The 57,003-nt window shown below is 70.6% G+C and carries 49 protein-coding genes and 1 riboswitch (1 of these 50 only partly in view); of the genes, 20 read left to right on the top strand and 29 right to left on the bottom strand.

The annotated features are described in order from the left end of the window. Positions 1-56, bottom strand: the beginning of a protein-coding gene (gene ptsP / locus ACQG07_RS15305) for a phosphoenolpyruvate--protein phosphotransferase (RefSeq protein ID WP_426738716.1). It extends 1,603 nt beyond the left edge of the window; the window shows 56 of its 1,659 coding nt (coding positions 1-56); it begins with the start codon at positions 54-56; the stop codon falls past the left edge of the window. Positions 57-113: 57 nt separating this feature from the next. On the opposite strand from ptsP, the gene ACQG07_RS15300 reads away from it, so the two are divergent. The 3 genes from ACQG07_RS15300 (at position 114) to trpS (ending at position 3,352) form a co-directional block, all read left to right on the top strand. Next, a complete protein-coding gene (locus ACQG07_RS15300; protein WP_426738715.1) occupies positions 114-1,421 on the top strand; it encodes a YihY/virulence factor BrkB family protein in 1,308 nt (435 codons plus the stop codon). 9 nt (positions 1,422-1,430) lie between these two features. After that, entirely contained in the window at positions 1,431-2,276 is an 846-nt protein-coding gene (locus ACQG07_RS15295) for an exodeoxyribonuclease III (protein WP_079707339.1), read from the top strand. Between the two features lie 71 nt (positions 2,277-2,347). After that, positions 2,348-3,352: a tryptophan--tRNA ligase gene (trpS, locus tag ACQG07_RS15290; RefSeq protein ID WP_159879465.1), complete on the top strand. Its 1,005-nt coding sequence runs from the start codon at positions 2,348-2,350 to the stop codon at positions 3,350-3,352. 59 nt (positions 3,353-3,411) lie between these two features. On the opposite strand, the gene ACQG07_RS15285 is transcribed toward trpS, so the two are convergent. From ACQG07_RS15285 to ACQG07_RS15270, 4 genes are all read right to left on the bottom strand, one after another. After that, a complete protein-coding gene (locus ACQG07_RS15285; RefSeq protein WP_426738714.1) occupies positions 3,412-4,311 on the bottom strand; it encodes a hypothetical protein in 900 nt (299 codons plus the stop codon). Between the two features lie 451 nt (positions 4,312-4,762). Next, entirely contained in the window at positions 4,763-6,277 is a 1,515-nt protein-coding gene (gene glpK / locus ACQG07_RS15280) for a glycerol kinase GlpK (RefSeq protein ID WP_079707342.1), read from the bottom strand. A 101-nt stretch (positions 6,278-6,378) separates the two neighbouring features. Next, positions 6,379-7,131 carry an MIP/aquaporin family protein gene (locus ACQG07_RS15275; protein ID WP_079002885.1) on the bottom strand — a complete coding sequence of 251 codons (753 nt, stop codon included), beginning with the start codon at positions 7,129-7,131 and terminating at the stop codon, positions 6,379-6,381. Between the two features lie 147 nt (positions 7,132-7,278). Then, the gene (locus ACQG07_RS15270) at positions 7,279-9,015 is read right to left on the bottom strand and encodes a glycerol-3-phosphate dehydrogenase/oxidase (RefSeq protein ID WP_274500652.1); all 1,737 of its coding nucleotides are present in this window, start codon (positions 9,013-9,015) and stop codon (positions 7,279-7,281) included. 134 nt (positions 9,016-9,149) lie between these two features. Here ACQG07_RS15270 and ACQG07_RS15265 point away from each other — a divergent pair, with 134 nt between their 5' ends. From ACQG07_RS15265 to ACQG07_RS15235, 7 genes are all read left to right on the top strand, one after another. Continuing rightward, positions 9,150-10,136 carry a sugar-binding transcriptional regulator gene (locus ACQG07_RS15265; RefSeq protein WP_064294816.1) on the top strand — a complete coding sequence of 329 codons (987 nt, stop codon included), beginning with the start codon at positions 9,150-9,152 and terminating at the stop codon, positions 10,134-10,136. 90 nt (positions 10,137-10,226) lie between these two features. After that, positions 10,227-10,388, top strand: a riboswitch (FMN riboswitch). An 80-nt stretch (positions 10,389-10,468) separates the two neighbouring features. Further along, positions 10,469-11,545, top strand: coding sequence for a bifunctional diaminohydroxyphosphoribosylaminopyrimidine deaminase/5-amino-6-(5-phosphoribosylamino)uracil reductase RibD (gene ribD / locus ACQG07_RS15260; RefSeq protein ID WP_274500649.1), 1,077 nt, complete (start codon positions 10,469-10,471; stop codon positions 11,543-11,545). Positions 11,546-11,566: 21 nt separating this feature from the next. Further along, positions 11,567-12,262 (top strand): riboflavin synthase, encoded by a 696-nt coding sequence (locus ACQG07_RS15255; protein WP_426738713.1) that lies wholly within the window; start codon positions 11,567-11,569, stop codon positions 12,260-12,262. Next, complete coding sequence (gene ribA, locus ACQG07_RS15250) at positions 12,259-13,542, top strand: GTP cyclohydrolase II (protein WP_159879471.1); 1,284 nt, start codon at positions 12,259-12,261, stop codon at positions 13,540-13,542. The genes ACQG07_RS15255 and ribA overlap by 4 nt, the downstream gene beginning before the upstream one ends. A gap of 83 nt (positions 13,543-13,625) precedes the next feature. After that, complete coding sequence (gene ribH / locus ACQG07_RS15245; RefSeq protein WP_426738712.1) at positions 13,626-14,096, top strand: 6,7-dimethyl-8-ribityllumazine synthase; 471 nt, start codon at positions 13,626-13,628, stop codon at positions 14,094-14,096. Between the two features lie 203 nt (positions 14,097-14,299). Next, entirely contained in the window at positions 14,300-15,646 is a 1,347-nt protein-coding gene (locus ACQG07_RS15240; RefSeq protein WP_079707347.1) for an MFS transporter, read from the top strand. A gap of 182 nt (positions 15,647-15,828) precedes the next feature. Continuing rightward, positions 15,829-17,757, top strand: a complete 1,929-nt coding sequence (locus tag ACQG07_RS15235; RefSeq protein ID WP_192018481.1) for an ABC transporter ATP-binding protein — start codon at positions 15,829-15,831, stop codon at positions 17,755-17,757. A gap of 43 nt (positions 17,758-17,800) precedes the next feature. Here ACQG07_RS15235 and ACQG07_RS15230 read toward each other — a convergent pair whose 3' ends face one another. Beyond that, positions 17,801-19,666: a phosphoenolpyruvate carboxykinase (GTP) gene (locus ACQG07_RS15230; RefSeq protein ID WP_426738711.1), complete on the bottom strand. Its 1,866-nt coding sequence runs from the start codon at positions 19,664-19,666 to the stop codon at positions 17,801-17,803. A gap of 123 nt (positions 19,667-19,789) precedes the next feature. On the opposite strand from ACQG07_RS15230, the gene ACQG07_RS15225 reads away from it, so the two are divergent. Next, positions 19,790-21,247, top strand: coding sequence for a helix-turn-helix transcriptional regulator (locus ACQG07_RS15225; protein ID WP_124769726.1), 1,458 nt, complete (start codon positions 19,790-19,792; stop codon positions 21,245-21,247). Here ACQG07_RS15225 and ACQG07_RS15220 read toward each other — a convergent pair. Further along, complete coding sequence (locus ACQG07_RS15220) at positions 21,232-22,419, bottom strand: DUF4192 family protein (protein ID WP_426738710.1); 1,188 nt, start codon at positions 22,417-22,419, stop codon at positions 21,232-21,234. The two genes, ACQG07_RS15225 and ACQG07_RS15220, sit on opposite strands and share 16 nt — an antisense overlap. A 223-nt stretch (positions 22,420-22,642) precedes the next feature. Here ACQG07_RS15220 and ACQG07_RS15215 point away from each other — a divergent pair, with 223 nt between their 5' ends. After that, entirely contained in the window at positions 22,643-24,367 is a 1,725-nt protein-coding gene (locus ACQG07_RS15215; protein ID WP_274500644.1) for a thiamine pyrophosphate-binding protein, read from the top strand. Between the two features lie 34 nt (positions 24,368-24,401). Beyond that, positions 24,402-25,196 (top strand): alpha/beta fold hydrolase, encoded by a 795-nt coding sequence (locus ACQG07_RS15210; protein WP_240044046.1) that lies wholly within the window; start codon positions 24,402-24,404, stop codon positions 25,194-25,196. 105 nt (positions 25,197-25,301) lie between these two features. Here ACQG07_RS15210 and ACQG07_RS15205 read toward each other — a convergent pair whose 3' ends face one another. From ACQG07_RS15205 to ACQG07_RS15195, 3 genes are all read right to left on the bottom strand, one after another. Beyond that, a complete protein-coding gene (locus tag ACQG07_RS15205; protein WP_426738709.1) occupies positions 25,302-27,572 on the bottom strand; it encodes an MMPL family transporter in 2,271 nt (756 codons plus the stop codon). 78 nt (positions 27,573-27,650) lie between these two features. Then, complete coding sequence (locus tag ACQG07_RS15200; RefSeq protein ID WP_426738784.1) at positions 27,651-28,226, bottom strand: isochorismatase family protein; 576 nt, start codon at positions 28,224-28,226, stop codon at positions 27,651-27,653. 99 nt (positions 28,227-28,325) lie between these two features. Then, entirely contained in the window at positions 28,326-28,520 is a 195-nt protein-coding gene (locus tag ACQG07_RS15195) for a hypothetical protein (protein ID WP_191941504.1), read from the bottom strand. Positions 28,521-28,580: 60 nt separating this feature from the next. On the opposite strand from ACQG07_RS15195, the gene ACQG07_RS15190 reads away from it, so the two are divergent. Beyond that, on the top strand, positions 28,581-29,444 hold the full coding sequence (locus tag ACQG07_RS15190) for an endo alpha-1,4 polygalactosaminidase (protein WP_426738708.1): 864 nt from the start codon (positions 28,581-28,583) through the stop codon (positions 29,442-29,444). A gap of 131 nt (positions 29,445-29,575) precedes the next feature. Further along, the gene (locus ACQG07_RS15185) at positions 29,576-30,481 is read left to right on the top strand and encodes a LysR family transcriptional regulator (RefSeq protein WP_426738707.1); all 906 of its coding nucleotides are present in this window, start codon (positions 29,576-29,578) and stop codon (positions 30,479-30,481) included. A 12-nt stretch (positions 30,482-30,493) separates the two neighbouring features. Here ACQG07_RS15185 and ACQG07_RS15180 read toward each other — a convergent pair whose 3' ends face one another. The 13 genes from ACQG07_RS15180 to ACQG07_RS15120 form a co-directional block, all read right to left on the bottom strand. Then, a complete protein-coding gene (locus ACQG07_RS15180; RefSeq protein WP_426738706.1) occupies positions 30,494-31,948 on the bottom strand; it encodes an LCP family protein in 1,455 nt (484 codons plus the stop codon). A gap of 81 nt (positions 31,949-32,029) precedes the next feature. Further along, positions 32,030-33,181 carry a CPBP family intramembrane glutamic endopeptidase gene (locus tag ACQG07_RS15175; protein ID WP_426738705.1) on the bottom strand — a complete coding sequence of 384 codons (1,152 nt, stop codon included), beginning with the start codon at positions 33,179-33,181 and terminating at the stop codon, positions 32,030-32,032. A 74-nt stretch (positions 33,182-33,255) separates the two neighbouring features. Continuing rightward, a complete protein-coding gene (locus ACQG07_RS15170; RefSeq protein WP_191941509.1) occupies positions 33,256-34,245 on the bottom strand; it encodes a LacI family DNA-binding transcriptional regulator in 990 nt (329 codons plus the stop codon). Between the two features lie 87 nt (positions 34,246-34,332). Beyond that, a complete protein-coding gene (locus ACQG07_RS15165; protein ID WP_197479028.1) occupies positions 34,333-35,253 on the bottom strand; it encodes a hypothetical protein in 921 nt (306 codons plus the stop codon). 88 nt (positions 35,254-35,341) lie between these two features. Beyond that, a complete protein-coding gene (locus tag ACQG07_RS15160) occupies positions 35,342-36,751 on the bottom strand; it encodes an FGGY-family carbohydrate kinase (protein ID WP_426738704.1) in 1,410 nt (469 codons plus the stop codon). 159 nt (positions 36,752-36,910) lie between these two features. Then, complete coding sequence (locus tag ACQG07_RS15155; RefSeq protein WP_426738703.1) at positions 36,911-37,966, bottom strand: DUF4432 family protein; 1,056 nt, start codon at positions 37,964-37,966, stop codon at positions 36,911-36,913. Positions 37,967-38,021: 55 nt separating this feature from the next. Continuing rightward, positions 38,022-38,789 (bottom strand): SDR family oxidoreductase, encoded by a 768-nt coding sequence (locus tag ACQG07_RS15150; protein WP_426738702.1) that lies wholly within the window; start codon positions 38,787-38,789, stop codon positions 38,022-38,024. A gap of 57 nt (positions 38,790-38,846) precedes the next feature. Further along, positions 38,847-39,593, bottom strand: coding sequence for an SDR family oxidoreductase (locus ACQG07_RS15145; RefSeq protein WP_426738701.1), 747 nt, complete (start codon positions 39,591-39,593; stop codon positions 38,847-38,849). Next, positions 39,590-40,432: a class II aldolase/adducin family protein gene (locus ACQG07_RS15140; RefSeq protein WP_426738700.1), complete on the bottom strand. Its 843-nt coding sequence runs from the start codon at positions 40,430-40,432 to the stop codon at positions 39,590-39,592. The genes ACQG07_RS15145 and ACQG07_RS15140 overlap by 4 nt, the downstream gene beginning before the upstream one ends. After that, positions 40,429-41,916 carry a rhamnulokinase gene (locus ACQG07_RS15135; RefSeq protein ID WP_426738699.1) on the bottom strand — a complete coding sequence of 496 codons (1,488 nt, stop codon included), beginning with the start codon at positions 41,914-41,916 and terminating at the stop codon, positions 40,429-40,431. Before ACQG07_RS15135 ends, ACQG07_RS15140 begins: the two co-directional genes overlap by 4 nt. Further along, on the bottom strand, positions 41,913-42,917 hold the full coding sequence (locus ACQG07_RS15130) for a 1-phosphofructokinase family hexose kinase (protein ID WP_426738698.1): 1,005 nt from the start codon (positions 42,915-42,917) through the stop codon (positions 41,913-41,915). Before ACQG07_RS15130 ends, ACQG07_RS15135 begins: the two co-directional genes overlap by 4 nt. Further along, the gene (locus tag ACQG07_RS15125) at positions 42,914-43,699 is read right to left on the bottom strand and encodes a DeoR/GlpR family DNA-binding transcription regulator (RefSeq protein ID WP_426738697.1); all 786 of its coding nucleotides are present in this window, start codon (positions 43,697-43,699) and stop codon (positions 42,914-42,916) included. The genes ACQG07_RS15130 and ACQG07_RS15125 overlap by 4 nt, the downstream gene beginning before the upstream one ends. Continuing rightward, positions 43,696-45,285: an FGGY-family carbohydrate kinase gene (locus ACQG07_RS15120; protein ID WP_426738696.1), complete on the bottom strand. Its 1,590-nt coding sequence runs from the start codon at positions 45,283-45,285 to the stop codon at positions 43,696-43,698. Before ACQG07_RS15120 ends, ACQG07_RS15125 begins: the two co-directional genes overlap by 4 nt. A 132-nt stretch (positions 45,286-45,417) precedes the next feature. Here ACQG07_RS15120 and ACQG07_RS15115 point away from each other — a divergent pair, with 132 nt between their 5' ends. Both ACQG07_RS15115 and ACQG07_RS15110 read left to right on the top strand, forming a co-directional pair. After that, positions 45,418-46,188, top strand: coding sequence for a DeoR/GlpR family DNA-binding transcription regulator (locus ACQG07_RS15115; protein ID WP_426738695.1), 771 nt, complete (start codon positions 45,418-45,420; stop codon positions 46,186-46,188). 55 nt (positions 46,189-46,243) lie between these two features. After that, positions 46,244-47,062: a class II fructose-bisphosphate aldolase gene (locus ACQG07_RS15110; protein WP_426738694.1), complete on the top strand. Its 819-nt coding sequence runs from the start codon at positions 46,244-46,246 to the stop codon at positions 47,060-47,062. A gap of 38 nt (positions 47,063-47,100) precedes the next feature. Here the strand turns inward: ACQG07_RS15110 and ACQG07_RS15105 are convergent, their stop codons facing one another. The 6 genes from ACQG07_RS15105 to ACQG07_RS15080 all read right to left on the bottom strand — a co-directional run bounded on the left by ACQG07_RS15105 (position 47,101) and on the right by ACQG07_RS15080 (position 52,693). After that, positions 47,101-47,400: a hypothetical protein gene (locus tag ACQG07_RS15105; RefSeq protein ID WP_426738693.1), complete on the bottom strand. Its 300-nt coding sequence runs from the start codon at positions 47,398-47,400 to the stop codon at positions 47,101-47,103. A gap of 123 nt (positions 47,401-47,523) precedes the next feature. Further along, entirely contained in the window at positions 47,524-48,519 is a 996-nt protein-coding gene (locus tag ACQG07_RS15100; protein ID WP_056013014.1) for an ABC transporter substrate-binding protein, read from the bottom strand. A gap of 71 nt (positions 48,520-48,590) precedes the next feature. Beyond that, the gene (locus ACQG07_RS15095) at positions 48,591-49,676 is read right to left on the bottom strand and encodes an ABC transporter permease (RefSeq protein ID WP_079707371.1); all 1,086 of its coding nucleotides are present in this window, start codon (positions 49,674-49,676) and stop codon (positions 48,591-48,593) included. Then, entirely contained in the window at positions 49,673-50,434 is a 762-nt protein-coding gene (locus ACQG07_RS15090; protein WP_079707372.1) for an ATP-binding cassette domain-containing protein, read from the bottom strand. Before ACQG07_RS15090 ends, ACQG07_RS15095 begins: the two co-directional genes overlap by 4 nt. A 130-nt stretch (positions 50,435-50,564) precedes the next feature. Then, positions 50,565-51,659 (bottom strand): class I mannose-6-phosphate isomerase, encoded by a 1,095-nt coding sequence (locus ACQG07_RS15085; RefSeq protein WP_426738692.1) that lies wholly within the window; start codon positions 51,657-51,659, stop codon positions 50,565-50,567. Beyond that, positions 51,656-52,693: a LacI family DNA-binding transcriptional regulator gene (locus ACQG07_RS15080; protein ID WP_274500626.1), complete on the bottom strand. Its 1,038-nt coding sequence runs from the start codon at positions 52,691-52,693 to the stop codon at positions 51,656-51,658. Before ACQG07_RS15080 ends, ACQG07_RS15085 begins: the two co-directional genes overlap by 4 nt. A gap of 356 nt (positions 52,694-53,049) precedes the next feature. Between ACQG07_RS15080 and ACQG07_RS15075 the strand changes: the two genes are divergently transcribed. From ACQG07_RS15075 to ACQG07_RS15065, 3 genes are all read left to right on the top strand, one after another. Beyond that, a complete protein-coding gene (locus ACQG07_RS15075) occupies positions 53,050-54,258 on the top strand; it encodes an HAD-IA family hydrolase (protein ID WP_426738691.1) in 1,209 nt (402 codons plus the stop codon). Positions 54,259-54,418: 160 nt separating this feature from the next. After that, positions 54,419-55,039, top strand: a complete 621-nt coding sequence (locus tag ACQG07_RS15070; protein WP_426738690.1) for a CPBP family glutamic-type intramembrane protease — start codon at positions 54,419-54,421, stop codon at positions 55,037-55,039. Positions 55,040-55,225: 186 nt separating this feature from the next. Beyond that, positions 55,226-56,707 (top strand): DUF222 domain-containing protein, encoded by a 1,482-nt coding sequence (locus tag ACQG07_RS15065; protein ID WP_426738689.1) that lies wholly within the window; start codon positions 55,226-55,228, stop codon positions 56,705-56,707. Positions 56,708-57,003: the final 296 nt, after the last annotated feature.

Raw genomic sequence — 57,003 nt, 5'->3', positions numbered from 1 at the left:
ACGCCGCGTCCGACGCCGGTGCCGGTGAAGGTGCGTTGCCCCTCCGCCTCGCGCATGGTTCGACCCTAGTGCACCGCCTCTCCCCCGGTCCGGCCCGCTTGTAGGCTGGTCCGGTGACCAATCCGCGTGCGCCGAGGAAGGACTCCGCCGACGCGCCGGACGCCGGTACGACCCCCAGGGTGCGGCTCCAACAGACGCCACCGCCACTCGTGTTCCAATGGATCCAGAACAGCGAGAACTCGTTCATCCGACGGCTCGCGCCCCGCGCGGCGAGAGCGGAGCGCGCCACGACGTGGGTCATGCGGCTGAAGCCCTATCGCGTCATCCATCGGTATCTCGCCATGGACGGCAACCTCCTGGCCGCCGGGATCAGCTTCCAGGCCGTCTTCGCCGTGTTCGCCGCGGTCTACGTCGGATTCGCCATCACCGGCATCTGGCTCGGCAACAACGCCGAGGTCTTCCAGGCGCTGGTGGAGATCATCAACCGCGCCGTCCCCGGCCTCATCGGCACCGACGGCGAGGGCATCATCGCCGAGGAGCAGTTGTCGAGCGCCTCGCTGCTCGGCTGGACCGGGGTCATCGCCGCCGTCGGTCTCATCTGGACGGCGATCGGTTGGTTGTACTACACCCGGCAGGCGGTCAGGTCGATCTTCGCGCTCCCGAAGGTCGCCGCGAGCTTCTTCCTGCTGAAGGTCGTCGACCTCGTGCTGGCGCTCGCCTTCGGCGTCCTCCTCCTCGTCTCCGCGACGCTGTCGGTCGCCAGCACACAGGCACTCAGCTGGCTGCTGTCACTGGTCGGCTTGGAGGGCACCTTCTGGGTGACCGTCGGCAGCCGGGTCGTCGGGCTGGTCGTCGCGGTGGTCGTGAACCTCGTCACCCTCGGCGCCATGTACCGCGTGCTCAGCCGGATCCGGATCCCGTGGCGCAACCTCTTCGGCGGCGCGCTCCTCGGCAGCCTGGTGCTCTCACTCCTGAGCGTCGCGAGCAGTGCGGTGATCGCCGGGGCCTCCCGGAACCCGTTGCTCGCGACCTTCGCGGTGTTCATCGGCCTCATGCTGTGGTTCAACCTCGTGAGCCGCGTCATCCTCGCCTCCGCCGCCTGGATCGCCGTGGGGCTCGACGACCAGGGCATCAGTGTGCGCACGACGACGCCGGAGGAGCAGGCGGCCGAAGAGCTGGCGGCCAGGAGGCTGATCGCCGAGGCGGAACTGCGGGAGGCTCGCGGATCCCTTCGGCGCGCCAAGGGCCCGGCGGTCTGGTTCGCCCGCCGGCGCGTCCGGCACGCCGAGGAGGCCTCGGCCGACCTCATCCGAGAGCACGGCGAAGCCCCCGAGTCGCCAGCAGCGGACGCGTCGGACCCGCCCCATCGCCGACGCCAGGGCGGGCGCCGGGGCCAGGGCGTTGTCGGCCCCCGCGACTAAGCTGGAGGCATGTCTGCACCCCTCCGCATCGCCAGTGTCAACGTCAACGGAGTCCGCGCGGCCTTCCGCAAGGGGATGGGCGACTGGCTCGAAGACCGCGGGGTCGACATCCTCGCTCTGCAGGAGGTCCGCGCCGCGACGAGCGACCTCGAGACGCTCTTCGGACCGGAGTGGAACATCCTGCACGATGCCGCGACCGCCAAGGGGCGCGCCGGCGTCGCGATCGTCAGCCGTCGCTCGGCGGGCATCCACCGCGTCGCCCTCGGAGCCGACGACTTCGACAGCGCGGGTCGGTGGATCGAGGCCGACTTCGACATCGACGGCACCCTCGTCACGGTCGTGAGCACCTACGTGCACTCCGGCGAGGTCGACACCCCCAAGCAGGTCGAGAAGTTCCGCTTCCTCGAGGCGATGCTCGAGCGGCTGCCCGCGCTGCGCGAGCACAACCCGCTGTCCCTCGTCGTCGGCGACCTCAACGTCGGCCACACCGAGCTCGACATCAAGAACTGGAAGGGCAACGTCAAGCGTGCCGGCTTCTTGCCTGCCGAGCGGTCCTACTTCGACCGCTACCTCGGCCCGGCGGGCGAGACCGTGACGGGGGTCGACGGCGTGACCGGCACCGGCCTCGGCTGGGTCGACATCGGGCGTCAGTCCGCCGGCCAGGTCCCCGGTCCCTACACCTGGTGGTCCCAGCGCGGCCAGGCCTTCGACACCGACACCGGCTGGCGCATCGACTACCAGCTCGCCACCCCCGAGCTCGCGGCCCTCGCGTCCGGCTACACGATCGACCGCGCCGCGGCGTACGACCAGCGATGGTCCGATCACGCCCCCGTCGTCGTCGACTACGCCGTCTGACCCTTCGGCATCCCGCCACCCCACCACTCCGTGCCCCGGCTCCGGCCGCTCATCCCTCTGCGAGAACCCACATGACCAAGCCACGCCTGTACTCCGGCATGCAGCCCTCCGCCGACTCGCTCCACCTCGGCAACTACATCGGTGCCCTCCTGCAGTGGAAGCAGATGCAGCAGGAGCACGACGCCTTCTTCAGCATCGTCGACCTGCACGCGATCACGGTGCCGCAGGACCCCGCCGAGCTCCGCGAGAAGACCCGTCGCACGGCCGCCCAGTACATCGCCGCAGGCATCGACCCCTCCGCGTCGACCCTGTACGTCCAGTCGCACGTCCCGGCGCACGCACAGCTCGCCTGGGTGCTCAACACGATCACCGGCATGGGCGAGGCCGCGCGCATGACGCAGTTCAAGGACAAGTCGGCCAAGCACGGGCGCGACGCCTCGTCGGTCGGGCTTTTCGCCTACCCGATCCTCATGGCGGCGGACATCCTGCTCTACCAGACCGACATCGTGCCGGTCGGCGACGACCAGCGGCAGCACATCGAGCTCACGCGCGACCTCGCCGAGCGGTTCAACGCCCGCTTCGGCGACACCTTCGTCGTCCCGAAGGCGCAGATCCAGAAGGACTCCGCGCGCATCTACGACCTCCAGAACCCGACGTCGAAGATGTCGAAGTCCGCCGAGACCCCGGCGGGGATCATCTGGTTGCTCGACGAGCCGAAGGTCACGCAGAAGAAGATCATGCGTGCGGTCACCGACAACGATGGCGTCATCGCCTTCGACGCACAGGAGAAGCCCGGTGTCTCGAACCTGCTGAGCATCTACTCCGCGATCACCGGCTCCCCCATCGAGGCCGTCGTCGGCGAGTTCGAGGGTCGTGGCTACGGCGACCTCAAGAAGGGTCTCGCCGAGGTCGTCGTGGGCGAACTCGAGCCGGTCCGTGCGCGCGCGCTCGAGCTCCTCGACGACCCCGCCGAGCTCGACCGCCTGCTCGCGGTCAACGCCGCGCGCGCAACCGAGGTCGCCGAGCAGACCCTCGCCGAGGTCTACGACCGCGTCGGACTCCTCCGCCGCGCCTGATCCCGCCGTCCGTTCCCAACTCCTGCTTGTCACTGTCCGCAAGCCCGCACACACCGCACTCACCGCGCGGCCCGTGGAGTACCCACGCGGTGAGCAGGAGTTGTGCGTACGTCCCCGATCAGACCGGTGATCGCTGCCGCGACGAGCCCGGGCTCATGCACCACGTGCTGGTAGAGCGGTCGCAACGTCATCAGCCCGCGCGAGGCGGCTCTGAGGTCGCGGGTGCGGTCGGAGACGGCGTGCGACCACCCCTCATGATGGGCTCGACTGTCGACCTCGATCAACAATGACTCAGCCACCAGGAGATCACCGCGTCCACCCTCCGCCAGACGGGGCTGCACTTCGTACGACAGACCGAGGCTGCGGACGATCAAGCGCAGGAGTGTCTCCGGACCTGACTCGGCGCGTCCATCGATCAACGCCATGAGCGCACGAAAGCGTTCGGGCACCAGGGCGAAGACTCGTCGGAGGTCGGGCTCATCCACCAACCCGAGATGGACCGCGCTGTCGAGCGTCGCGAGTGCCATCCGCGGCGACTGGCACCGGATGGACTGGGCCAGTGCGTCGATGATCGACACGTCGCAGTCGAACGTGCCGCACGGCTGATCAAGCGGTCGCCAGTGGAGAGTGAACTCCCGTCGATCGCTGGTAGCCAGCCGTCGGTCCTCCGCCCGCGGTCCGCGAAGTCGTGAGGCGCTGCGGTCCACATGCACATGGACCCGGGTGGCGTCGAACACGAACACACCACGGGCGGCCAGGGTGGACAGGCACGCTCGCCTCCCCCCGATGCGCACTGCGGCACGGATGTCATCGTGTACTCCGGGGAGCGCGTATCGATCGCGCCGCACGCGAACGATCGTTCCGTCACGCACCGCCTGGGTGATCTCACGCGGTCGCATACCTTCCTCGAGAAGCGTCGAGCGGGTGAGGATCGTGTGACCGGAAGCTGCACTGTCCATCCATCGAGGTTCGGGGCACCGATCGAGCGGTCGGTCTCACGCGGCTGCGTCGTCGTCGGTCGAGGACTACGGGAGCACTGTGGAGGAGGGTCACGGTCAGGGCGTCACCGTCGCGCGCGGTTCACAACTCCTGCTGGCCACTGGCCAACGCTCAGGATCGACCCCAGGGAGGCGCCGCAGCAGCGAGGAGCAGGAGTTATGCGCATGTGGGACACCCATCTCGACGAGATGAGGTCGGAGCGAGTCTCGCGGGAGGCAGCGAGTTCGCGCAGAACTCCTGCGCCTGACCGGCCCGGTCGGCGCGGGCAGGCGGAATGGCGCGGTTGCTCCCGAGTCGGTCCTCCAGCTGCAGGAGTTGTGCGCAGGTGCACCCTGCGGGAAGCGGCACGAGGACGTACGAAAAAACGGCCCGCCCTCCGCGAGGAGGACGGGCCGTTCCGGTCGGTCGGGACTACTGCACGTCGTCGTCGACCCAGTCGAAGGTCTTCGTGACGGCCTTCTTCCAGTTGCGGTAGAGGCGGTCGCGCTCCGCGGAGTCCATGTTGGGCTCCCAGCGCTTGTCCTCCTGCCAGTTCTTCGCGAGGTCGTCGAGGTCGGACCAGAAGCCGACGGCGAGACCGGCCGCGTAGGCAGCGCCGAGCGCCGTGGTCTCGGCGACGACCGGGCGGATGACCGGCACACCGAGGATGTCGGCCTGGAACTGCATGAGCGTGTCGTTGGCGGTCATGCCGCCGTCGACCTTGAGCTCCGTCAGCGGGACACCCGAGTCGGCGTTGACGGCGTCGATGACCTCGGCCGTCTGGAACGCGGTCGACTCGAGGGCGGCCCGGGCGATGTGGCCCTTGTTGACGTACCGGGTGAGCCCGACGAGCGCACCGCGGGCGTCCGGACGCCAGTACGGCGCGAACAGCCCGGAGAACGCCGGCACGAAGTACGCGCCACCGTTGTCCTCGACGGTCTTGGCGAGCGCCTCGACCTCGGGAGCGGAGGAGAACATGCCGAGGTTGTCGCGCAGCCACTGGACGAGCGAACCGGTCACGGCGATCGAGCCCTCGAGCGCGTAGTGCGGCTTCGCGTCGCCGAGCTTGTAGCCGAGCGTCGTCAGCAGACCGTTCTCGGAGTGGACGATCTCCTCACCGGTGTTGAAGATGATGAAGTTACCGGTGCCGTAGGTGTTCTTGGCCTCGCCCTGCTGGAACGCCGCCTGCCCGAAGGTCGCCGCCTGCTGGTCGCCGAGGATGCCGGCGATCGGCGTCTCGCGGAGGAGGCTGTCGTCGGACGCGTGGCCGTAGATCTCGGAGGAGCTCTTGATCTCCGGGAGCATCGACTTCGGGACGCCGAACGCCTTGAGGATCTCGTCGTCCCACTGCAGGGTCTCGAGGTCCATGAAGAGCGTGCGCGAGGCGTTGGTGACGTCGGTGACGTGCACGCCGCCGTTGACACCACCGGTGAGGTTCCAGATGACCCAGCTGTCGGTCGTACCGAAGAGGAGGTCGCCCGCCTCGGCCTTCTCACGAGCACCCTCGACGTTCTCGAGGATCCAGACGATCTTCGTGCCGGAGAAGTAGGTCGCCAGCGGCAGGCCGACGGTCTTCTTGAAGCGCTCGACGCCGCCGTCCGCAGCGAGGCGGTTCACGATGTCCTGGGTGCGCGTGTCCTGCCAGACGATCGCGTTGTAGACGGGCTGACCGGTGGTCTTGTCCCAGACGACGGCGGTCTCGCGCTGGTTCGTGATGCCGATGGCCGCGATGGCGTGCCGGGTGATGTTGGCCTTGCTGAGCGCCTGGCCGATGACCTCGCGGGTGTTGTTCCAGATCTGGTTCGGGTTGTGCTCGACCCAGCCGGCCTTCGGGAAGATCTGCTCGTGCTCGAGCTGGCCCGTCGAGACGATCGATCCGCTCTTGTCGAAGACGATGGCCCGGGAACTCGTCGTCCCCTGGTCGATTGCGATGACGTAGTCCGCCATTGGATACTCCTTCGTTGCGTGCGTTGCGAGGTGAGGCACCGGAACCGGTACCCCGGGGTGCCGCGGCGGTGATCGTGTCCGGTCACCGCCGCAGCGTCAGGTCAGACGGCCGGGAGCAGCACCATCGAGGCGAGGGCCGCGAGGACACCACCGAGCAGGGGGCCGACGACCGGCACCCAGGCGTAGGACCAGTCGCTCTTGCCCTTGCCCTTGATGGGGAGGAGGGCGTGGGCAATGCGCGGACCGAGGTCACGTGCCGGGTTGATCGCGTAGCCGGTCGGGCCACCGAGGGAGGCACCGATACCGACGACGAGCAGGGCGACGGGAAGGGCGCCCAGGGCTGCGAGTCCCCCGGGGACGCCCTCGATGACCACCGCGTCGGGGCCGGTCTTGCCGAAGGACATCACGACGAAGACGAGGACGAAGGTCGCGATGACCTCGGTCACGAGGTTCCAGCCGTAGCTGCGGATCTCCGGACCGGTCGAGAAGACACCGAGCTTCTTGCCCGGGTCCTCCTCCTGGTCGAAGTGCTGCTTGAAGGCGAAGTACGTCAGCACGGCACCGATGAAGGCACCGACCATCTGCGCCGCCCAGTAGACGAGCGCCGTACCGAAGTCGATCGACCCCGTGGTGAGGAAGCCGATCGTGACGGCGGGGTTCAGGTGTCCGCCGGAGGCGTAGGACACCGTGACACCGGCGAAGACCGCGAGGCCCCAACCGAAGTTGATGAGCAGCCAGCCGCCACCGAGGCCCTTGGATTTCGTGAGGATCGCCGTGGCGACCACACCGGTACCGAGGAGGACGAGCATCGCCGTCCCCACGGTCTCGGAGAGGAAGATGGTTCCGAGGTTCATGTCTTCATTGACCTTTCATAGGTGTGGCCGTGTGGGGGCCGACGCCGAGGCGCGAGCCCCCGCTGGGCGAGGTTGCACTGACCAGTTGCTTGTAAGGTAGCCAGCTCCTGTTGCACAGGACAAGGGCCTTGCCTGCACATTCGTGCATTATGAGAACGCCGGGGCCTCCTTGGCGGCGTCGACCCGGAGGTCGACCTGGTGGGCGTCGCGCAGGCGGTCGAGCGCTGCGGTGATCTGCGCGGTCCGCTCGGCGTCGTCCCACCCGAGGACACCGCCGACGACGCGGGCGATCTCGTCGACGAGGCCGGCGGTCAGCGATCCGGTGAAGGCGAGGCTCGTGCGACGGTGCAGCACGTCGGAGAGGTGCACGACCTGCTCCTGCTCGACGAGGTACTCCAGCTCCTGCACGCTGTAGTCGGCAGCGCCCTGCAAGCGGTCGTCGCCGTGCTCCGACAGGTGCTCGAGGAGTGCGGCGGCCTTCGTGCCGTACCGGCCCAGCAGCTGCTCGGCACGCTTGGCACCGGTGCCGTCCTCGTGCGCGGCGACCCAGGTGCGCGTCGCCGAGTCGGTGCGCGGGAAGCCGGCGCCGCCGCCGATCGCGAGGCCGAGGGTCTCCACGGGGCGCGGGGCCCCGATGGTGTTGAGCACGTCCGTGCTGAGGTGCTCGGCGAGGGCCCGGAAGGTGGTCCACTTGCCACCGACGAGGCTGAAGACGGTGGTGGACGGACGTGCAGCGGCGGCCCGGCGCTCGATCCGGTAGTCGCGCGACACGAAGCCGGGGGCCTCGTCGTCGTGCTTCGGGAGCGGGCGGATGCCGGAGAACCGGTAGACGATCTGCTCGCGCGAGGTCGCGATGGTCGGGAAGACGTGCTTCACGAGGTCGAAGAAGTAGTCGACCTCCTCCTCGGTGCAGACGCTCGGGGTGCTCGGGTCGGCGTCGATGTCGGTCGTGCCGACCATGACCTTGCCCTTGAGCGGGTAGATGAGGACGATGCGGCCGTCCTCGTGCTCGAAGAAGATCTCGCGCCCCTTGGTGGCCGCGTAGAGCTCCGGGTTGTCGAGGACGATGTGCGAGCCCTTCGTGCCGCCCATGTAGGTCGTCGGCTCGCCGAGGCCGGCGTTCGTGAGGTCGGTCCAGGGGCCGGAGGTGTTGACCACGACGTCGCTCGTCACGGTGAAGGTCTGGCCGGTGACGGTGTCGCGGAGCTCGACGCCGTCGGCTCCCATGCCGACCGCCTCGACGTAGTTGACGGCACGGGCGTGCGGGCCGGCGGCGAGGCCGTCCATGAGGACGTCGAGTGCGAGACGCTCCGGGTCGTGCATGGAGGCGTCGTAGTAGGTCGCCGTGTACTTGAGGCCCGGGTTCATCTTCGGCAGGTCGGCGAGGGACTTCTTCCGGCCGTGGAAGCGGTGACGCGGCACGCTGCCACCGTCGCGGGAGAAGGAGTCGTACGCGGTGAGGCCGACCTTGATGAGCAGCGCACCACGCTCCTGCGGCTTGCCCTGCTTGTGGGTGAGGAAGCGCAGCGGTGCGGAGAGGATGCCGGAGAAGGTCGAGAAGATCGGGACCGTGGTCTCGAGCGGCTTCACGTAGTGCGGGGCGATCTTGATGAGCCCGTTGCGCTCCTGCACCGACTCCTGGACGAGACGGAACTCGCCGTTCTCGAGGTAGCGGATGCCGCCGTGGATCATGTGGCTCGACGCGGCAGAGGCGCCGGAGGCCCAGTCGTTGCGTTCCACGAGCGTGACGTCGACGCCCTGGAGCGCGAGGTCGCGGAAGGTCGCGATGCCGTTGATGCCGCCGCCGATGATGAGCACCGACGCCTGCGGGCGGTCGATGACGGACTGGACGGTGGAACGGGGAGCTGACGACTTGAGGGACATGAGATGCCTCGCTTCTTCGCGGTTGGTACGCGACGCTGCCGGGATTGCGCGCCGCTGAATGATGTGACTGAATACATCGTGACACCCGCTGCAACTCTGAACAGCCCTAGTGAACAAACGTGCAAGGAGACCCGATGTCGCTCGCAGACGCGCTCAGCCAGCCGGACCGGACGGCCGAGGCGCTCCGCGCCGCACAGCTGTATTACGTGCAGGACCTCACCATGGAGGCCATCGCCCAGGAGCTCCACACCTCCCGGTCGTCGGTCTCCCGCCTGCTCGGATATGCGCGGGAAAGCGGGCTCGTCGACATCCAGGTGCGCTCCCCGCACGACATGCCGTCGCGGCTCGAGGCGGAGTTCCGCGACCGGTTCGGCGTGACCGCCCACATCGTCCCGGTCCCCGACCACACGAGCGACATCGACCGTCTGGAGCGGGTCGCCCTCTCGGCTGCACGTTTTCTCGGCTCGGTGTTCGACTCGAACATGACGCTCGGCCTGGCATGGGGCTCGACCGTGAGTGCGGTGGCGAGGCACCTCACCCCCAAGCGGACCCACAACTCGCAGATCGTCCAGCTGAACGGTGCGGCCAACACGCGCACCTCGGGCATCCTCTACGCGAGTGAGATCCTGCATCGGTACGCGGACGCCTACGGGGCCTACGCGCAGCAGTTCGCGGTGCCCGCCTTCTTCGACGACCCGTCGACCAAGCTGGCCCTCTGGCGGGAACGCAGCATCCGACGCGTGCTCGAGATCCAACGCCGCATGGACGTCGCGCTGTTCGGTCTCGGCTCGCAGCTCTCGGGGGTGCCCAGCCACGTCTACGTCGGCGGCTACCTCGACGACAGCGACTTCGAGGCGCTCGCGAGCGCCGGCGCGGTCGGGGACGTCGCGACCGTGTTCTTCCGCGCCGACGGTTCCTGGCGCGACATCCCCTTCAACAATCGTGCGTCCGGGCCCGACCTCGACGTGCTGCGCGGCGTCTCCCGTCGGATCTGCGTGGTCGCGGGAGCCGCCAAGGTGCCCCCGCTCCTCGGGGCGTTGGCGGGCGGGCTCATCTCCGACCTCGTGGTCGACGAGGGGACCGCCCGCGCGGCGATCGACCAGCACGACGCCCAGCGCTGACCCCGGCCGCGTCAGGCGCTGCAACCGGGCGTCATCCGAACCGGGAATAGGGCCCCCACTCAGCCCGTTGACCTAGAATCGACAACACGTAACGTGCTCCGGGGTCGGTGAGAGTCCGAACCGGCGGTGATAGTCCGCGACCCGTGTCTCGCGCAAGCGAGGCCCGGTTGACCTGGTGGAACTCCAGGACCGACGGTTATGAACGCGTCTGCTCGCAGACGGCGTTCGAGTCCGGATGGAAGGAAGCACGGGTGTCGGCCGATGGTCGACGCCGGCGAGCACCTGCCCGCGACCCCGGAACTCGTGTCAGTACCGACCGAGATGACGGACAGATGAGCGCAGGAACCGAGGCACCGCAGGCGAGTGTCCGCGAGGAGCAGGCCATGCTGCGCGCGCTCGAACTCGCCGCCAACGGCCCCGCCCGCGGGGTCAACCCCCGCGTCGGCTGCGTCATCCTCGACGCTGACGGCACCGTGATCGCCGAGGGCTGGCACCGTGGAGCCGGCACCCCGCATGCGGAGGTCGACGCCCTGTCCCGCCTCGCTCCCGGAGCGGTCCGCGGCGCGACGGCCGTCGTCACCCTGGAACCCTGCAACCACACGGGCCGGACCGGACCGTGTGCCGTCGCCCTCCTCGAGGCCGGTGTCGAGCGCGTCGTGTTCGCCGTGGACGACCCCGGCCACCACTCCGGAGGTGGAGCGGAACGACTCCGCGACGGCGGCGTCACCGTCGTCGGCGGTGTGCTCGCCGGACCGGCGGAGGACCTCCTCGGTGACTGGCTCACCACCGCCCGCCTCGGCCGTCCGCTCGTCACGGTGAAGTGGGCCTCGAGTCTCGACGGGCGGATCGCCGCGAGCGACGGCACGAGCCGCTGGATCACCGGCGACGCCGCGCGCGACGACGTCCACCGTCGACGGGCCGCCCACGATGCGATCCTCGTCGGCACGGGGACGGTCCTCGCCGACGATCCGAGCCTCACCGCTCGCGACGACCGCGGCGACCTCCTGCCCGAGCAGCCATTGCCCGTCGTCATGGGCGGTCGCCAGATCCCCCTGGACGCCGCCGTCCACCGCCACCCCCGGCCGGTCGTCGTCCACCACGGGCATGATCCGGCTGCGCTGTTAGCCGAGCTCCGCGCCGCGGGCGTCCGGAGCGTCTTCATCGAGGGCGGCCCGACCATCGCCACGGCGTTCCTCCGCGCAGGACTCGCCGACACGGTCCTCACCTACCTCGCCCCGGTGCTCCTCGGCGGCCCTCGCCTCGCGATCGGCGACCTCGGTGTCGACACCATCGGCGAAGCGATCCGCCTCACCACCGTCGGCGTCGAACCACTCGGCGACGACCTCCTCGTCATCACGACACCCGACCGCAGCGCCTCCGCCTCGGCCGCCCGCCACCTCACCGCCTGACCCCCAGAGAACGGACCACCCATGTTCACGGGCATCATCGAAGAACTCGGCACGATCGTCGCCATCGACCACGGCGAGGACTCGGCACGGTTCACCGTCCGCGGCCCGCTCGCCCTCGAGGGCACCAGGCACGGGGACTCCATCGCCGTGAGCGGTGTCTGCCTCACCGTCGTCGAGCAGACCGGCGAGACGTTCACGGCCGACGTCATGGCCCAGACCCTCGCGATGAGCTCCCTCGACGGCGTCACGGTCGGATCTCCGGTCAACCTCGAACGCGCGGCCCGCGTCGGCGACCGCCTCGGTGGCCACATCGTCCAAGGTCACGTCGACGGCACCGGCACCGTCCTGGCCACGGTGCCCGGCGAGGCCTGGCGCGTCGTGCGCGTCTCGCTCCCCGCGGCACTCGCGCCGCTCGTCGTCAACAAGGGATCCATCACCGTCGACGGCGTCTCGCTCACCGTCAGCGCCATCAGCGCACCGGACGCACCGGAAGCCTGGTTCGAGGTGTCCCTCATCCCCGAGACGCTGGCCGCGACGACGCTCGGTGAGCGGGTCCCCGGCGATCGTGTGAACCTCGAGACCGACATCCTCGCCCGGCACGTCGAGCGCATGCTCGCATTCAGCCGTCTCGAGTCGGCATTCCCCAGCAGCATCGGCCAGGATCCGCAGTCCGCGGACCCGGTCGGCACCACCGCCACCGGAAGGGGCAACGCATGAGCATCGCCAGCATCCCGGAGGCCCTCGCGGCACTCCGCCAGGGCCGACCGGTCATCGTGGCCGACGACGAAGGGCGAGAGAACGAGGGCGACGTGATCCTCGCCGCGGAGTCCGCCACCCAGGAGTGGATCGCGTGGACGGTCCGACACTCCTCCGGATTCATCTGTGCGCCGATGACGAACGAGATCGCCGACCGCCTGGCCCTCCCGCCGATGGTCGCGCTCAACGAGGACCCCAGAGGCACCGCGTACACCGTCACGGTCGACGCGGCCGACCGGCTCAGCACCGGCATCAGCGCCGCCGACCGCGCCCACACCTTGCGCGTGCTCGCCGACCCGGCGTCCGTGCCCGCCAGTCTCTCGCGCCCCGGACACATCGTCCCGTTGCGCGCCGTCGACGGCGGGGTGCGTGAGCGCGACGGCCACACGGAGGCGGCCGTCGACCTCATGAAGCTCGCGGGGCTCGTCCCCGTCGGGGCGATCTCCGAGATCGTCGCCGACGACGGCGAGATGATGCGCCTGCCCGGCCTCATCGCGCTCGGGGAGCGGGAGGACGTGCTCGTCACGACGATCGCCGCACTCATCGCCTTCCTCGAGGAGAACCCCGATGCGGCTGCGGTCTGCGCCGAGGAACGCGCCGCCCAGGCGGCCATCCCCGAATCGTCGAACGTGTCGTTCGAGGTGGAGACGACCGTCCCGACCACGCACGGCTCGTTCCGGTTGCGCGCCTACCGCGACCGCAGGACCGGTGCCGACCACGTCGCCATCATCGCCGGCGACCCGCAGGCCACCGGTGCGCTCGTGCGCGTCCACTCCGAGTGCCTGACCGGCGAGGCGTTCGGCTCGCTCAAGTGCGAGTGCGGTCCGCAGCTCGACAGTGCTCTGGACACCATCCAGCGCCACGGCGGAGTCGTCGTCTACCTGCGCGGGCACGAAGGGCGCGGCATCGGCCTCGTCAACAAACTGCGCGCCTACCGGTTGCAGGAGGACGGTCTCGACACCCTCGACGCCAACCTCGCGCTCGGGTTGCCGGCCGACGCCCGCGACTACACGGCGGCGAGCGCGATCCTGACGGACCTCGGCATCACCTCCGTGCGCCTGCTCTCGAACAACCCGGAGAAGGAGCGACAGCTCACGAACCACGGCATCGCCGTGAGCGAGCGCGTCCCCCTGGTGGTCGGCGTCGGCCTGTTCAACGAGGGCTACCTCGAGACGAAGCGCGACCGCATGGGCCACAGCATCGGGTTCGAGCTCGCACCCGAACCGCACCCCCACCAGTAGTCCACCGCCGCCCTCGATTCCCTCGAGGAGCGAGAACACCACCAACCCCTCGACGCGCTCGAGGGAAGAAGACAGGAGACCGCATGAGCGGCGAAGGATCCCCCACCATCAGCGTCGACGGCACCGGCCTCGACATCGTCGTCATCGCCGGCACCTGGCACGAGACCATCACCGACGGTCTCATCGCCGGAGCAGTCAAGGCCCTCGATGCGAGCGGCGCCAACCACCGCCTCGTGCGGGTCCCCGGGAGCTTCGAACTCCCGGTCGTCGCCAAGGCCGCCCTCGAGGCCGGGGCCGACGCGGTCGTCGCACTCGGGGTCATCATCCGTGGCGGCACGCCGCACTTCGAGTACGTCTCCGACGCCGCGACGAATGGCCTGACGCAGGTCAGCATCCAGACGGGCAAGCCCGTCGGCTTCGGCGTGCTCACCCTCGACGACGAGAAGCAGGGGCTCGACCGCGCAGGGCTGCCCGGGTCGAAGGAGGACAAGGGGGCGGAGGCCGCCGATGCCGCCGTCGCGACCGCGATCGTCCTCCGCGAGCTGCGCGGCTGAGCCGAGCAGAGGCGCATCACGCGGCATTCCGGTATCGGTACACGCCCTTCCGGGCAACCGAATACCGGAATGCCGTACTTCGGCGTACAGTGTCATGGTCCTGCCACAAGCGGGCTAACCTCTGATCCTGCCGTCGTCGGCGGGCGTGCGCGACCGGTGCTGATGCTTCGACGGCGTCCATTCCCGAACCGAAACGCGCACGCATGTCTCTCGAAGCAACCCCAGTCACCAAGGCCCCGGTCAATCCGCGCTCCCGAGTCGTCCTCGCCAGCCTCATCGGCACGACGATCGAGTTCTACGACTTCTACGTCTACGCGACGGCCGCCGTCCTCGTCTTCCCGCACCTCTTCTTCCCGAGTGAGGACCCGACCGCGGGTCTCCTCGCCTCCTTCGCCGTGTTCGGCGCCGCGATGGTGGCCCGCCCCGTCGGTGCCGTCATCTTCGGGCACCTCGGCGACAAACGCGGTCGGAAGGCGACCCTCGTCGGCGCCCTCCTCACCATGGGGATCGCGACCTTCCTCATCGGCCTGCTGCCGACCTACCAGCTCGTCGGCTGGGTCGCCCCGCTGCTCCTCGTGATCCTCCGCATCGGTCAGGGCTTCGCGCTCGGCGGCGAATGGTCGGGCGCCGCCCTCGTCGCGACGGAGAACGCGCCGACCGGCAAGCGTGCCCTGTTCGGCACGTTCCCGCAGCTCGGTGCGCCGATCGGCTTCATCATCGCCAACGGACTGTTCCTGATCATCGCGGCGATCCTGCCGAGCGACGACCCGTCAATGCCGTCCGAGGCGTTCCTCGAGTGGGGCTGGCGCATCCCGTTCCTCTTCTCAGTCGTCATGGTCATCGTCGGCCTCTGGGTCCGTCTCCGTCTCGTCGAGAGCAACGCGTTCACGAACGCGAAGGAGCAGGGCAAGGTGCAGCGGTCGCCGCTCGCGAGCGTCGTCAAGCTGCACTGGCGCAAGCTGCTCCTCGGCACCTTCTTCATGCTCGCCACCTACGTGCTCTTCTACCTGATGACGACGTTCTCCCTGAGCTACGGCCGTGCGCCACTCGACGCCCCGGTCGCCGGGCTCGGCTACAGCTACACGACCTTCGTGCTCATGCTCATCGCCGGCGTGGTCTTCTTCGGGATCTTCACGCTCGTGTCCGGTCCCTTCGCCGACAAGTACGGACGCCGCAAGACGCTCATCGTCGTGACGAGCGCGATCCTCGTGTTCGGTCTCGTCTGGGTCCCGCTGCTCGGCGCCGGGTTCACCGGGGTCATGATCTGGCTCATCATCGGATTCAGCCTCATGGGGTTCACCTTCGGACCGATGGGCGCCCTGCTGCCCGAGCTGTTCCCGACGAACGTGCGGTACACCGGGTCCGGGATCTCCTACAACGTGTCGTCGATCCTCGGTGCCGCGGTCGCACCGTTCATCGCCGTCGCGCTGTGGAGCGCCGGCGGCGGCAGCCCGTTCTGGGTCGGCGTCTACCTCTCGGCGATGGCCCTGATCACGCTCGTCGCCCTCATCGTCTCCAAGGAGACCAAGGACGTCGACATCGACGCCTGATCGAGGCGACCACCGAGGGCCGGTGCGTGGAGGACGTCTCCGCGCACCGGCCCTCGGTGCGTCCGCGCTCGGTGCGTCGGCTTCGGGCTCGGCGCGTGCGACCGTCGCCTAGAGTTGAACCACGGTGCGCCGTCGCCATGGACGTCTCGGAGCCGCGCACCGCACCTCGGAGGAAGAGCACCATGAGCACCCCAGCGCGCCCGGCACGCAGCCGCAACCCGTTCAGCCGACCGAAGGACGACGGTCCCCGCGCGAGCCTCAAGCAGCTCATGCCGTACATCTTCGAGCACCGTTCGATCCTCATCGTCGTCATCATCCTGAGCGTCATCGGAGCGGCCGCGTCACTCGCCCAGCCGCTCATCGTCAGCCAGGTGATCGGGGTCGTCGAGGCGGGCCGGTCGCTCGGCAACCTGGCGTGGCTCCTCGTCGGGCTCGTCGTGGTCTCCGGCGTCATCAGCGGGTACCAGCACTACCTCCTGCAGCGCGCCGGCACCGGGGTCGTCTACTCCTCCCGGCGCCAGCTGATCGCGCGCATCTTCCGGCTGCCGATCAGCCAGTTCGACACGCGCCGGACGGGCGACCTCGTCTCGCGGGTCGGCAGCGACACGACCATGCTCTACGCCGTCCTGACGCAGGGCTTCGTGGACGCCGTCGGCGGTGCCATCACCTTCCTCGGCGCGCTCATCGCCATGGCGATCATCGACCCCGTCCTGCTCGGTCTCACCCTCCTCGTCGTCATCGTCTCGGTCGTCGTGGTCGTCGCCCTGAGCGGACGCATCCGCGTCGCCAGCCGCGAGCAGCAGACCAAGGTGGGTGAGCTCGCCGCCGCGGTCGAGCGAGCCATCAGCTCCATCCGCACCATCCGGGCGTCCAACGCGACCGACCGCGAGATCGACGCGGTGGACGGCGTGGCCAAGGAGGTCTACGGCGTGGGCGTGCGGATCGCGAAGATCTCCTCGTTGGTCGTCCCGGTCGCAGGCATCGCCATGCAGACCTCGTTCCTGGTCGTCCTGGGCGTCGGTGGGTTCCGGGTCGCGTCCGGGGCCATCACCATCGCGAGTCTCGTCGCGTTCATCCTCTTCCTGTTCATGATGATCATGCCGCTCGGCCAGGCCTTCGGCGCGATCACGAGCGTCAACCAGGCGCTCGGAGCGCTCGGCCGGATCCAGGAGATCCTCGACCTGCCCGACGAGGGCGATGACGACGCGGCCATCGCCGCGCGGGTCGGGCGTCCCGGGACCGCCTCAGCGTCCGCGCCGGCGATCGAGTTCGACGGGGTCGAGTTCGCCTACCCGGACGCGGCGGTCATCGAGCGCGAACGGGCCGCAGCGGAGGCGCTCGCGACCGAGGCGCTGAGTGAGGGCACCAGCGCGCCGGAGGTCGTCACCGCCGATGCCGCCCGACTCACCGAGGCGCAGTCCGCGCTCGGTCGGCAGGTGCTCCGTGGAGTGTCCTTCGCGGCGATGCAGGGCAGGCGTACGGCGCTCGTCGGACCGTCCGGCGCCGGCAAGAGCACCATTCTCGGGCTCATCGAACGGTTCTACGACCCGACGGCCGGTGCCATCCGCCTGGGCGGCGTCGACATCCGCACGATCCCCCGCGCCGACCTCCGGGACCAGATCGGGTACGTGGAGCAGGACGCCCCGGTCCTCGCCGGCACGCTGCGCGACAACCTGCTGCTGTCGTCACCGGATGCGAGCGACGCCGACTGCGAGCGCGTGCTGCACGCGGTCAACCTCGGCGGGGTCCTCGACCGCAACCCGCTCGGTCTCGCCGCCCCGGTCGGCGAGGACGGCATCATGTTGTCGGGTGGCGAGCGGCAACGCCTCGCGATCGCGCGCGCCATCCTCGCTGCTCCCCCGATCCTGTTGTTGGACGAGTCGACCTCGAGCCTCGACGGCGTCAACGAGCAGATGATGCGCGAGGCCATCGACGCGGTCGCGACGGGACGCACGCTCATCGTCATCGCGCACCGGCTCTCGACCGTCGTCGACAGCGATCAGATCGTCGTCCTCGAGGAGGGTCGGGTGGTCGGCGTCGGCACCCACAGCGACCTCGTGACCGAGGTCCCGCTCTACCGCGAACTCGCCAAGCACCAGCTCCTCGTGTGACGCTCCGCTCGCCCGACCGTGGTCGGGCGAGCGAGCAGACACATCAGGACCGGAGGCGGTAGCGCAGGGCGGCGAGTTCCGCACGGAGGGCGGCCGGGACGCGGTTGCCGAAGGTGTCGAAGAAGGACTCGGTGAGGTTGCACTCGACGAGCCAGGACTCACGGTCGACGGCGAACAGGGTGTCGAGGTCGGCCTCGGGCACGTCGATGCCGTCGAGGTTCAGCTCGTCGAGGACGGGCAACCGGCCGATCGCCGACTCCCGTGCGTCGACCTCGTGCTCGAGCCGCCGCACGATCCACTCGATGACCCGCGAGTTCTCGCCGAAGCCAGGCCACAGGAAGGAGCCGTCGGCGTCCTTCCGGAACCAGTTGACCTGGAAGATCCGCGGCGCCTTGCCGTGCTCGAGTGCACCGCCGACCCGCAACCAGTGACTCCAGTAGTCCGCCATGTTGTAGCCGCAGAACGGGAGCATTGCGAAGGGGTCGCGACGGAGCTCCCCGACCGTGCCCTCGGCGGCGGCGGTCTGCTCGGAGGAGATCGTCGCACCCATGAACACGCCGTGCTCCCAGCTGCTGGCCTCGACCACGAGCGGGACGTTCGTGGCACGACGCCCGCCGAAGAGGATCGCGTCGAGCGGGACGCCGTCGGCCGCGTCCCAGTCGTCGGCGATCGACGGGCACTGCGCCGCCGCGACGGTGAACCGCGAGTTCGGGTGGGCCGCCGGGCGCCCCGACTCGGGCGTCCAGTCCTGCCCCTGCCAGTCGACGAGGTGGGCGGGCGGCTCGGGGGTCAGTCCCTCCCACCAGACGTCTCCGTCGTCGCGGAGCGCGACGTTGGTGAAGATCGTGTTGCCCCACAGGGTGTCGACGGCTGTCGCATTCGTGCCGGCGCCCGTGCCGGGTGCGACCCCGAAAAAGCCTGCTTCCGGGTTGATGGCGTACAGACGGCCGTCGTCGCCGGGCCGGATCCATGCGATGTCGTCGCCGAGGGTCTCGACCGTCCACCCGGGGATCGTCGGCCGCAGCATCGCGAGGTTGGTCTTGCCACAGGCCGAGGGGAACGCGGCGGCGATGTGGAACGCCCGGCCTTCCGGCGAGACGACCCGGACCAGCAGCATGTGCTCGGCCAGCCAGCCCTCGTCGCGTCCGATGACCGAGGCGATCCGCAGCGCGAAGCACTTCTTCGCGAGGAGTGCGTTACCGCCGTAGCCGGAACCGAACGACCACACTTCGCGCGTCTCCGGGAACTGGACGATGTACTTGGTGTCGTTGCATGGCCAGACCACGTCGGCCTGCCCTGCTTCGAGCGGAGCGCCGACCGAGTGGACGGTCCGGACCCACGGCTGTCCGTCGGCGATGAGCTCGAGGACGCGGTCGCCCATCCGCGTCATGATGCCCATGCTGAGGACCGCGTACGCCGAGTCGGTGATTTGCACGCCGAGCTGCGAGAGTGGTCCGCCGACCGCGCCCATCGAGAACGGCACGACGTACATCGTGCGGCCGCGCATGCTGCCGGCGAAGACCCCGTGCAATTCGTCGCGCATCGCCACGGGATCGCGCCAGTTGTTCGTCGGGCCGGCGTCCTCCTCCTGCTCGGAGCAGATGAAGGTGCGGTCCTCGACGCGCGCGACGTCGCGCGGATCGCTGCGGGCGAGGAAACTGTTCGGCCGCCACTCCGGGTTGAGCTTGATCAGCTTCCCCTCCTCGACGAGCTGGTGGGTGAGCCGGTGCGACTCGCTCGCGGAGCCGTCGACCCAGTGGATCGCGGACGGCTCCAGGAGGGCCGCCAGGTCGTCGACCCAGGCGTGCAGCTCGGCGAGGCCGCTGCGCTTCGGGCGGGGCACCGCTCGGAGCTCCGCGCGGGCGGCGGGAGCGGGTGCGGTGTCGGGAATCAGTGCTGCGATGGACATGCGTTCCTCCGGCGTTGGTGGGACGGTCAAGAAGTGGTCGTAGAGCCACCATGCGCCCGTATCGGTCGATCTTCACGGTCTTTCACCCTTCAAGAATCGGGGTTCTTTCGATACGGTGAAGGAATGACGCCGACTCCCGCATCGAACGCCGCTGCCGAACTCCTCACGCTCGGCCATCGGATCCGGCACTTCCGGACCCGGCGAGGCCTCACCCTCGATGACCTCGGCGAACGGGTCGGGCTGGCGGCGAGCCAGCTCTCCCTCATCGAGAACGGGAAGCGCGAGCCGAAGCTGTCGGTGCTGCAGGAGCTGACGACCGCGCTCGGGGTCGACCTGACCGACCTCCTGTCGAAGGAGGCACCGAACCCCCGCGCGGCGCTGGAGATCGAGCTGGACCGCCTCCAGCGCAGTGCCCTCTACGGCGAGTTGACCCTGCCGATCGTCAAGCCGTCGAAGGGCATCCCGGACGAGGCCCTCCGCGCACTCGTGGGCCTGCACCGCGAACTGCAGCGGCACGCGAGCGAGGCGATCGCGACCCCGGAGGAGGCGCGGCGTGCCAACACCGAGTTGCGGGAGTGGATGCGGGAGCGCGACAACCACCTGCCCGAGATCGAGGAACTCGCGGAGTCGCGCGTGCTGCGTGCCGGACACAGCACCGGCGCACTCACCCACCGCACGGTGAGCATCATGGCGGAACAGCTCGGCTTCGACCTCATCTACGTCAACGACCTGCCGCACTCCGCGCGCAGCGTCACCGATCTCGAGAACGGGCGCATCTACCTGCCACCGGCGTCGATCCCCGGCGGGCACGGCCTGCGGTCCATGGCCCTGCAGGCGATGGCGCACCGCCTGCTCGGGCACCAGCGTCCGACGAGCTACGCCGAGTTCCTCCGGCAACGGCTCGAGATCAACTACTTCGCTGCGGCGGCGCTCATGCCGCAGACGGCCGCGGTGTCGTTCCTGCAGCAGGCCAAGCGCGATCGCAACCTGGCCGTCGAGGACTTCCGCGACGCCTTCGGGGTCACCCATGAGGCCGCGGCGCTGCGCCTGACCAACCTGGCGACCGCCCGGCTCGACATGCGCCTGCACTTCCTGCGGGTCTCCGAGGACGGGGCGATCTCGAAGGCCTATGAGAACGATGCGCTGCCGCTGCCCGTCGACGTGACGGGCGCGGTGGAGGGCCAGATCGTGTGCCGGAAGTGGAGCGCGCGGAACGCCTTCGCGCGGACGAACCGCACCACGGAGCTCTACCAGTACACCGACACCCCGGCCGGTACCTTCTGGTGCGCGACGCAGACCGGCACGACCGAGGCCGGGGAGTTCTCGATCTCGGTCGGCGTGCCCTGGGGCGAGGCGAAGTGGTTCCGCGGACGGGAGACCACGACGCGTGCGGTCTCCACCTGCCCGGACCCGACCTGCTGCCGTCGACCGCCGTCGGACCTCGCCGACAAGTGGCGGGAGCAGGCCTGGCCGAGCGCCCGCTTGCACACCCACATCCTCTCCCCGCTGCCGAGCGGCACCTTCCCCGGCGTCGACGACTCCGAGGTCTACGACTTCCTCGAGCGTCACGCGGCGGGCTGATCGCTGGGGGCGGCGACGCCGTCGTGTGTTCCCGGGGTGCTGCAGAACGCCCAGGCCGGGAGGTGCCCCTGGCGGATCAGCGACCCGACGGTCGCCGCCAGCGGGTGGTCCAGCTCCTCGTCGACCAGCTCGGCGAGGAAGGCGGTCGCGCGCGTGCTCTGGCCGAGCGCCCACGACAGCCAGGCGAGCATGGCGAGCGGCGCGACGCGTGCCGACTCCGACGCTCGCGCCGCGACACCGAGGAGCAGGCTGCTCGCCGCACGGATGCGCTGGACGTCGGGATGCGGTCCGTCGCCGACCAGCAGGTGGGCGACCCGGTGGAACACCTCCGGGTCGTCCGTCCCGACCGGCAGATGCCCGTACGCGCGTTCGGCGTCGTCGAGTTCCTCGCCCAGCTCGCGCCCGAACGCCCACTGCATGAGTGCGAGATCGCTCGCCCACGGGCGTGACAGGCTCAGCAACAGGAAGGCCACTTCCCGAGCGGTCATCGCATCGACGCCGCGGGCGAGCGCGTCCTCGAAGACCGCAGGAATGCCGTCGAGTCGTTCCACGGCGTCTCCGACGTCGATCCGCCAGGTCGTGCGCGCGTGATCGGCGGCCGCGTCGAGCATGGAGGCCAGTCGAGCGCAGAGCACCCGGTACTCGAGGTCGACGGCTGCGAACGTCGCCACGTCCACCCGCGGGACCTCGGTCGTGACGAGCTCCCACGGGAGCGGTGGGACCGGCGGGACCGCCGCCGAGGTCACGATCCCCGGCGAGCGCCCTCCGGCGGGGAGTGCAGGGTCGAGGTATGAGCCCCAGCCGTCAGCGGCCGAGCAGAGCGCGTCTTTGACCGTGAACCCCTGTGCGCTCGCCAGCTCGAGGACAGCGTCGGCGATGGTCCTGCCCGGCGGCTCCGCCCCTGCTCCGAACGCGTCGTCCGTGTAGACCACGGGCACGATGGCGTCGACACCCGGGGCCCGGCAGGCGAATCCGAGGGCGCGCTCCGCGGCGGCGTCCGCCACCTGCCGGTCGACGTCCGTTCCGGCCGGCAGGTGCACCTGGAGTGCGCCGCGGCTGTGACGGCCCGCGAACAGGACGACGACGAGACTCGATCTCGGAGTGCTTCCGACGAGTCCGGGGATGAGGGCGAGGAGGTCTTCGGCCGCATTGGCCTGCACGATGTGGGTCATGGAGCAAGCCTCGATCGAACCCGGGTCCGACTGTCCGGCAGGCGTCACGCATGTGGAGCGGATGCTGTCGCGGCCGTACTGTGCAGCGCGGTCACCGCGGAGTAGAGTGTGCTCGTCAGACTCCGCAACACGGGGGTCGTTGCTCGAAAAAAGGGCGATAGCGCGGCCAGTACCGGCGAGACACACACGGAATCCCATCCGTCCACGTTCTCGAAGGTCTCCCATGTCCGAACACGCTTCGTCGACCGTTCTCACGTCGATCCGCTCCTCCACCGTCTCCGCCCGGGTGGCACAGGCACTCAGCCGCCATGTCTCCGAGGTGTTCGGCGTCATGGGCAACGGCAACGCGCACCTCCTCGACGCCCTCGCCTCGACCACGACCCGCTTCACCGCCATGCGGCACGAGGCCGGCGGGGTCGCCGCAGCCGACGCCTACACCCGCGCGGGCGGCGGTCTCGCTGCCGCGACCGCGACCTACGGAGCCGGATTCACCAACACCCTGACACCCCTCGCGGAGGCGGTGATGGCCCAGATCCCGCTGGTCCTCGTCGTCGGTGACGCCCCGACCACCGGTGCCCGCCCCTGGGACGTCGACCAGTTCCAGATCGCCGCCGGGCTCGGTGCCCCGACCTTCACCGTCGGTCGTGACGACGCCACCGCGACCACGCTGCGGGCCATCGAGCACGCCGTCCACCGCCGGACCGCGGTCGTGCTCGCGATCCCCTACGACCTCGCCGCCGTGGCGTCCGACGAGCCGCTGCGGGCGGACGGGACACCACACCACCCGGCGCTCGTCCGGCCGTCCCGCGTGGAGCCCGTCGCACGGCGCCTGGACACCGCCGCCGCCGCCCTGCGCAGCGCACACCGTCCGCTCATCCTGGCCGGGCGTGGAGCCTGGCTGGCCGACGCCGGACCCGTCCTCGGCGAGCTCGCCGAGCGGCTCGACGCCCACACCGCCACCACAGCGCTCGGACGCGGGCTCTTCGGTTCCAGCCCCCGTGATCTCGGGGTGGCCGGCGGCTTCGCGACGGAGCACGCCGCGACACGCATCGCCGAAGCGGACGTCGTGCTCGTCGTCGGCGCCGGCCTCAACCAGTTCACGATGCGGTTCGGCGAGGCCTTCTCCGCCGATGCGCACGTCATCCAGGTCGACCTCGCCGACGCCCCGACGAACGCCAGGGTCGACGAGCTCATCCACGGTGACGCGGCCCTCGCAGCCGCAGGTCTCCTGGAACGGCTCTCCGACGGCGCGGGGTCCGGATGGGTCGCGTCGGCCGGCCGCGCCCGCCCAGCACCGCACCTCGACCGCGACCTGGGTGACGGTTCGACCGGCGACGGGCTGTGCGCGGACGGGCGCCTCGACCCACGAAGCCTCGCGCACCGACTGGACGAGCTGCTTCCGGCCGACCGCACGGTCGTGCAGGACGGCGGCCACTTCATCGGCTGGGCGCCGATGTACTTCGACATCCCCTCCCCCGACCGCCTCGTCATGGTCGGGACGGCGTACCAGTCGATCGGACTCGGGTTCCCGAGCGCTGTCGGCGCCGCGGCGGCCGGGCACACGGGCACCACCGTCCTGTGCACCGGCGACGGCGGCGGCCTCATGGCGCTCCCCGACCTCGACACCGTCATCCGCACGGTGCCGAGCGGCGTGATCGTGGTCTTCAACGACGCGGCCTACGGAGCCGAGGTCCACCAGTACGGCTCGCGTGGACTCGACCAGACCCCGATGCTCATCGACGAGGTCGACTTCGCCGCCGTCGCGCGCGCCTTGGGGGGCCAGGGCGTGACGGTCGACACGCTCGCGGACCTCGACGGACTCACCGACTGGGTCCACGCCGGGGCGCAAGGCGTCCTCCTGCTCGACTGCCGCATCTCCACGAGCGTCGTCGCCCCGTACCTCTCCGAGATGATGCAGCAGGGACCACGACCGGTCGCCGTCGACTGAGCCTGTGCGGCGCCACCGCGGGTATCGTTGACGGGTGCTTCCTCAGCCTGCCCCGACCGCACCCACCTACGTCATGTCGACGGACGGTATCCGGGTAGCGACGTACCTCCACGAACCGGCTCCGGGCACAGGCGACCTCGGCACGATCATCGCAGTGCACGGCTTCGCCTCGAGCGCCGGACTCAACTGGGACCTCGCCGGGTGGACACGCACGCTCACGCGCGCCGGGTACCGCCTGCTGACCCTCGATCAACGCGGTCACGGAGCCTCGGACAAACCGACGGATCCGGCCGCATACCGCCTCGACATCCTCGTCGACGACGTCCTGTCCGTCCTCGACGGCTACGGCGTCGACGAGCCGTACTACCTCGGGTACTCGCTGGGCTCCCGGGTGGGTTGGCGGCTGGGCGTCCGGCACCCCGACCGCGTGCGCTCCCTCAGCCTCGGCGGTCTCCCCGAGGGCGACTCGCTCCGCGACTTCGACCTGGAGGCGGCCCGTCACCACGTGAGGACCGGGACGACGATCGCCCACGCCCTCACCGACACGTACGTGACGATGGCCGAGGGCGTCCCGGGCAACGACGTTGAGGCGCTCATCGCCCTGGTGGACGGCCTCCGCGGAGGACCGCAGCCGAGCACGGCCGAGGTGCCGCCACTGCCCATGTTGCTCGTGACCGGAGACGACGACGCGGTCGCCGCCGGGAGTCGGCGGCTCGCTGAAGCCGCCGGTGCCCGCTACGTGGGGCTGCCCGGCCGCGAACACTTCAACGCGGTCTCGTCGCGGGCGTTCAAGGACGCCGTGCTGGCGTTCCTCGCTGAGCAGGGGTAGCTGTCCTGGGTCAGGGTACTCGCTGCGGAGGACCTGTCCGGCGGCACTTCGACAAGCTCAGTGACCGGAAGTCAAGCCGAGTCTGTCGAAGGGTGATCGCCTCGGTCAGGCCGCGTGCCGGTGCTCGACACGACCCTTCGCGAGCTTCGACGGCCACCAGATGGCGCTCCCGATGTCGTGGCTGAGGGCTGGGACGAGCAGCGTCCGGACGATGATCGTGTCGAGGAGGACCCCGAACGCCACGATGAACGCGATCTGCGCGAGGAACAGGATCGGGATGACGCCCAGCGCCGCGAACGTGGCCGCGAGCACGAGTCCGGCCGAGGTGATCACACCACCCGTGATCGCCAGCCCCCGCAGCACGCCGGCCCTCGTTCCGACCCGCAGCGACTCCTCGCGGACCCTCGTCATGAGGAAGATGTTGTAGTCGATCCCGAGCGCCACGAGGAAGACGAAGCCGTAGAGCGGCACACTCGGATCCGCGCCCGGGAACCCGAGCACGTGGTTGAACACGACCGCGGAGACCCCGAGGGCCGCCCCGAAAGACACCACCACGCTGAGGATCAGCAGGACCGGGGCGAGCACCGAGCGGAGCAGCAGCATGAGGATGAGGAGGATGACGGCGAGCACCACCGGGATGATGAGGTTCCGGTCGTGGATGGACGCGTCGTTCGAGTCGATGGCGGTCGCCGTGACGCCGCCGACCGGTGTGTGGGAGCCGACCTCGGCGTCGAGCGTCGAGCGCAACTGTCGCACGCTCTCCTCCGCCGACGCGGAGTCCGGTGCCGCGTCGAGCGTCGCCTGGAGCAGGATGCGGCCGTCGTCGACCGTCGGTTCGGCGGACGCCACCGGGGTCCCCGGCGGCCCCGCGGCGGGAGCCGTGAACACCGCCTCCCCGTCGCTCACCGTCGCGTCCGCGGTGCCGGTCGCGGAGTCGCTCGACAGCACCTGGACGCTGTCGAGACCGTCCGCCTCCTCGAGGATGCCGATGACCTGCGCGGCATCGCCCTCCTGCGTGAGGACGTACACGGGGCTCGCCGAACCGGCCGGGAAATGCTCACCGAGGGCGGCCTGACCGTCACGGGCCTCGGAGGTGCCGAGGATGAGGTCGCTCTGGGCGACGCCGTCCGCCTTGAGCTGGAAGACCCCGAGGCTCGCGACGAGGAGGAGCAGGGTGCTCCCGATCCAGACGACGCGGGCGTGACGGGAGATGAGGCGGGCGATCCCACCCCACAGACCGGTGGTCGGCACGGCGGTGTCGTCGGTCGACGAGGCGCGCACACGGTGCTCGCTCCCGACCTTCGGGCGCAGCGGCCAGAACGAGGTGCGACCGCAGGCCAGCAGGAGCGCGGGCAGGAAGGTGAGCGCTGCGAGGACCGAGAAGACGATCCCGATCGAGGCGACCGGCCCGAGCGCCTTGTTCGAGTTCAGGTCGCTGAGCAGCAGGCAGAGCAGTCCGGCGATGACGGTGCCGCCCGACGCGACGATCGGCTCGAACGATCCGCGGAGCGCCGCCCACGTCGCATCCCACCGCCGCTCGTGGTCGCGGAGCGCCTCCCGGTACCGCGAGACGTAGAGCAGTGAGTAGTCGGTCGCCGCACCGATCACGAGGATGAAGAGGATGCCCTGGACCTGGCCGTTCAGCAGGACGACGCCGGCCTTCGCGAGCCACCACACGGTGAGGAGTGCGGTGCAGAGGGCGAACAGCGAGGTGCCGAGCACGAGGAACGGGAGGACCGGCGAGCGGTACACGACGATGAGGATGAGGAAGACGGCGCCGAGCGCGGTCAGGAGGAGGATGCCGTCGATGCCGGCGAAGGCGTCGGTGAGGTCGGCGGTGAACCCTGCCGGGCCGGTGACGAAGACGTCGAGGCCGGCCGGGGCGGCTTCGACGAGCTGCGCACGGAGGGCCTCGACGACGTCGCCGACCTCCGCGTCGCCGCTGATCGGGACGAAGACCTCGACCGCGTCGCCGTCCTCGGAGGGGATGGCCGGAGAGACGCCGTCGGCGACGCCGTCGGTGGAGGACAGGGCTGAGAGCTCGTCGTCGATCGCCGCCCGGTCCTCGTCGGTGATCCCGCCGTCGCGGACGAACAGCACGAGGGCCGGGATGTCGTCACCCTCCCGGAACCCGTCGAGTGCCGTCTGCACCTCGGTCGCGTCAGCGCTCGCGGGGAGGAAGCTCGTCTGGTCGTTGGTCGCGACCTCGCTCACCTTCCCGAAGTACGGACCGCCGACGCCGGCGGCCGTGAGCCAGAGGAGGATGAGGACCGCGGGGAGCACGACCCGCAGCCACCGCGGCGCACCCGCCCGATCCCGCTGCTGCGTCCGGGTGTCCGCGTCCGTCTGCGTTCCGCCGTGTCGTCCGTGCGTCATGCGCGCGCCCCGTTCTCGCCCTGCTCGAAAGAATATGCAGCTAGCTTACTATCTGCGTCGGGTGCCCGGCGACGGAGTTCAGGCGGGGACGACGACTCCCCCGGCTTCAGCGATCTCGGCGAGCGCCGCATCCCCGGCGGCCCGGTCGACGGGCGCGACGAGACCTGCGAGGACGCGGACCTGCAGGCCGTGCTCGATGGCGTCGAGCGCACTCCGGCGGACGCAGTAGTCGGTCGCGAGACCCACGACGTCGACCTCCGTGATGCCGGCATCCGTGAGGACCTCGTCGAGGCTCAGACCCTCGGGCGTCACGCCCTCGAAGATCGAGTATCCGTGGGCACCCTGGCCCTTGCGGATGTGGGTGTCGACGCTCTTGGTGTCGAGCGCGTGGTGGTACTCGGCGCCTGCACTCCCCGCGACGCAGTGCACCGGCCAGTTCGTCACGTAGTCGGGCTCACCCGTCGCGAAGTGACCGTCGTTGTCGCCCTCGGCGTCGTGCCAGTCGCGTGAGGCGAACACGTGCGCGTAATCGGCCCCGTGCTCGGCCAACAGCTGCGTGACCCCCGCGGCGACGACCTCGCCGCCGTCCACGCCGAGCGCACCGCCCTCGGTGAAATCGTTCTGTACGTCGATGATGAAGAGCGCGCGCGCCACGATGCCTCCGGGTTGTCGTCGTCCCGCCTCGGTGGAGGTGGGTTCCATCGAGGGTAACGCCGGGGAACCGACCGGGTCAGGTGGTTGCGCGGTCAGGGTTCAGAGCCGACGTGCGCGCTCCTTGCGGCGGTCGAAGAACTGGAGACCGATGTTCACACCCATGACGACGGTGCCGAGGAGCATGGACACGAGCCCGGCGATCCGGAACCCGACCGGCAGCTCCAGGAGCAACGCGAAGACGACTCCGAGCACGATGAGCGCAGCACCCGCGGAGAACAACACCAGATACTTCATGCCCCAACGGTACCGGCTGAGCGGCGACCTCGGGACGGGACCGCGACCTAGGGTGGAGCCATGACCCGTCTCCCCCGTCGCGCGCACCTGCTCACCGCGGCGGGCGCCGCCCTCCTGCTCGCGGTCACCGCCGCCGGCTGCTCCACGTTCCCGAGCGGTGCGAGCTCCGACACCGGACCGACCCACTCAGCGGGTGGATTCCCCACGGACGTCGTCTTTGACTACCAGCTCGGTGGCGGCTACGAGCCGACGGCCGGCGTGGGCGGCGTCGCGCGCGACAGCACCGACTCCCCCGACCCCGACCGGTACTCCGTCTGCTACGTCAACGGGTTCCAGAGCCAGCCGGCCGATCGCGAGGCCTGGCTCGCCGAGCCGGACCTGGTCCTCACCGACGACGCCGGCGAACCGGTCATCGACGAGAACTGGCCCGACGAACTCATCTTCGACCTCTCCACCGACGACCGTCGCGCGCGCATCGCCGAGCGGGTCGGTGCGAGCATCACCCGCTGCGCGGAGGCCGGCTTCGACGCCGTCGAGATCGACAACCTCGACTCGTACACCCGGTCCGACGGTCGGCTCACCGTTGAGGACGCGATCGCCCTCGCCACCCGGTACGCCGACCTCGCCCACGACGCGGGCCTCCTCATCGGGCAGAAGAACGCCGCCGAGCTGGGCACGCGAGGACGGGACGACGTCGGGTTCGACTTCGCCGTCGCGGAGGAGTGCCACCGCTTCGACGAGTGCGCCACCTACACCGAGGTGTACGGAGGCGCCGTGCTGGACATCGAGTACACCGACGACCTGCGCGGCACCTTCGACGAGGTGTGCGCCGATCCGCAGGTCCCGTTCTCCACGATCCTGCGCGACCGCGACCTCCGGACGGCCGACGACCCCGCCCACGTCTTCGACGCCTGCGCTCGGTAGGCCCCGGCAGGAGATCCGCTCCGGGGCAGGAGCTTCCGCGGCGAAGCATCCTGTTGCGGGGTGGACCCCCGGCGCCCAGGCATCTCCAGCAGATGTCGGTAGCGTGGAGGCATGATCCGGACCCACGACGCATGAACCTGGAGCAGCTGGAGGCGGTCGTCGCGGTCGTCGACTACGGATCGTACGCCGCAGCGGCCGACGTCCTCCGGATCTCGCAGCCCTCGCTCACGAGACGCATCCAACGCTGCGAGACGGACCTCGGGCTTGCGCTCTTCACCCGGGTCGGTCGGCGCATGCAGGTCACCGATGCCGGACGGTCCGTGCTCGGCCCGGCGAGGCGGATGCTCCAGGAGGCGAACGGGCTCCGTGCGCTCGCCGACGCCCAGCAGGCGCTCACCGCCGGCACGCTCCGCATCGGCGCGCTCCCCTCGCTCGTCGCGACCCACGTCCCGGAGCTCGTCGCCCGGTTCCATGCCGCGCACCCCGACGTCCGCATCGAGGTCACGGGCGCCGTCGACTCCGCCGAACTGCTCGAGGCCGTCGACCTCGGGCGCATCGACCTCGGCGTGGCCGATGTGGCCACCGCCGGCCCCGGTGTCGAGGTGCGGCTCCTGGAGGAACAGCGGTTCGCGATCGTCCTCCCCGGCCTCAGGACCGTCGCCGAGCGCGAGGCCGAGCACACGCCGCCGACCATCACCGGCGACGAGCTGGCCGCGCACACCCTGGTGACCCTTCCGCGCGGGACGTCGATGCGCGCCGTGACCGACGAGGCCTACGCCCGCTTCGGCGTGCAGCCACCGCGGGTCATCGTGACCACCCAGCGCGACGCGCTCACGCGGTTCGCGACCGCCGGCGTCGGGCTGACCGTGGTGCCCGAGCGTCTCGCCGACTGGGCTGCGGCGAACGGCGCCCGGGTCCGCCGGTTCCCGACACCGGTCACGAGGAGCATCGGCCTGCTCGTGCGCCACGACAGCGTCGGGACACCCGCCGTGAGTGCCTTCCTCCGATTGGCGGAGCGGGTCCCACCCGGGGACTGACGACGACCCGCGTCAGCCGCAGAGGTCCGCGGCGGCGTTGCGGGACTCGACCTCGACGGGCGCCGGCGCGGCAGGCGGGGTCAGTGAGGCGAAGTCGTCGCCGATGACGAGCACGACGTCCTCCTCGTCCGGTCCCGGTTCGCCGCTCACGACGACCGTGATCCCCAACTCCTGGGCGAGCGAGGCGGCCGTCGCCCGAGCCGCGTCCGAGTCGCGCGCGAGCAGGAGCGTGACCGGGGTGTCCGTCTCCGCGTCGCCGATCGAGGCGACGGTGTAACCGAGGGCGGTCAGTCGGTCGGCCGTCGCCGTCGCGACCCCGTTCGTCTGCGAGCCGTTGAGGACGCTGACCGCCTCGACCCGCACCGGTTCGACCGGGGCGACCGGCTCGGCGGGGGACGCATCAGCGGTTCCCGCGATCGGCACCGGGACATCGGTGGCGAGGCTCGAGAAGACGATCGCGGCGTCATCGCTCGGGACGACCCGGTTGGCGTCCGACGGCGCCTCGGTCCACGGCATGGTCAGGAAGGTGATGGCCGACGCCGGCACCTGCGAGACCCGGTGCGCGAGCGAGGTCAGGCTCGCGAGGTCGCCGAGCGCGGTGTCGACGGTGAGCGAGGAGGTGACCGCGTCCAGGAAGCGGATGAGGCGGTCCGGCCGGGTGAGCACCTCGGCACTCAGCGCCCGCTGCACGATCGCGGACATCACCATCTGCTGGTTGCCGAGGCGCGAGATGTCGCTGCCGTCACCCACCGCATGCCGGGTGCGGGCGAGCGCGAGCGCCTGCGTCCCGTCGATGACCTGTGCTCCAGCGGGCAGCGCGAGGTTCGAATAGGGGTCCTCCATGTCCGACGGCAGACACACCGCCAGCCCGTCCATGCCGTTGACGATCGCCTGGAAGCCGCTGAAGTCGAGCTCGACGAAGTGGTCGATCGGCACACCGGTCATCGCCTGCACCGCGGCGACCGAACAGGCGGCCCCCGAGTTCAACGCCGCGTTCACCATCCCGTAGTCGTCGGGCGTCCCCCGCCCGGTGTCCGTGCACATCGACAGGTCGGTCAGCGTGTCACGCGGGATCTGCATCGCGTCGATCCGGGTGTTGCCCTCGGACACGTGCACGAGCACCATCGCGTCGCTGCGCTTGGTGCCGGTGTCCTCGCCGTAGTCGCCGACCGCGAGGTCACGGCTGTCGGAGCCGAGGAGGAGGACGTTGATGGCCGGGTCCGGTGCGCCCGGCTGCGCGGGCTCGGTCGGACGTCCGGTCGGGGCGGCGATGGCCTCGGAGCTGAGGTTGCCCTGCAGTCGCAGTGCGAGCGCACCGACACCCCCGAGGAGCGCGAGCACGAGGCCGCCTGCGATGCCGACGATGAGGCGTCGACGGCGGACCCGTGCGCTCACCCCACCGCCGTGACGGCGAGCGTGAGCGGCACGTGGGCGGACGGGTGCCTCGGGGAGATCGGGTCTGCGCATCGTCCCAGTGCACCAAGCGTCGAAGCGGCGGACAAGCAGCCTGCCCGGTGCGACTCATACGCGGCACGCATGCGTCGGAGATCAGCTCACGGGCGAGGCGACCTCCGAGCCACGCAGCCCGGGCGCCGCACGCTTACCGAACTGGCCGGTGACGACCAGGATGAGCGTCGTCGCTGCGAGGAGGATCCAGCCCGGCCAGCCGAGCAGGGTGCCGAACACACTGCCGGTGTCCTGCATCGACGTCGGGCTGGCGAACAGCAGCAGTGCCCCGACGGCGGCGTTCACCGCGCCGTGGGCGATCACCGCCGGCCAGACCGAGGCGGAGCGGAGACGCAACCAGCCGATGACGACGCCGAGCAGCATGCACCAGCCCACCATGAGGAGCAGGCCGAGGACGTCGGTTCGCTGGTAGTTGTAGCCGAGGAGGATGAGCGGTGCGTGCCACACGCCCCAGATCGCCCCGGAGAGCAGGAGGGCGGGCCAGGTGCCGAGCGGCAGGAGGTTCGGCAGCAACCAGCCGCGCCAGCCGAGTTCCTCCCCGAACGCGGACAGCGATGCCACCAGGACGCCGAGGGGCAGGGTGAGGAGCTGGACCAGGGCGACCGTGGTGAGCTCGTCCCGCCCGAGCTCGCCGGCGCCCGAGGCGGTCATGATGGCGGCGAGACCGGACAGGTCGACGAGGTCGAGCTCGATGAGCCCGATGGCCTGCCCGAGCAGCATGGAGCAGAACGCGAGGACGGGGAATCCGACGAGCGCCGCCGCGCAGAGCCCGAGGGTCCGGCCGAGGGGACGCAGGGGCGCGAGTCCGAGCAGCCGTGGGATGCTCCTCGGCCGGGCGACGAACAGCACCACGACGAGCGCGGCGATGGTCGGGGTGTACATCATGCCGAGGGCGATGAGCTGGAACCACGGGTTCGCGAGTCCCTCACCCGACAGCCACAGCGGTGCGGCGATGAGCCAGGCGAGGCCGACGGCGAGCACGGTGAAGACCGTGACGGCGACCCACGGGACCCTGGTGGGCAGGATCGGGGCCAGCTCGCGGTTGCGCCGGCGCTGGCGGTCCGCCGCCGACTCCGGTTGCTGCGCGAGCACGGCCCGCCCGGCGGCACCGATCACCGGGCCCGCAACCGGTGCGGGCGACCCGCCGACGATCGGCGTCCGGTTCGGTCCAGGCGCGGGCTGTCCGATCGGCGCCCAGCCGCCCTCGGTCGGTGTGTCGTCCGGTCGCTGCATGTGATCCCCCGTGGTCGCGAACAGCTTCCCACGCTACGGAGCGACGGCGCGGGGCGCATCCGCCGACCGGGGGATCACGCGGTGAGGTGACAGCCGCAGGACTCCCGCAGGAGGAGCCCGACGGGGACGACGGTGCTGCGCTCGTGCTCACCGTCCGCGTCACCGAAGCGGGCGAGCGCCCGGGTGGCGGCCAGGCGGCCCAGTCGTGCCGGGTCCTGTTCGATGACGCTGACCGCCGGATCGAGCTGGTCGGCCATCGGGAAGTCGCCGAAGCCGAGCGAGGCGATCCCCCGCGAGCGCAGCGCTGGGACGAGCGCCATCGTCACCCGCGCGTTGGCCGAGAACAGGGCCGTCGGCGGGGAGGCGAGGGCGAGGAGACCGTCGACAACGGCGGCGGCCGGTTCGCGGTCCGTCGCGTCGAGGCTGACGAGGGCGTCGTCGAGGTCGATCCCGCTCTCGGCGAGCGCCGAACGGTAGCCCTCGAGTCGGCGACGGGTGCTCGGCGGGTGTGCCGAGTCGGCGATGAAGGCGACCCGGGTGTGCCCATGCTCGAGCAGGTGCCTCGTCGCGAGGTAGGCGCCGCGGTGGTCGTCCTCGACGAAGCTGTCGGCGTCGAGCCCACCGGGGGCCCGGTCGACGAACACGATGGGTGTGTGCTCGGCCCACGGCGCGAGCCACGACTGATCCTCCGCGACGGGCGCGAGGACGAGCCCCATGAGCTGCGAGCGGAGCAGCGAGTCGAGCACGGCACGCTCGCGCGCCGGGTCGTCGCCGATGCTCGTGACGAGGGTGGTGATGCCCGACACCGAGCAGACCTCCTCGACGGCGCGGACGACCGCGGCGAAGAAGGGGTCGACGACGTCCGGGACCGCGACGCCGACGGAGGAGGACCGCCCGGCGCGGAAGGTGCGCGCCAGGACGTTCGGGACGTAGTTCAGCTCCCGCATGGCCGATTCGACCCGCGACCGCGTCTCCGGGAGCACGTGCGGGTCGTCGTTGAACACGCGGGAGACCGTCTTCGAGCTCACTCCGGCGAGGGACGCCACGTCCTGCATCGTGGCCATGGCTGCTCCTCGGGTGGTTCCACCTTGGTGGCGTGGTCGGATCGGGCTGGTTCGCGGGCGGCGACCGAGGACGCCGCCCGCGATCCGTCAGCGACCGGCGAGCGCGGTCTCGATGACCTGCTCGAGCTCACGGAGGCGAGGCAGCGCACGGTTCGTGAGCAGTTCCTCACGCTTCGCCGACGAGATCGAAAGGCTATCCTTCCACAGCGAACGACCGGCCATCGCGCCGCCGGCACCGTTCTCGACCGCGGTGCGGACCTGACCGACGAAGGTCTCGTGGTCGACGCCGGCGGAGAGCACTGCCCACGGCACGCCGGCGGCCGCCTCGGTCACGGCTGCGGCGGCCTCGGCGGAGCCCGGGTACTGGAGCTTCAGGACCTTGGAACCGGCGGCGACGGAGATCTCCGCGGCGCCGCGTACGAGCTCGGGGAAGATCTCGGCGTAGGCCTCGTCGCTCTCGCCGTCGAGCTGGTAGACGAGGATCTCGACGATGAGCAGCACGCCCTCGGCGGTGCACTCCTCCACGAGGCGGGCGATCTCGTCGATGACGACCTGCTCGGCCTCGCGCTGGTCGGAGCGCAGGTAGAACAGCATCTTGGCGGCGTCGCCACCGAGTTCGCGGACTCGGCGGGCGTCCATGCCGGGCACGTACTTCGTCCGGCGCAGACCGTTCTCGGTGTCGAAGCCCGAGGAGTCCATGCCGACGACGAGACCGGTCGTGCGGGAGAGGGTGCGCTCGTCGACGACGAGCGGGAGGGCGACCTCCGGGTCGAGGAGGATGGCGGGTGCGTGGTTGCCGAGGAACCGGACGAGATCGCTCTTGGCCTCGGCGAGTTCGTCACGGCTGATGCCGGCCGCGCCGTTCGGGGCGTCGGTCATGACGGCCTTCATGCCGTTGCGCTGGTCGCCGGCGACGATGAGCATGCCGCCGCCCGGGGTGCTGATCGTGGCCATGGCGCGGCGTTCGAGCGTCGTCAGCTCGTTGGTCCTGGTGGCTACTGCGTTCATGAGGTGCTCCTTGTGCTTCGGATGGGGTCTGATCCCGGCAGCGGTCGCGCCGGGGAGGATCGGTCTGGGTCGTCGGGTGGTCGGTCGGTCAGGGGTGTGATCGGGAGATGGCGGGTTCGAGGAGGGCCCCGGCGAAGACGGCTGCGCCGTATGCCGTGTCCTGGGACCGGTGCGACACCTGCACGCCGGGCAGGACGGCGGCTCGGGCGCGTTGCACGGACCGCATGCTGGCCCAGCCACCGGTGAGCAGCGCCGAGGTGGCCGGGGCGACCTCGCGGTCCATCGCCGCGATGAGCACGGCGAGTTCGTCGTTGCCGTGCTGGAGCACCGCTTCGAAGACCTCTGCCGGCCCAGCGCCGTCGGCACGGACCGTGAGCTTGAGGACGCCGTCGTCGTTCCGGGCGCCCGCGACCGAGATGTCACCGTCGCCGAGCAGCCCGCCCGCCGGGAGCGCCATGACCTCGTCGTCCAGGCGGTCGCGCCCTGCGCGGTCGGTCACCCCGACGAGCTGGAGGGTGCGACGCATGAGCAGGCCGGTCTTGACGCCGGCGACGAGCACCCAGGTGCCCGGCACGACGTGACGGACGCAGTTGATGAACACCTCGGCGAGGCGCTCCCGGGCGGCGAACGGGAGTGGTTCGTCGAGGCGTCGAAGCAGGACCTCGGCTGTGCCCATCGACACGTGGTACCGCTCGGCGGGGAACGAGCCGGTGGAGACGGCCGACACGAGGTGGTCGTGGCCGGCGACGGTCAGGGCCGCACCGGAGAAGACCGGCGGCACCCACGGGCTGCTCGCGGCGCCGAGCGGGGCACCGGCGTCGGTGAACGGCGGGAGGAACGACGCGTCGACGCCGAGGTGGTCGAGCAGTTCGGGCCACGGCTCACCCGTGTCCTGATCGAGCAGGCCGGTCCGCGACGAGAGCGAGTACTCGGCGGCCTCCTCGCCGCCGAGGGCCGAGACGAGGTACTCCGGCAGGTTGAGCCAGCGCGTTCCGGCGAGGTCGAGTCCGGCGTCACGGAGGTGGAGGAGCTTGATGACCGAGACCTGCACGCCGAGCGGCAGGCCGGTCCGACCGGCGAACTGCTCGGCGATCTCAGCCGGGAGGGCCGCGAGCTGTTCGGCGCCGCGCGGATCGAACCAGGCGATGGCGGGCGCGACGGGCCGGCCGACGGCGTCGAGGACGATCCCGGACTCCCCCATGCCGGAGACGGCGAGGGCCCGGACCCGCGCGGCCGGCCCGAACCGGTCGACGAGTTCCGCACCGACGTGGTCGAGGAGCTCCCGGACGGTGGCGATGAGGGACGCCGCCTCCATCACGGTCGTGCCGCCTGGACCGGCGAGCCACGGGGTGGGCAGCTGATGGATGAGGACTTCGGCGCCGTCGGCGTCCGTCACGAGGATCTTGACGCCGGTGCTGCCGAGGTCGAGGCCGGCGACGAGTCGATCCGAGGCCACGGAGGCGACGGCGGTCGAGTCGAGGTTCGCAGCAGGGTGCACGGCGGTGTCCGTTCAGGTTCCGACGTCCGTGTCGGCTTCCGACGATGACTTCATGTCATCGATGTCATGGCGAGCATACCTCGTTCATGTCATCGATGACATACCCCAGCGTGAATTCTTCGGAAACCGGGTACCTGATGCTGGCGGAGGCCGGTGGGCTCAGTCGCCGAAGTCCTCCACCGCCGACTCGAACACGATCTCGAGATCGACCTCGAACGACCCCCCGGGCTCCACGATCCGGCCCGCCTTCCCGCGATCCGGACCGGCCGCGTGACTCGGCCAGCAGGTTCCGGGTTCGATGCCGAGGGCGTACGACCCCGCGGCTGTGCTCCGCCACACCGTGAGGAAGGGCAGCTGCTCCGGCCGGAAGCGGACCGTGACCGTGCCGGCCTCGCCCGACAGGGTCGCGATGGACCAGCCGTCGGACCCGGCGACCGCGTCGAGGGCGTCGACCTGCTCGTCGGCAGCCGGTTCGGGCTCGCCGATCACCCGCCGCCAGCCACCGGGGTCCAAGCGTTCGGACCCCGCCCCGCCGGGGACGTCGGCCTCGGCCGCCACGACGGCACCGCCGTGCAGCACCGGCCAGCCGAGGTTCACGTGGTAGAGCAGGCGCACCGGCTCGGCGACGAACCCCTCGTTCCGGACGACGTCGTGCAGACGGATCCGCGCGACGCCGACCTCGGCTCGGATGCTGCGGGTCACCGTGAGGTTCTGTTGGAAGACGGCGCCCTCGCGGAGCAGGCCGTCGACGAGGAGCTCGTACCGGCCCGCCGCGGTCCATCGCCCCTCGCGACGGGTCACGGTCGCCGGGATGCGATGCGCCCGACCGTGCATCCCGCCGTCCGCCTCCGCGGCCACACCGACCGCGGTGAGCCCGCAGGTCGTCAGCAGACCGCCCTGCCAGCGACGGGCCCAGCTCTCGGCCTGCGGAGCGGTCGTCGGCGCGACGAAGGACACGACCTCGCCGTTCCAGGAGGCCTCGCCGAGGTCGAGGAACTGGTCGACCTCGACCGTGACCTCGAGTCCGCCGAGATGGCGCAGCTCGACCTGGCGCCGGCCCGTCGACGGCCCGTCGTCGACGCGGACCGCACGCGGAGCCCACGCACGCTCGACGGCACCGGATCGGGCCTCGACGAAGCGTCGACGCCGGGCGCCCCACACGGCGTCGCGGTCGGCCTGGTCGTCGGGCGTCTGTTCGGGCGGCGTCGTCGTCATGGCTGGTCCTCGGGTCGGTGTGGTCGGGTCGAACGGTTCGGTGGGTGGGGCTGGCTCAGAGGGCGGTGTAGCCGCCGTCGATGACGAGGCTCTGGCCCGTGAGGTACGAGGAGGCGTCCGACGCGAGCAGCAGTACGAGCCCGTGGAGGTCCTCAGGCTGGCCCATCCGGCCCGCCGGGATGCCCGCGGTCCACTCGGCGGCGAGGTCGGGGTTCGCCTCGGTGAACTCGCGGGTCATGTCCGAGAGGAAGTACCCGGGGGCGATCGCGTTGACCCGGACGCCGGAGGGTGCCCACTCGACCGCGAGTGACGACGCGAGGTGACTGACCGCCGCCTTCGACGCGTTGTACGAGGCCTGGAACTGCGGCTGGTTCACGATGAACGCCGACATCGACGAGATGAAGACCGCTGAGGCGGGCCGACCCGCCGTGATGGCACGACGGGCGAAGGACTGCGCGGCGAAGAAAGTGCCGTCGAGGTTCACGGCGAGCACCTTCCGCCAGGTGTCCGCCGGCACGTCGACACTGTCGCCCCAGATGGTGATGCCCGCCGCGGTCACCAGCAGCGACGGCGCGCCGAGCTCGGCCTCGGCAGCGGCGAAGGCGGCCTCGACGGCGGTGGCGTCGGTGACGTCGACCGTGTGCGCCGAGGTGCGGACGCCGTACTCGGACGCCAACCGCTCGGCCGACTCGTGGACGGTCGGCAGGAGGTCGAGCAGCGCCACCTGGACGCCCTGCGCGGCGAGCGCCGAGGCGATCGAGTAGCCGAGCCCGCGGGCCCCGCCGGTGATGACGGCCGTCCGGCCGTGGAGGTCAGAGAACATGTGCGGTCCTTCGATCGGGGCGGACTGGTGGAGGTGTCGTCGGGCGACGCGAGTCGCTCAGATCTCCTGGTCGGTGGGCAGGATGACGAGGTCGCGGATGGTGACGTGCCGGGGTCTGGTGAGCATGAAGAGCACGGCCTCGGCGACGTCCTCGGAACGGATGCCGGTGCGTGCGGCGATCTGGTCCTCCACGCCTGAGGCCCCCTCGGCGATCCCCCACAGTTCGTTGAGCACGACGCCGGGGGCGACCGCGCCCATCCGCACCCCGGATCCGACGAGGTTCCGCCGGGTGGTGTGGACGAACGACTGCATGGCGTGTTTCGTCGCGGAGTAGACGGGCTCCCAGTGGATGTCCTGGTGCCCGGACACCGAGCTCGTCACCAGCACGTCGCCCGCGCCCTGTTCGACGAGGTGCGGCAGCGCTGCGCGAACCGTCGCCATCGCTCCGAGGACGTTGACGCCGACGAGCTCCTCGATCGCGGTCATCGGGGTGTCGACGACGTCACCGCCGACGTAGAGGCCCGCGTTGGCGAGGACGATGTCGAGGCGTCCGAAGGCGGCGAGCGCCAGGGCGACGGCCTGCTCGGACACGGCGGGGTCGGCGAGGTCACCCGCCAGGAAGACGCTCGGTGTCGGCAGGGCGTCGGCGACGCCCGAGAGTCGCTCGGTGGAGCGTCCCACGAGCACCGTGCGCACCCCGGCGGCGGCGAGCGCCTGGGCGTACGAGCGGCCGATGCCCGAGGACGCTCCGGTGATGATCGCGACCTGCCCGGTGAGGTCGATGGTGCTGGTCGACACGCTCATGTCGTGGTCCTTCCGTGCGCCGCCCCGGCGCGGTCGGCGGTGGATTCCTGCGCGGCGAGCGCGGCTCGACGCAGCAGTTCGTCGGGTCTCGTGTCGATGCGGGCGACGGCCTCGTCGCTCAGGTACACCGGCCCGCCGGCGGCGAGCGCTCCGAGGAGCACCTGGGCGACCTTCACGGCCATCTCGGTGATGCGGAGTACCTCGGCCGCGCTCGATCCGAGGGCGAACATCCCGTGGTTCTGCAGGTACACGACCTTCGGTACCCGGCCGGTCGTTGCGAGCTGCTCGCGCAGCAGGCGGCGGACCGTGCGGGCGAGTTCGAGACCGGGGTCGACGTACGGCACGAGCAGCGGATCGGTACCGAGGACCACGATCTGGTCGGGGAAGAGCGACCCGCGGGTCAGGGCGTCGGCCGACGGCGAGCACAACAGCGCGTTGACCGGCACGGGATGGGTGTGGCCGACCGCGACGACGCCGGGCAGGTCGAGGCAGACGGCGTGGAGGATCGCCTCCACCGAGGGGCGCCGACCGTTCCCGGCGAGCGCCGCGGCATCGAACAGCGCGGCCACCTCGGCATCCCCGCCCGTGTGCGAGTCGACGAGGTCGAGCACCGGTACGATCGCGAGACGGACCGCGTCCTCGGTGGTCGCCACGGCCAGGGACGCGCCGCTCGCCTTCACGAGCATCGCCCGAGCACCGTCCTCGGTCAGGAGCAGGGAGGTGTTGCCCTCCGCCAGGAGCGCCCACGCCCGATCGGGACGCCCGAGGTCGCGCGAGAAGGCGACGAAGCGGTCGAGGAGGTCCGTCTCGGTCTCCGGTTGGTCGATGCGGTCGGTCATGTCGGTGTCCGCTCATGGTCGTGGTCGTCGTGGTCGTCCTGGCCGTCCTGGCCGTGCCGGTAGACCGTGTCGAGTGACGGTGCGTGGCCGGCCGCGACGAGTTGCGCGGCCAGATTGCCGAGCGCCGAGGCCTCCGCAGGACCAGCGGTGACGGGAAGACCGGTCCGTGCCGCCGTGCGGGCGCACAGGAGCCGGTTGCGCGATCCGCCGCCGACGATGCGGACCGAACGGATCGTCACCCCGGTGATCGCCTCGCAGGCCCGGACCGTCTCGGCGTAGGCGACCGCGAGACTCTCGACCGCGCTGCGCACGACGTCGCTCCGTCCGCCCGGTGGACGCTGTCCGGTCTCCCGGCAGAGGGTCGCGATCCGTTCCGGCATGTCACCCGGGACGAGCAGCCGGGGGTCGGCGACGTCGAACACGGCGGGCGTGACGTCCGTGGCTGCGTCTCGTTCCAGCTCCGACACGGCCGCCACGAGTTCGACGAGGTCGACCGCGCTGCCGTCCTCGGCGGACCAGGCGCGGGCGCACTCCGTGAGCAGCCACATCCCAGCCAGGTTGCGGAGGAGCAGTGAGGATCCGGCGACACCGGCCTCGTTCGTGAACCCGGCGGTCCGCGCATGCTCGGTGAGCACCGGCGCCGGCAGACATACCCCGACCAGGGACCAGCTGCCACTCGAGACGAGGAGCTCCGCACCGTCCGGGCGGGCGAAGGCGAGCGCGGACGCGGTGTCGTGCTCCGCGACGCGGTGGACGGGGATCGGCCCGCTCGACCCGAGACGCGCGGTGACCTCCGGCGTCGTCGGGCCGGCGACCGTCCCCGGCGCGACCACCGGCGGGAAGTCGAAGCCGTCGAGGCCCCATCGACGGATGAGCTCCGCCGCCCAGTCGCCGGTGCCCTGATCGAGCAGTTGCGTCGTCGAGGCGATCGTGCGCTCCGCTCCGACGACGCCCGTGAGCAGCCACACCCAGAGGTCCGGGACGAGCAACACGGTCGGGCGATCGCCGTCGGCTCGGCGCGGGTCGAGGTCCTCGGCGCGGGACCGCAGCTGATACGAGGTGTTGATGGTCTGCTCCAGCACGCCGGTCACCGCGTAGGCCGTCGCGGCGTCGACGAGCACGGCGGCACGGGCCGGTCCATCAGCGTCGGCGCCGCGGTGATGCAGCACGGTCGGGAACGCCGTACCGGTGCCGACCCCCACGAGTGCGATGTCGACGCCCCAGCTGTCGACCCCGATCCCGTCGAGCACGCCGCCGGCGGCCGCTGCGATCCGGACGGCCTCCGCGAGCCCGACGATGGTCTCCTCGAACAGGCGCTCCGCATCCCACCGGAGTCGACCGTCCTGCGTGATCGGGCCGTTCGGGAACCGGTGTACCTCGGTGAGTTCCAAGCGGCCGTCGGCCCAGCGCCCGAGCATGACGCGACCGCTCGACGCGCCGAGGTCCACGGCGGCGTGGAAGCGTGGAACGGCCTGATCGATCATGGCGTCGTCGCTTCGTCGCGTGGCGGCGTGGCCGGTTCGCTCAGCGGCGTCGTCGGGTCGGGGTCCTGGACGGCGACCGGTGTGGTGAGCGCCTCGAGGGAGGTGAGGATGGTCGTCGCGCTCGACACGGCGAGTGCACCCCAGGCGGCGGCCGAAGCGACCGCCGCCGCCGGGTCGTCCCGTCCGTCCTCGCCGTGGAGTCCGACGAGGAATCCGGCCAACGAGGCGTCGCCGGCACCGGCCGTGTTCACGACCGTGGCTGCGACGTGCGCGTGCCACAGCCCAGCCGCGGTGCGGAGGAGCGCCCCGTCGGCCCCCATGCTCACGTAGACGAGGTCGCAGCCGGCACGGTGCAGTTCGTCGGCGGCGGAGGCGACATCGCCGATCGTCAGCAGCTCACGGCCGGTGAGCTCGGCGAGCTCGTGCGCGTTCGGCTTGAGCAGGTGGACGAGGTCGAGGTTCGCGACGGCGGTCTCGAGCGCCGCACCCGCGGTGTCGACGGCCACGCGCGCTCCCCGGTCACCCGCCTGACGGAGCAACTGGAGGATGTCGACCAGGCCGGTGCCACCCTGGACTGTCGGGATCGTGCCGGAGAGGACGAGCCAGTCCGCGCCGATCCGGTCGATCTCGGCCCCGGCGGTCGCGACGACGGCGGCCCAGTCCTCGGCGCGCAGCGGGATCGCCGGTTCGTTGACCTTGGTCGTGCCGGTCGCGGCGTCCAGGATGGTCGTGTTCACGCGCGTCCGACCGTCGGTCGGGACCACGGCGAGCAACGTCCGGAGTGCCGGGTCGTCGGCGAGGATCCGTCCGTCCGCACCCATCGGCACCACCGCACGGACCGGGAGCCGAGAGAGGGTGACCGCCCGCGCGACATTGACGCCCTTGCCGCTCAGCTCGGTGGAGACGCCCACCGCCCGGTTGACGTCACCGAGTCGCAGCCCGTCGACGCGGTAGGTCTGGTCGATCGCGGCCGCCGGCGTGACCGTGACGATGCCGCTCATGCGTCCGCCCCGACCGTCTCGACGCGGACGCCGGTCGCGAGGAGGGCGTCGAGGGTCGGTTCGTCGACGCCCTGATACACCACCGCCACGTCGAGACGAGCGGCCGGGACGGAGGCCGCGAGGCCGTCTGCGCCGAACGTCGCCGGGTCGCCCAGGAGGATCGTCGTGGAGGCCAGCTCGACCGCCGAAGCGACGACCGCCGCCTCCTCCGGCGAGGCATGGAGCAGTCGGCCGTCCGCGGAGACACCGAGCGCCTCGACGACCGCGACGTCGAGGCGGAGGCCGGCGAGCTGCTCGCGCGCCCAGGCGCCGGTGAGGACGCCGCGCCCGTCCGCCGTCCCGCCGACGAGGTGGACGACGGCCGATTCCTCGGCAGCGGCAGCGGCCAACGCCACCGGCACCGAAGCGGTCACGATGACGGTCCCGGCGGTCGTCGCGAGGCCCCCGGCGAGCGCCTCGCAGGCCGAGCCCGCGCCGAGGAAGACCGCTGAACCCGGGTCGACCACGGTCAGCGCTTGCGCCGCGAGCGCACCGGACACCCCGGAGTCCTGGCCCGGGTCGAGGTCGACCCGCACCGCCCCGCCGTGCGCGCGTCGGAGGCGTCCGTCGAGTTCGAGGACGCGGAGGTCGCGCCGGATCGTCTCCTCGGTCACGCCGAGGTCCACTGCGAGCACGCCGACCTCGACCCGCCCGTCCTGGTCGAGTCGGGTGAGGATCTGCCGACGCCGGTCGTCCACCGGGCTGGACGTGGCCGTCCCGCGGCCTCCGATGGACGCGCTCATCGTTCCACCCCGGCGCGGTCGTCGCGTTCGGACGCCGAAGCGTCCGGGCTCGACTCCTCGGCCCGCCGTCGCCACCAGGGGCCGATGGCCTCGACGAGCTCGTCGAACGCGCTTCCGACCCCGGCCCAGTACGCGGCCGAGGCGTCCGTCGGCAGGACGGCGGGTGCGTGTCGGACGACGTCGCGCTGGGCCTGTTCCACCGACGACAGGAGTCCGGCGGCGACCCCGGCGACGATCGCGGCACCCAGGGCTCCGGCCTCCTCGGAGTCGACGACCGTCACGGGTGCTCGTAGCGCGTTGGCCACGAGTTGTACGTACAGCGGTGACCGCGCCAGGCCGCCGCCGAGGACGATCGGCTCGTCCCACCGGAACCGTTCGCCGAGCGCACGGGTGTGCCAGCGGTGCATGAGCACGATGCCCTCGAGGGCTCCGCGCAGGACGTGTGCCCGGGTGTGCCAGTCGCGGACGCCGGCGAGGGTGGCCGACGCTTCGGCACCGAGCGGGGAGTCCGATTGGAAGGGCAGGACGAGCGGCACCTGCTCCTCCGGAGGGAGTGCTGCGGCCTCGGCGATCAGCGCGTCGCGGCCGGTGGCGTCGGTCACGCCCAGGACCCGGAGCGTCCAGTCGAAGGAGGGCGATGCCGTCGCCGAGGTCGACATCGCGATCCGCAGGTCCGGGGTGATCGAGAGGCGGGACTGCCACCGCGGGTCCACGTCGGGCTGGGTCGTCGTCACGCCGTTGGTGCTGAACGAGCCGGCCACGAGGGCGAGCCGCCCGGGGACGAGCGCTCCCATGCCGATCGACGAGGCCTGCACGTCGTGGAGTCCCGACACGACCGGTGTCCCGGCGACGAGGCCCGTGACCGCGGCGGCCGCCGGCAGCACCGACCCGACGATCGTGCCGCTCGGGTTGATCGGCGGCAGCAGACGGAGCAGTTCGGCGGGCAGGCCGTAAGCGTCGAGGACCTCGGCGCTCCAGGTGGCGGTCCCGACGTCCAGGAAGGAGGCGCAGGCGTCGGAGTAGTCGGTGGAGATCTCGCCGGTGAGCCGCAGGCGGACCACGTCCTTGCAGAAGAGCATCGCGTCTGCCTGCTCGACACGCTCCGGGTCGTGGCGGAGCAACCAGCGGAGGAGGTTGCCGGCGGCGCCCGGCGTCGGCAGCTGTCCGGAGCGTTCGAGCACCACGCGCAGCCGGTCCGGGTCAGCCGCGAGTTCGGCGGCCTCGACGTGCGCCCGGGAGTCCATCGCCGTGATGGCCGGGCCGACCGGCGCTCCCTCGGCGGTCACGAGGTGCAGGCCGTCGCCGTGGCCGGTGATCCCGACGGCGGCGACCAGAGTCGGGTCGACACCCGAGGTCGCCATCACCTCCGACACCGCATCGGCGACCGCGGCCCACAGGGCGTCCTGCGACCGCTCGGCGTGCCGGGCGACCGGGCGGTCGACGGGGCTCGCGCGCCGAGCGACCGCGACCGGCAGCAACCGCTCGTCGTGCAGGACGGCCTTGACGGCGGTCTGCCCGACGTCGATCCCGAGCAGGAACCGCGACCCCGACTCGTGGGGTGCGCTGTGCGGCCCGTGCTCAGCCATCGGCGGCCTTCCGTTCGTCGTCATCGTCGTCGTCGGGTGCGCCCGATCATGTTGATCTTCGCACCGATCCCACCGAATCGGAAGGGATATCGGACAGATTCGGATACGCTGGCCGGACCGGACGGAGCAGTCATGTACCCAGCAGAGCGTCACGCCGCGATCCTCGCGGGTGCCCGCGACGGCGACGGCGCCCTGTCGGTCGCCGAGCTGAGCAGCCGACTCGGCGTCACACCGGAGACCATCCGTCGCGACCTCGCCGTCCTCGAGCGACAGGGGCTCATCCGCCGCCACCACGGTGGCGCGGTCCTCGCCCGGCGACCCGCGTTCGAGCCCAGCCTCCAACGACGCCGCGAGGGCGAGCGCATCGAGCGCGCCGCCGTCGCCCGGCTCGTCGTCGAGCAGCTCCCCGAGGAAGGGGTCGTCCTCCTCGACTCCGGTGCGATGACCCTCGAGGTCGCCGCGCTCCTCCCCCACACCAGCCGACTTCTCGTGGTGACGAACAGCCTGCCGATCGTCGCCCTGCTCGGTGGCCGGCCGCGACTCACCGTGCTCGCCCTGCCCGGGCGGGTCCGCGCCGTCACCCAGGCGACCGTCGGCGCGTGGACCGTCGAACGGCTGTCGGGGCTCCACGCAGACGTCGCCGTCCTCGGCGCCAACGGGGTGGGGCTCACCTCGGGCGCCACGACGACCCTGCCCGAGGAGGCCGAGATGAAGCGGGCGATGCTCGGCATCGCCCGACGACGCATCCTCGCCGTCACCGCCGCGAAGTTCGGCACCACCTCGTTCCACCGGGCCGCGGGGCTCGACGAGTTCGACCAGATCGTGACCGACGACGGGCTCGACCCGGACACCGTCGACGCGCTCGCCGAGAGCGGTCCAGAGCTGCTGCTGGCCACCACCTGACCATCCCCACCGCCACCGGGTCGATCGTCCCGCGTGCACCCCGAGAGGAACCACCATGACGCTCGTCTCCACCGCCGCGCTCCTCGATGCACAGCGCGCCGTGCTCGCCTTCAACGTCATCCAGCTCGAACACGGCGAGGCCATCCTCCGCGGCGCGGAGCTCGCGGGCCGCGGCGTCATCCTGCAGGTCTCCGAGAACGCGGCGAAGTACCACGGCGGCCTCGCGCCGATCGGGCTCGCGAGCCTGGAGCTCACACGCGAGACCGGCACCGCGACCGCCGTACACCTCGACCACGCCGAGGACGAGACGCTCGTCGAGGAGGCGGTGCGGCTCGGATTCACCTCGGTCATGTTCGATGCAGCGACCCTCCCCGACGAGGAGAACCGAGAGCGCACCGCAGCGGTCGCCCGCGCGGCTCAGGCGCAGGGCGTATGGGTCGAGGCCGAACTGGGGGCCATCGGCGGGAAGGGCGGCGCACACACGCCCGGCGTCCGGACCGACCCCGGTGAAGCCGCGGCGTTCGTCGCGGGCACCGGCGTCGACGGCCTCGCGGTCGCGGTCGGCAGCTCGCACGCGATGACGTCGCGGAGCGCGACCCTCGACTTCGGGCTCATCCGGGAACTCGCTGCAGCCGTCCCCGTCCCGCTGGTCCTGCACGGTTCGAGCGGCGTGAGCGACGAGGACCTCGTGCGGGCGGTTGACGCGGGCATGCGCAAGATCAACATCTCGACCCACATCAACGGCGTCTTCACCCGAGCCGTCCGTGAGCGCCTCGACGCGGACCCGTCACTCGTCGACCCGCGGAAGTACCTCGGCCCGGCGCGCGACGCCGTCGCCGCCGAGGTCGCGCGGCTCCTCACCCTCGTCGCATAGGACTCGTCGCCGACCCGACCGTCAGTCGATCGAGTCGTTCACAACCAGTGGACGATGTCCGGGTCCAGACAGACCCCGCCGAGGCCCTCGGTGGTGGTGACGCCGTCCGCGAACCGGATCACCACGGCCCGTCCCTCCATCCGCACGTACTCGGCCCGGAGCCCGAGTCGGAACGGGACGTCGGTCGACGCGGTGGCCGCACGGCTCGCGCGTTCGGGGACCGTGATGACCAGGCGGTGGGCTCGCCCCGCTGCATCGACGACCTCGGCCTCGATCCGTCCCGGAGCATCGTCGGACAGCCGGCGCACCGCGGTCGTCGCGACGATCACCTGGGTCATGTCGCGATTCTCGCACCCCGTGGAGGGTGGCGTCGAGGCGGAGCTGCCGGACGCAGCGCGACGGCGCCGGAGCCCGAAGCTCCGACGCCGTCGCGGTCTGGTGGTGCGGGGTGGCCTGAGGGCCTAGCCGCACTTGGACTGGTAGACGGCATCCTTCGCGTCGCCGTCGACGTTGTCCTTGGTGATGATGGTGAAGCCGGTCTCGATCTTGGCCTCGACCTTGTCACCGTTCAGTGCGGCGATCGCCTGGGCGACGCCGTCCTTGCCGATGGTGGCCGGCTCCTGAGCGACGAGCGCCTGGACGGTGCCCTCCTTCAGCTGCTTGACCTGGGCGGGACCCGCGTCGAACCCGACGATGGTGACCGAGTCCTCCTTGCCGGCCTGCTTGACACCGGTCGCGGAACCTTCGGCCGCGAACAGGTTCGCTGCGAAGATGCCCACGATGTCGGGGTCCTTCTGGAGCGCCGCGGTCACGATCTCGGCAGCCGTGGACGGCTCGTTGTGGCTGTACTGCACGCCGAGGTCGGTGAACTTGTCATCGCCCTTCACCGCTTCCTGGAAGCCCTCGGCACGGGCGTCCGTGGTCGAGATGCCGGGGTCGACCGAGACCACGAGGACCTTGCCGCCCTCGGGGTGCGCTTCCTTGATCGCGTCGAACGCCGCAGCGCCGCCGCCCTTGTTGTCGCTCGAGATCTGCGAGACCGCGAACGACGGGTCGTCGACGGTGGTGTCGACGAGGACGACCTTGATGCCCGCGTCGGCCGCAGCCTTCAGCGGTGCCTCCATGGCCTTCACGTCGGTCGGAGCGACGAGGATCGCGTCCGGCTTCGAGGCGACGACCGAGTCGACGAGCGGCTTCTGCAGCGTCGGGTCGAACTTCTCCGGACCCTGGGTCGTGACCGTCGCGCCGGCATCCTTCGCCGCCGATTCGATACCGCACTGCATGGAGATGTAGAACTCGTCGCCTGCGACGCCCTGGATGAACGCGATCTTGTAGCCGTCGGAACCTGCGCCTGCGCTGCTGCCGCCCGAGCTCGCGCCACCGGAACAACCGGTGAGCATGAGGCCTGCCGACGCGCCGAGCGCGAGGACTCCGAGAACTGACTTCTTCCACTTCATTGTGATTACCCGTTTCTCTTGAACTGCTGGACTACTGGGATGGTGCGGGGGGTGTTGATCTGTGTAAGGGGTTATTTCTTCTTCCTGCTGACGAGGGCTCGCCAGAAGCTCGTGGATCCACCGCGGGCTGCGGAGGAACGGCGGACCTGGTCGACGTAGACGGCCAGGATGAGTACGGCGCCGACCGCGACCTGCTGCCAGAAGGGCTGCACGCCGGTGATGACGAATCCGTTCTGGAGGACGGCGGGGATGAACAGACCGACGACGGTGCCGAAGATCGTCCCGTAGCCACCGAAGAGCGAGGTGCCACCGATGACGACCGCGGCGATGACGTTCAGGTTCGTCTGCGACTGACCGGCGATCGCGGTGGTGCCGAACTGCGACAGCGACAGGATGCCGGCGAGACCCGCGAGGCCTCCGGAGATCGCGTAGATGCGGATGAGGTGACGGTCGACCTTCACGCCGACGCGTCGTGCCGCCTCCTCGCTCGAGCCGACCGCGTAGGTGTACAGGCCGAACTTCGTCTTGTGGAGGACGAGCGCACCGATGATGACGACGACGAGGGCGATGACCGAGATGATCGGAACCGCGCCGAAGATGTTGCCGTACCCGATCGAGTCGGTGAGGACCGACGGCACCTCGCGGATGTCGACACCGCCGGTGAGGATCTGGGCGAGGCCGAGCGCCATGCCGAGGCTACCGAGGGTGACGATCAGCGGCGGCACCTTCGCCTTGGAGATGAGGATGCCGTTGAACGTGCCCCAGAGGATGCCGACGCCGATCGAGACGATGATGCCGACGATCGCGGTCCCCCAGTCGTCGCCGCCCATGGCCCGCATCGTCGTCGCAGACACGACGCCCGAGAAGACGAGGACGGATCCGATCGAGAGGTCGATGCCGGAGGTGATGATGACGTAGGTCATGCCGACGCCGAGCACCGCGAGGATCGAGGCGTTCTGCACGACGAGCCGCAGGTTGGACAGCTGCGCGAAGGTGTCGGGCGCGATCGCGGAGAAGATCGCGATGACGACGAGGAGGACGATGAAGATCTGGAAGGCCTGGGCCTTGAAGAGCTTCCTGATCGGGGTCTCCCGATCCTTGGCCGTCTCGATGGCGGTCGTCTCCGGCCCCATCTCGGCCTGCTTCACCGCGCTCATGCGACGTTCCTCGTGCTGGCACCGGTCATGAGACCGACGAGTTCTTCCATGTTCGTGTCCTTCGTGTCGACCGTCGCCGCGCGGTGGCCGAGCCGCAGCACCTGCACGCGGTCGGACACCTCCATGACGTGCGGCATCGAGTGGCTGATGAAGACGACCGCGATGCCCTTGTCGCGCACCCGGCGGATCGTCTCGAGCACGTTCTTCGTCTGGCGGACGCCGAGGGCGGCCGTCGGTTCGTCGAGGAAGACGACCTTGTTGGCCCAGTGCACCGCGCGGGCGATGGCGATCGCCTGGCGCTGCCCACCGGACATCGCGCCCACCGGGTCGGTGAGTGAGCGGACGGTCGCGCCGAGTTCGTCGAAGGCGTGCCGCGACTGCTTGCTCATCTCCTTGACGTTCATGAGGCCGAGCAGCCCGCCGAGGCCGGGCCGCATGATCTCGCGGCCGAGGTAGACGTTCTGTACAGGGTCGAGGTGGGGCGCGAGGGCGAGGTCCTGGTAGACCGTCTCGATGCCGAGCGCGCTCGACTGCATGGGCGAGGTGAGGGTGATCGGTTCGCCTTCGAACTTGATCACGCCGCTGTCGACCGCGAGGTTGCCGGAGAGGGCTTTGACCAAGGTCGACTTGCCCGCTCCGTTGTCGCCGATGAGGGCGGTGACCTCGCCGGGGTAGACCTCGAAGTCCGCTTCGTCGAGGGCGCGGACGTGCCCGAACTGCCGGGTGAGGCCTCTGGCCTCCAAGACGGGAGTCGTCATGTCGTTCTCGTTCCTTTCCAGCCGGCCCCGGTGGACGGGTCCGGCGTGTGGTGGCTGTCGTACCGCTGTTCGAGGCGGTGGTGTGTGGTGAGCTGCTGCGCGATCGTGGGTCCTGCGTCGAGGGGTGGCGTCATCGGATGCCTCCCGACGCGAGGGTCGCCGGCCAGCCCGCACCGGGGCCGGCGGCGAGCACGGTGCCCGAGCCGCTGACGGTCCAGGGCCCGAACCCGGCCGGGACGGCGAAGACCTCTCCGGCGGAGAACTCGACGGCCTCGGCGCCGGTCTCAGAGACCAGTGCGCCTGCGCCGGTGAGCGCGAGGGCCACCGAGAAGCCGGCGTCCACGGGTGCGCTGCCATCGGTGCCGGGCGCCACGGCGAAGAGCTGGAAGTACGGGTCGGCGGCCGCGGGCAACAGCGACACCGGCGCGTCCGTCCGGGCGTCGAGGTCGTGCAGCACGACGAGGTGTTCGATCTCGGACTGCGGGAGTGCCGTCGTCGACACCGCGCCCATCACGGTCTCGAATCCGAGGCCGAGGTGGGACTCGTCGCGCGTCGAGGTCGTGACCGACCACTCGAGGAGGATGGAGAGGTCGGTCGGTTCCTGCACCTCCGCGAGGAAGATGCCGCCGTCGATCGCGTGGGCCGTGCCGGCCGGGACGAGGATGCCCATGCCGCGCTCGACGACGATCCGGTTCATGTGCGACAGCATCCACTCGCTGTCCTGGGCGTCGCGACGGCGGTCGAGTTCGTCGGGGTCGACGTCCTCGCTCCATCCGAGGTGGACGGCCGAACCGGGCTCGGCGTCGAGGATGAACCAGGCCTCCGTCTTGCCGTAGGCGCAGTCGAGGTGGGAGGCGGCGAACGCCCGGTCCGGGTGCACGTGGACGGGGAGTCGCTGACGCGCGTCGAGCAGCTTGACGAGGATGCCGGTGTCGGCGGCGTCGGTGCCGTGGTCCGGTCCCGCTCCGGTCCAGTGCGCGGGGTCGGCCGCGACGAGGTCGCGGAGGAGGACGCCGTCGACGGTGCGGGCGAGGCCGATGGCGCCGCCGGGCTCCTGGTCGGCGCGGCTCACGGTCGCCCCGAGCCACTCCTCCGGCTGGAACTCGCTCTGCTGTTCGATGCCGCGCAGGCCGGCGATGCGGTCGCCGCCGCGGTAGAAGTGCTCGATGAGGTTCGGCGCGAGTCGCGTCGGCTGGGCGAGCGTCGTGGGCTGGGTCGTGCTCATGCTGCTGGTCCTCCGACCATGCTCGTGGTGGACGCGGTGCGCGCGTCCACGATGTGACGCTGTGCCGGGCCGGGGATCTCCCCGGAACCACGCGACACCAGCGAGGTCGGGACGACCCACTCGCGCGGCTCGTCGGCCGGTGATTCGCGCAGTTCGAGGAGTCGCTCGATGGCGGCGGTACCGATGACGAACGGGTCCTGGTTGATGCAGCTGACGGCCGGTCGCAGGACGTCGGCGAGGGTGAAGTCGCCGAACGCGATGTGCGCCGTCCCCTCCCGCCCGATGCGGTGCAGGGAGGTCGTCAGACCGATCGCCGCCTTCGCGTTCGACGCGAAGAAGGCGGTGGGCGGATCCTCGAGTCCGAGCAGGCGCTCCGTCTCGGCGGCGTAATCGAGCGAGCCGTCGATGGTCCAGGAGACGAGCGACGGGTCGAGGTCGATGCCGGCCTCGGCGAGGACGTCGGTGTAGCCCTGGTAGCGCCGACGGATGGTGAGGAAGCGTTCGTCCCGGTCGTAGAAGGCGATGCGGGTGTGGCCGAGCTCCACGAACTGCCGGATCGCGAGCTGGGTGGCGGCGTAATCGTCGACGACGACGCTGTCGAAGGCGGCGAGCGGACGGTCGACGGCCACGACTGGCGTCACGTTCCGGAACGCCTCGAGGTAGGGCAGCTCCGCGGCGACCGGGGCGATGATGACGCCGGCGACCTGGTGGCCGGCGATGAACCCGGTCAGCTGGTCGCGCTCGCGCCCCTCGTCGAGCCCGGTGCTCGCCACGAGGACGCTGAGGCCCTCCTTGAGCGCACGGGCCTCGATGGCGCTCACGAGCGAGGCGAAGAACGGGTCGGCGAGCGAATCGATGAGGACGCCGATCGCGCCACCGGTGCCGGACTTCAGAGAACGGGCGGCCGTGTTGGGCACGTACCCGAGGCGATCGATCGCCTCGAGCACGCGGCTTCGGGTCTCGGGGTGCACGGACGGTTCGCCGTTCACCACCCGCGAGACGGTCTTGATGCTGACGCCGGACTGCGCAGCCACATCCTTGATCCCGGGCGGCCGCATCAGCGGGTCGCCCGGACGGGAAGCGGAACGGGTCGGACGTCGCAGCCGGTCCGGAGCGACGGGACGTGCGCATGTGTCCGGATCGGACTGGTCGCGGTGATCGCGGGGTTGCAGGTGCCCATGGGCTCCACCTCCTGACAGCGTTGTCATCGGTCGGGGTGGTGCAGCTGCAGAACCCCGTCGTTCCTTCGTGCGCCTATACTGACCGCAGACCGACAACGTTGTCAAGCAACGTTGTCTGAAAGAGATCAAATTCATTTGGAACTCGCATCGAAGAGGCGTTCAGACCCCTCGGATGCGGGTCGCCACCCCGGAATCATCGAGGAGTCAGCGTGATCGTCGTCGTCGCAGGAGCAGCCGGAAGCGGCAAGACCACCCTCGGACGTGAGCTCGCCCGGGCCCTCCGACTCCCGCTCCTCGACCTCGACACCATCACCAATCCGTTGCTCGACGGTCTCGGTGCGGTGACCGATCCCGACGGCGCCGAACCACTCCACTGGAACGACGCGAAGCTGCGCCCGACCATGCGCCCGGCACGGTACGCGGCCCTCCGAGCGGTCCTCGCCGACCAACGCGACAGTGATGTCGGCGCGGTACTCGTCGCCCCCTTCACCGCAGAGCTCCGTGGCGGCGCCGAATGGGACGCGCTCGTCGAGGCGGCCGGGGTCGTCCCCAAGGTCGTCTGGCTCCACGCCGATGCCGCCACGCTCGCGGCCCGCCGGGCCGAACGCGGTGCCGAGCGGGACACGCACATCGTGGACCCGTCGACCGACACTCCACCCGCCATCGAGCACCTGTCGATCGAAGCCGCGTTGTCCACTTCGCAGCAGCTCGCCGCCGTCCAGCGCGCGCTCGGTCTCGGACGGACCATCGAGGCCTCCGCACCGATCTTCGACCAGGTCTTCGCCGCCGGGCTCTTCGACCTCGACGGGACCCTCATCGACTCGACGCCGGCCGTGAACCGGTCGTGGGCGCAGCTCGCCCGCGAGTACGGCCTCGAGGGCGACCTGCTCGCCGCGGGACACGGCCAGCCCGCTGCCCAGCTGCTCGCCGCGATCTTCCCGCCCGAGCAGGTCGCCGGAGCACTCGCGCGGATCATCGAGATCGAGGCCGACGAGGTCGCCGACGTCATCGCGCTCCCGGGGGCGGCGGAGGCGCTGGCGGCGCTGGGTGACGACGCGAAGGCGATCGTCACGAGCGGCACAAGGCTCATCGCCGGCAACCGCATCGCGGCCGCCGGGCTCGTGCGGCCAGAGGTCGTCGTGACCTTCGACGACGTCACGAAGGGCAAGCCGGACCCCGAACCGTTCCTGCTCGGCCGCACCCGACTGGGCATGGAGTCGCAGCCGTGCGTCGTGTTCGAGGACGCACCGGCCGGGCTCGCCGCAGCGCGCGCCGCCGGCTGCTGGACGGTCGGCATCGCGGGGACGCACGAGGCGCACGAACTCGATGCGGACCTCGTGATCGACGGCCTCTTCCAACTCCGGCTCGAGCCGGTCGCCGAGGGTGGGTTCCGACTCGTCCCGGCTTCGCTCGGCTGAGCAGCACCCCGATCCGGGCGCCTGTCGACGAGCCTCCGGACACTCTTCGATCGCGACGACTCCCCCGCGACGACGGCTCGTTCTCCGCCGCCGCCTCGGGCGGTTGCGATCCCCTTCCTTGTCTTGTATCTGAAATAACACTGCTAAAATATCGACTGCTATGTCGACCGTCGAAAACGCCCACTCTCGCCAATCCGTCCGCTTGTTCTCCGCGCTCGCGATAGCCGTGTCGTGGTTCATCCTGTGGTGCCTGACCCCGGGTATCACCGACCGAGGCCCCGTGCGTCTCGTGGTGCAGGAGGACACCGTCGTGGTGTTCCTCGAGTCCCTGATCGCCGGCCTCCTGGTGATCGCCATCGCCATCCTGCAGCGCACCCACACCCGTGAACTCTTCGCACCGTCCCGGCAGCGGTTCCTGTACATCGTCCCGGTCGTGCTCGCACTCGCGTTGCCGTTGCACTACGAGCTCGAGTTCCCCGTGCTGCTCTACATCTTCTGGATGACCGTCTCGGTGTTCTGGCAGGACTACCTGACCTTCGGACTCCTGCAACGCCATCTCGCCGCGCGCTTGCCGTCGCGCATGGTCATCCCCGTCGTCGCCGTTCTGTTCGCCCTCGGACACGTCATCCTGCTCCCCGACAAGTTCGGGCTCGTGCCGAACCCGTTCCCGGCACTGAGCATGCTCGCGCTCGGCCTCCTGCTCGCGTGGCTCCGTTACCGGTTCACGACGATGCACCTCATCCTGACGCTGCACCTGTCGTTCTACTTCGTCTTCGCGTGAGGTCCGGCCGCCCGTCCGAACGCGACCATCGGCGAGCACCTCGACCGACTTGACGACCGCGTCATCGCCGGTCCCTGAGCCTGTCGAAGGGCACCCCGAGTAGGCGCCAGGTGTCGGATAAATACGCAGATCAAAGGCTGATTCGGTGCGCGTTCGAATGTCAGTGGTCCGTGTTTGGATGGATCCATGACCAGCACCGCACCGAACCCACTCGCCGCCGCCGCGGCCGGGTTCGATGCGGTCTGGAAGAGCGCGCTCGACGCGATCCGTCCCGGCTCCGGTGTCGCGGAACAGCTCGAGAACATGAACGACGAGGCGATCCTCCGGGTCCTCGACGAACTCGGTGCCGTGCAGCACGCGGTCGAGGTCCTCGCCGCCCGCGTCACCGGCACGATCGCCCTCCGGCCGTCGCCTTCCCGCCGCGACGGCACGCTCGTGCGCGCTGCGGGTTACGCGAACCCGGGTGTCATGGTGTCCGAGCGGTGGCGGGTTGCGCGCGCCCGCGGCGCGGCGATCGCGGAGGTCGGTGCTGCGATCACGCAGCCGCGCGGGCTGCTCGGCGAGTTGGAGGAGTGCCCGTTCCCCGCGGTCGCCGCCGCCCTCGAACCGGCCGCCAGTCCCGAGTCATCGAACACCGACGCAGTCCCGGATGACACCCACCCGTCAAGCGATGGCGGCACACCCAGAGCACCCCTGAGCGTCGACGGAGCCGCGGTCATCGTCCGCGAGCTCCGCAACGCGGGCCGCATCTGCACCAGGGTCGAACTGCAGGCGGCATCGGTCATCGCCATCGAGCACGCCGCCCACGCACCCCTGCAAGACGTCACCCGCATCGCGAAACTCGTCCGCACCCGCCTCGACCAAGACGGCCGCGAACCCCGCGACGAACTCCTCCGCCGAGCAGAACGCTGCACCATCCACGAACTCCCCACCGGCATGACCCTCCTCCGCGCCGAACTCGCCCCCGAAAGCGCCGCCTTCATCCGCGCCGGCCTCGACGCCCTCATCGGCGCCACCCACCGCAAACCCCACTTCATCCACCCCGACCCTGCCGACCAACCCGACGGATCCGGTCACCCCATGCCCGACGGACCCACGCTCATCCCCACCGACCGGCGACGCGCCATCGCCCTCACCGAGACCTTCCGACACCTGGCCGGCTGCAGCAGCGCCGCCACCGAACTCACCCCCGTCACCGTCATCATCCGCACCGACCACGACACCCTCGAAACCGGCCTCGGTGCTGCCACCATCGACGGCATCGACGAACCCATCGGCCCCGGCGCCCTCCGCCGCCTCGCCGCCGACGCCAACCTCATCCCCATGATCCTCAACGGACCATCCCAAGTCCTCGACCTCGGCACCAGCACCCGACTCTTCACCCGCGGACAAAAACTCGCCCTCGCCGAACGCGACGGCGGCTGCGCCTGGACCGGCTGCACCCACCCACCATCCTTCACCGAAGCCCACCACATCACCTGGTGGTCACAAGGCGGACCCACCAACCTCGACAACGGCATACTCCTCTGCCCCTTCCACCACCACCGCATCCACGACGACCACTGGACCATCACCATCCAAAACGGCATCCCCTGGTTCATCCCACCCAGCCACATCGACCGCCACCAAACCCCCATCCGAGGCGGACGCATCCACCTCGCCGCCTGAACCAAGGGCATCCGCGCGCCTCCGCACACGCCTGCCCTTCGACAAGCTCAAGGACCGACACGGGAACCACCCTGCCTCGGACACGCTCAGCGACCGACGCTGTATTCGACAACCCGGCCACCCCGGTCCCTGAGCCTGTCGAAGGGCCCACGACGAACCGTCATACCTGCCCTTCGACAAGCTCAGGGACCGAGACGGGAACCACCACCCGTCGACAAGCTCGGTGAACGACGCCGTATTCGACAACCCGGCCATCCCGGTCCCTGAGCCTGTCGAAGGGCCTACGAACAACCGTC

Origin of the sequence: Plantibacter sp. 2H11-2 (genome assembly GCF_050031945.1) — a bacterium.
Classification (GTDB): domain Bacteria; phylum Actinomycetota; class Actinomycetes; order Actinomycetales; family Microbacteriaceae; genus Plantibacter; species Plantibacter auratus.
Note: the sequence above shows the minus strand (reverse complement) of the source record. Positions and strands in the feature narration are given on the sequence as shown.

What these genes read in the sequence shown, in the direction of transcription:
- ACQG07_RS15295 (WP_079707339.1), top strand. Translation starts at nt 1,431, where the DNA reads ATGTCTGCACCCCTCCGCATCGCCAGTGTCAACGTCAACGGAGTCCGC.
- trpS (WP_159879465.1), top strand. Translation starts at nt 2,348, where the DNA reads ATGACCAAGCCACGCCTGTACTCCGGCATGCAGCCCTCCGCCGACTCG.
- ACQG07_RS15285 (WP_426738714.1), bottom strand. Translation starts at nt 4,311, where the DNA reads ATGGACAGTGCAGCTTCCGGTCACACGATCCTCACCCGCTCGACGCTT.
- glpK (WP_079707342.1), bottom strand. Translation starts at nt 6,277, where the DNA reads ATGGCGGACTACGTCATCGCAATCGACCAGGGGACGACGAGTTCCCGG.
- ACQG07_RS15275 (WP_079002885.1), bottom strand. Translation starts at nt 7,131, where the DNA reads ATGAACCTCGGAACCATCTTCCTCTCCGAGACCGTGGGGACGGCGATG.
- ACQG07_RS15270 (WP_274500652.1), bottom strand. Translation starts at nt 9,015, where the DNA reads ATGTCCCTCAAGTCGTCAGCTCCCCGTTCCACCGTCCAGTCCGTCATC.
- ACQG07_RS15265 (WP_064294816.1), top strand. Translation starts at nt 9,150, where the DNA reads ATGTCGCTCGCAGACGCGCTCAGCCAGCCGGACCGGACGGCCGAGGCG.
- ribD (WP_274500649.1), top strand. Translation starts at nt 10,469, where the DNA reads ATGAGCGCAGGAACCGAGGCACCGCAGGCGAGTGTCCGCGAGGAGCAG.
- ACQG07_RS15255 (WP_426738713.1), top strand. Translation starts at nt 11,567, where the DNA reads ATGTTCACGGGCATCATCGAAGAACTCGGCACGATCGTCGCCATCGAC.
- ribA (WP_159879471.1), top strand. Translation starts at nt 12,259, where the DNA reads ATGAGCATCGCCAGCATCCCGGAGGCCCTCGCGGCACTCCGCCAGGGC.
- ribH (WP_426738712.1), top strand. Translation starts at nt 13,626, where the DNA reads ATGAGCGGCGAAGGATCCCCCACCATCAGCGTCGACGGCACCGGCCTC.
- ACQG07_RS15240 (WP_079707347.1), top strand. Translation starts at nt 14,300, where the DNA reads ATGTCTCTCGAAGCAACCCCAGTCACCAAGGCCCCGGTCAATCCGCGC.
- ACQG07_RS15235 (WP_192018481.1), top strand. Translation starts at nt 15,829, where the DNA reads ATGAGCACCCCAGCGCGCCCGGCACGCAGCCGCAACCCGTTCAGCCGA.
- ACQG07_RS15230 (WP_426738711.1), bottom strand. Translation starts at nt 19,666, where the DNA reads ATGTCCATCGCAGCACTGATTCCCGACACCGCACCCGCTCCCGCCGCC.
- ACQG07_RS15225 (WP_124769726.1), top strand. Translation starts at nt 19,790, where the DNA reads ATGACGCCGACTCCCGCATCGAACGCCGCTGCCGAACTCCTCACGCTC.
- ACQG07_RS15220 (WP_426738710.1), bottom strand. Translation starts at nt 22,419, where the DNA reads ATGACCCACATCGTGCAGGCCAATGCGGCCGAAGACCTCCTCGCCCTC.
- ACQG07_RS15215 (WP_274500644.1), top strand. Translation starts at nt 22,643, where the DNA reads ATGTCCGAACACGCTTCGTCGACCGTTCTCACGTCGATCCGCTCCTCC.
- ACQG07_RS15205 (WP_426738709.1), bottom strand. Translation starts at nt 27,572, where the DNA reads ATGACGCACGGACGACACGGCGGAACGCAGACGGACGCGGACACCCGG.
- ACQG07_RS15195 (WP_191941504.1), bottom strand. Translation starts at nt 28,520, where the DNA reads ATGAAGTATCTGGTGTTGTTCTCCGCGGGTGCTGCGCTCATCGTGCTC.
- ACQG07_RS15190 (WP_426738708.1), top strand. Translation starts at nt 28,581, where the DNA reads ATGACCCGTCTCCCCCGTCGCGCGCACCTGCTCACCGCGGCGGGCGCC.
- ACQG07_RS15185 (WP_426738707.1), top strand. Translation starts at nt 29,576, where the DNA reads ATGAACCTGGAGCAGCTGGAGGCGGTCGTCGCGGTCGTCGACTACGGA.
- ACQG07_RS15180 (WP_426738706.1), bottom strand. Translation starts at nt 31,948, where the DNA reads ATGCGCAGACCCGATCTCCCCGAGGCACCCGTCCGCCCACGTGCCGCT.
- ACQG07_RS15175 (WP_426738705.1), bottom strand. Translation starts at nt 33,181, where the DNA reads ATGCAGCGACCGGACGACACACCGACCGAGGGCGGCTGGGCGCCGATC.
- ACQG07_RS15170 (WP_191941509.1), bottom strand. Translation starts at nt 34,245, where the DNA reads ATGGCCACGATGCAGGACGTGGCGTCCCTCGCCGGAGTGAGCTCGAAG.
- ACQG07_RS15165 (WP_197479028.1), bottom strand. Translation starts at nt 35,253, where the DNA reads ATGAACGCAGTAGCCACCAGGACCAACGAGCTGACGACGCTCGAACGC.
- ACQG07_RS15155 (WP_426738703.1), bottom strand. Translation starts at nt 37,966, where the DNA reads ATGACGACGACGCCGCCCGAACAGACGCCCGACGACCAGGCCGACCGC.
- ACQG07_RS15150 (WP_426738702.1), bottom strand. Translation starts at nt 38,789, where the DNA reads ATGTTCTCTGACCTCCACGGCCGGACGGCCGTCATCACCGGCGGGGCC.
- ACQG07_RS15145 (WP_426738701.1), bottom strand. Translation starts at nt 39,593, where the DNA reads ATGAGCGTGTCGACCAGCACCATCGACCTCACCGGGCAGGTCGCGATC.
- ACQG07_RS15140 (WP_426738700.1), bottom strand. Translation starts at nt 40,432, where the DNA reads ATGACCGACCGCATCGACCAACCGGAGACCGAGACGGACCTCCTCGAC.
- ACQG07_RS15135 (WP_426738699.1), bottom strand. Translation starts at nt 41,916, where the DNA reads ATGATCGATCAGGCCGTTCCACGCTTCCACGCCGCCGTGGACCTCGGC.
- ACQG07_RS15130 (WP_426738698.1), bottom strand. Translation starts at nt 42,917, where the DNA reads ATGAGCGGCATCGTCACGGTCACGCCGGCGGCCGCGATCGACCAGACC.
- ACQG07_RS15125 (WP_426738697.1), bottom strand. Translation starts at nt 43,699, where the DNA reads ATGAGCGCGTCCATCGGAGGCCGCGGGACGGCCACGTCCAGCCCGGTG.
- ACQG07_RS15120 (WP_426738696.1), bottom strand. Translation starts at nt 45,285, where the DNA reads ATGGCTGAGCACGGGCCGCACAGCGCACCCCACGAGTCGGGGTCGCGG.
- ACQG07_RS15115 (WP_426738695.1), top strand. Translation starts at nt 45,418, where the DNA reads ATGTACCCAGCAGAGCGTCACGCCGCGATCCTCGCGGGTGCCCGCGAC.
- ACQG07_RS15110 (WP_426738694.1), top strand. Translation starts at nt 46,244, where the DNA reads ATGACGCTCGTCTCCACCGCCGCGCTCCTCGATGCACAGCGCGCCGTG.
- ACQG07_RS15105 (WP_426738693.1), bottom strand. Translation starts at nt 47,400, where the DNA reads ATGACCCAGGTGATCGTCGCGACGACCGCGGTGCGCCGGCTGTCCGAC.
- ACQG07_RS15100 (WP_056013014.1), bottom strand. Translation starts at nt 48,519, where the DNA reads ATGAAGTGGAAGAAGTCAGTTCTCGGAGTCCTCGCGCTCGGCGCGTCG.
- ACQG07_RS15095 (WP_079707371.1), bottom strand. Translation starts at nt 49,676, where the DNA reads ATGAGCGCGGTGAAGCAGGCCGAGATGGGGCCGGAGACGACCGCCATC.
- ACQG07_RS15090 (WP_079707372.1), bottom strand. Translation starts at nt 50,434, where the DNA reads ATGACGACTCCCGTCTTGGAGGCCAGAGGCCTCACCCGGCAGTTCGGG.
- ACQG07_RS15085 (WP_426738692.1), bottom strand. Translation starts at nt 51,659, where the DNA reads ATGAGCACGACCCAGCCCACGACGCTCGCCCAGCCGACGCGACTCGCG.
- ACQG07_RS15070 (WP_426738690.1), top strand. Translation starts at nt 54,419, where the DNA reads ATGTCGACCGTCGAAAACGCCCACTCTCGCCAATCCGTCCGCTTGTTC.
- ACQG07_RS15065 (WP_426738689.1), top strand. Translation starts at nt 55,226, where the DNA reads ATGACCAGCACCGCACCGAACCCACTCGCCGCCGCCGCGGCCGGGTTC.